57 protein-coding genes, 1 tRNA gene and 1 pseudogene (2 of these 59 running past the window's edge) are annotated in these 56,287 nt (G+C 60.8%); 27 read left to right on the forward strand and 32 right to left on the reverse strand.

The features are described 5' to 3' along the window. Positions 1-135, forward strand: partial view of a hypothetical protein gene (locus WI754_RS05590; RefSeq protein ID WP_349436702.1) — the 3' portion only. 195 nt of this gene lie to the left of the window's left edge; the window shows 135 of its 330 coding nt (coding positions 196-330); its start codon lies off the left edge, out of view; its stop codon occupies positions 133-135. 69 nt (positions 136-204) lie between these two features. Here the strand turns inward: WI754_RS05590 and efp are convergent, their stop codons facing one another. Next, positions 205-774 carry an elongation factor P gene (gene efp, locus WI754_RS05595; RefSeq protein ID WP_018323625.1) on the reverse strand — a complete coding sequence of 190 codons (570 nt, stop codon included), beginning with the start codon at positions 772-774 and terminating at the stop codon, positions 205-207. A 198-nt stretch (positions 775-972) separates the two neighbouring features. On the opposite strand from efp, the gene epmA reads away from it, so the two are divergent. Both epmA and WI754_RS05605 read left to right on the forward strand, forming a co-directional pair. Continuing rightward, positions 973-2,043 carry an EF-P lysine aminoacylase EpmA gene (epmA, locus tag WI754_RS05600; RefSeq protein ID WP_349436703.1) on the forward strand — a complete coding sequence of 357 codons (1,071 nt, stop codon included), beginning with the start codon at positions 973-975 and terminating at the stop codon, positions 2,041-2,043. After that, positions 2,040-3,104, forward strand: coding sequence for a lysine-2,3-aminomutase-like protein (locus tag WI754_RS05605; RefSeq protein ID WP_349436705.1), 1,065 nt, complete (start codon positions 2,040-2,042; stop codon positions 3,102-3,104). The genes epmA and WI754_RS05605 overlap by 4 nt, the downstream gene beginning before the upstream one ends. Here WI754_RS05605 and WI754_RS05610 read toward each other — a convergent pair. Next, a complete protein-coding gene (locus WI754_RS05610; RefSeq protein WP_349436707.1) occupies positions 3,101-3,832 on the reverse strand; it encodes a helix-turn-helix transcriptional regulator in 732 nt (243 codons plus the stop codon). The two genes, WI754_RS05605 and WI754_RS05610, sit on opposite strands and share 4 nt — an antisense overlap. 48 nt (positions 3,833-3,880) lie before the next feature. On the opposite strand from WI754_RS05610, the gene WI754_RS05615 reads away from it, so the two are divergent. After that, a complete protein-coding gene (locus WI754_RS05615; protein ID WP_349436708.1) occupies positions 3,881-4,399 on the forward strand; it encodes a hypothetical protein in 519 nt (172 codons plus the stop codon). Here WI754_RS05615 and WI754_RS05620 read toward each other — a convergent pair. The 4 genes from WI754_RS05620 to WI754_RS05635 all read right to left on the reverse strand — a co-directional run bounded on the left by WI754_RS05620 (position 4,386) and on the right by WI754_RS05635 (position 6,857). Then, on the reverse strand, positions 4,386-5,051 hold the full coding sequence (locus WI754_RS05620) for an OmpA family protein (protein ID WP_349436710.1): 666 nt from the start codon (positions 5,049-5,051) through the stop codon (positions 4,386-4,388). The genes WI754_RS05615 and WI754_RS05620 overlap by 14 nt on opposite strands. A 151-nt stretch (positions 5,052-5,202) precedes the next feature. Beyond that, the gene (locus tag WI754_RS05625; RefSeq protein WP_349436711.1) at positions 5,203-5,580 is read right to left on the reverse strand and encodes a hypothetical protein; all 378 of its coding nucleotides are present in this window, start codon (positions 5,578-5,580) and stop codon (positions 5,203-5,205) included. Between the two features lie 162 nt (positions 5,581-5,742). Beyond that, positions 5,743-6,273, reverse strand: a complete 531-nt coding sequence (locus WI754_RS05630; protein WP_349436712.1) for a GNAT family N-acetyltransferase — start codon at positions 6,271-6,273, stop codon at positions 5,743-5,745. Between the two features lie 5 nt (positions 6,274-6,278). Further along, a complete protein-coding gene (locus WI754_RS05635) occupies positions 6,279-6,857 on the reverse strand; it encodes a helix-turn-helix domain-containing protein (RefSeq protein WP_349436713.1) in 579 nt (192 codons plus the stop codon). A gap of 216 nt (positions 6,858-7,073) precedes the next feature. Here WI754_RS05635 and WI754_RS05640 point away from each other — a divergent pair, with 216 nt between their 5' ends. The 7 genes and pseudogenes from WI754_RS05640 to WI754_RS05670 all read left to right on the forward strand — a co-directional run bounded on the left by WI754_RS05640 (position 7,074) and on the right by WI754_RS05670 (position 13,037). Further along, entirely contained in the window at positions 7,074-8,348 is a 1,275-nt protein-coding gene (locus WI754_RS05640) for an MFS transporter (RefSeq protein WP_349436714.1), read from the forward strand. Positions 8,349-8,507: 159 nt separating this feature from the next. Next, positions 8,508-9,968, forward strand: coding sequence for an MJ1477/TM1410 family putative glycoside hydrolase (locus WI754_RS05645; protein ID WP_349436715.1), 1,461 nt, complete (start codon positions 8,508-8,510; stop codon positions 9,966-9,968). Between the two features lie 136 nt (positions 9,969-10,104). Further along, positions 10,105-11,931 carry a translation elongation factor 4 gene (lepA, locus tag WI754_RS05650; RefSeq protein WP_349436717.1) on the forward strand — a complete coding sequence of 609 codons (1,827 nt, stop codon included), beginning with the start codon at positions 10,105-10,107 and terminating at the stop codon, positions 11,929-11,931. A gap of 57 nt (positions 11,932-11,988) precedes the next feature. Then, complete coding sequence (locus WI754_RS05655; protein WP_349436718.1) at positions 11,989-12,219, forward strand: type II toxin-antitoxin system CcdA family antitoxin; 231 nt, start codon at positions 11,989-11,991, stop codon at positions 12,217-12,219. Continuing rightward, entirely contained in the window at positions 12,219-12,518 is a 300-nt protein-coding gene (locus WI754_RS05660) for a CcdB family protein (protein WP_349436719.1), read from the forward strand. Before WI754_RS05655 ends, WI754_RS05660 begins: the two co-directional genes overlap by 1 nt. 144 nt (positions 12,519-12,662) lie before the next feature. Continuing rightward, positions 12,663-12,815 (forward strand): annotated as a pseudogene (locus WI754_RS05665) (DUF1508 domain-containing protein); the annotation flags it as partial. Positions 12,816-12,866: 51 nt separating this feature from the next. Next, positions 12,867-13,037 (forward strand): YegP family protein, encoded by a 171-nt coding sequence (locus WI754_RS05670; RefSeq protein WP_245275871.1) that lies wholly within the window; start codon positions 12,867-12,869, stop codon positions 13,035-13,037. 49 nt (positions 13,038-13,086) lie between these two features. On the opposite strand, the gene WI754_RS05675 is transcribed toward WI754_RS05670, so the two are convergent. The 4 genes from WI754_RS05675 to WI754_RS05690 all read right to left on the reverse strand — a co-directional run bounded on the left by WI754_RS05675 (position 13,087) and on the right by WI754_RS05690 (position 15,966). Next, positions 13,087-13,662 (reverse strand): hypothetical protein, encoded by a 576-nt coding sequence (locus tag WI754_RS05675; RefSeq protein ID WP_349436720.1) that lies wholly within the window; start codon positions 13,660-13,662, stop codon positions 13,087-13,089. 61 nt (positions 13,663-13,723) lie between these two features. Then, positions 13,724-14,185: a GFA family protein gene (locus tag WI754_RS05680; protein ID WP_349436721.1), complete on the reverse strand. Its 462-nt coding sequence runs from the start codon at positions 14,183-14,185 to the stop codon at positions 13,724-13,726. A 119-nt stretch (positions 14,186-14,304) separates the two neighbouring features. Beyond that, positions 14,305-15,072, reverse strand: a complete 768-nt coding sequence (locus WI754_RS05685; protein ID WP_349436722.1) for a pentapeptide repeat-containing protein — start codon at positions 15,070-15,072, stop codon at positions 14,305-14,307. Positions 15,073-15,213: 141 nt separating this feature from the next. Continuing rightward, on the reverse strand, positions 15,214-15,966 hold the full coding sequence (locus WI754_RS05690; RefSeq protein ID WP_349436723.1) for a type 1 glutamine amidotransferase: 753 nt from the start codon (positions 15,964-15,966) through the stop codon (positions 15,214-15,216). A 187-nt stretch (positions 15,967-16,153) separates the two neighbouring features. On the opposite strand from WI754_RS05690, the gene rbfA reads away from it, so the two are divergent. From rbfA to WI754_RS05735, 9 genes are all read left to right on the forward strand, one after another. Continuing rightward, positions 16,154-16,558 carry a 30S ribosome-binding factor RbfA gene (gene rbfA / locus WI754_RS05695; RefSeq protein WP_037129242.1) on the forward strand — a complete coding sequence of 135 codons (405 nt, stop codon included), beginning with the start codon at positions 16,154-16,156 and terminating at the stop codon, positions 16,556-16,558. After that, entirely contained in the window at positions 16,558-17,013 is a 456-nt protein-coding gene (locus WI754_RS05700; RefSeq protein WP_349436724.1) for a hypothetical protein, read from the forward strand. The genes rbfA and WI754_RS05700 overlap by 1 nt, the downstream gene beginning before the upstream one ends. Before the next feature lie 3 nt (positions 17,014-17,016). After that, positions 17,017-17,952: a tRNA pseudouridine(55) synthase TruB gene (gene truB / locus WI754_RS05705; protein WP_349436725.1), complete on the forward strand. Its 936-nt coding sequence runs from the start codon at positions 17,017-17,019 to the stop codon at positions 17,950-17,952. Positions 17,953-18,085: 133 nt separating this feature from the next. Then, the gene (locus tag WI754_RS05710) at positions 18,086-19,795 is read left to right on the forward strand and encodes a sensor histidine kinase (RefSeq protein ID WP_349436726.1); all 1,710 of its coding nucleotides are present in this window, start codon (positions 18,086-18,088) and stop codon (positions 19,793-19,795) included. Positions 19,796-19,843: 48 nt separating this feature from the next. Then, positions 19,844-20,173, forward strand: coding sequence for an SH3 domain-containing protein (locus tag WI754_RS05715; RefSeq protein ID WP_349436727.1), 330 nt, complete (start codon positions 19,844-19,846; stop codon positions 20,171-20,173). A 167-nt stretch (positions 20,174-20,340) separates the two neighbouring features. Beyond that, positions 20,341-20,610, forward strand: coding sequence for a 30S ribosomal protein S15 (rpsO, locus tag WI754_RS05720; protein ID WP_349436728.1), 270 nt, complete (start codon positions 20,341-20,343; stop codon positions 20,608-20,610). A 360-nt stretch (positions 20,611-20,970) separates the two neighbouring features. Next, on the forward strand, positions 20,971-23,103 hold the full coding sequence (gene pnp / locus WI754_RS05725; protein WP_349436729.1) for a polyribonucleotide nucleotidyltransferase: 2,133 nt from the start codon (positions 20,971-20,973) through the stop codon (positions 23,101-23,103). 83 nt (positions 23,104-23,186) lie between these two features. Beyond that, positions 23,187-24,203, forward strand: coding sequence for a class I SAM-dependent methyltransferase (locus WI754_RS05730; RefSeq protein ID WP_349436730.1), 1,017 nt, complete (start codon positions 23,187-23,189; stop codon positions 24,201-24,203). 136 nt (positions 24,204-24,339) lie between these two features. After that, complete coding sequence (locus WI754_RS05735; protein ID WP_349436731.1) at positions 24,340-24,576, forward strand: hypothetical protein; 237 nt, start codon at positions 24,340-24,342, stop codon at positions 24,574-24,576. Positions 24,577-24,658: 82 nt separating this feature from the next. On the opposite strand, the gene htpG is transcribed toward WI754_RS05735, so the two are convergent. The 4 genes from htpG to fabA all read right to left on the reverse strand — a co-directional run bounded on the left by htpG (position 24,659) and on the right by fabA (position 29,269). Next, a complete protein-coding gene (htpG, locus tag WI754_RS05740; protein ID WP_349436732.1) occupies positions 24,659-26,545 on the reverse strand; it encodes a molecular chaperone HtpG in 1,887 nt (628 codons plus the stop codon). A 126-nt stretch (positions 26,546-26,671) separates the two neighbouring features. Beyond that, positions 26,672-27,478 (reverse strand): enoyl-ACP reductase FabI, encoded by an 807-nt coding sequence (fabI, locus tag WI754_RS05745; RefSeq protein ID WP_349436733.1) that lies wholly within the window; start codon positions 27,476-27,478, stop codon positions 26,672-26,674. Positions 27,479-27,482: 4 nt separating this feature from the next. After that, positions 27,483-28,706, reverse strand: a complete 1,224-nt coding sequence (fabB, locus tag WI754_RS05750; RefSeq protein ID WP_349436734.1) for a beta-ketoacyl-ACP synthase I — start codon at positions 28,704-28,706, stop codon at positions 27,483-27,485. Between the two features lie 47 nt (positions 28,707-28,753). Continuing rightward, a complete protein-coding gene (fabA, locus tag WI754_RS05755) occupies positions 28,754-29,269 on the reverse strand; it encodes a 3-hydroxyacyl-[acyl-carrier-protein] dehydratase FabA (protein ID WP_349436735.1) in 516 nt (171 codons plus the stop codon). Positions 29,270-29,589: 320 nt separating this feature from the next. Between fabA and irrA the strand changes: the two genes are divergently transcribed. Beyond that, a complete protein-coding gene (irrA, locus tag WI754_RS05760) occupies positions 29,590-30,009 on the forward strand; it encodes an iron response transcriptional regulator IrrA (RefSeq protein ID WP_349436736.1) in 420 nt (139 codons plus the stop codon). Between the two features lie 9 nt (positions 30,010-30,018). Here the strand turns inward: irrA and WI754_RS05765 are convergent, their stop codons facing one another. From WI754_RS05765 to WI754_RS05775, 3 genes are all read right to left on the reverse strand, one after another. Continuing rightward, a complete protein-coding gene (locus tag WI754_RS05765) occupies positions 30,019-30,654 on the reverse strand; it encodes a trimeric intracellular cation channel family protein (protein WP_349436737.1) in 636 nt (211 codons plus the stop codon). A 61-nt stretch (positions 30,655-30,715) separates the two neighbouring features. Then, positions 30,716-31,504, reverse strand: a complete 789-nt coding sequence (locus WI754_RS05770) for a YdcF family protein (protein ID WP_349436738.1) — start codon at positions 31,502-31,504, stop codon at positions 30,716-30,718. 177 nt (positions 31,505-31,681) lie between these two features. Further along, on the reverse strand, positions 31,682-32,872 hold the full coding sequence (locus WI754_RS05775; protein ID WP_349436739.1) for a TMEM43 family protein: 1,191 nt from the start codon (positions 32,870-32,872) through the stop codon (positions 31,682-31,684). A gap of 251 nt (positions 32,873-33,123) precedes the next feature. On the opposite strand from WI754_RS05775, the gene WI754_RS05780 reads away from it, so the two are divergent. Beyond that, the gene (locus tag WI754_RS05780; protein WP_349436740.1) at positions 33,124-34,281 is read left to right on the forward strand and encodes a fumarylacetoacetate hydrolase family protein; all 1,158 of its coding nucleotides are present in this window, start codon (positions 33,124-33,126) and stop codon (positions 34,279-34,281) included. A gap of 72 nt (positions 34,282-34,353) precedes the next feature. Here WI754_RS05780 and WI754_RS05785 read toward each other — a convergent pair whose 3' ends face one another. From WI754_RS05785 to WI754_RS05845, 13 genes are all read right to left on the reverse strand, one after another. Next, complete coding sequence (locus WI754_RS05785) at positions 34,354-35,049, reverse strand: hypothetical protein (protein ID WP_349436741.1); 696 nt, start codon at positions 35,047-35,049, stop codon at positions 34,354-34,356. A 258-nt stretch (positions 35,050-35,307) separates the two neighbouring features. After that, a complete protein-coding gene (locus WI754_RS05790) occupies positions 35,308-35,868 on the reverse strand; it encodes a transglutaminase-like cysteine peptidase (RefSeq protein ID WP_349436742.1) in 561 nt (186 codons plus the stop codon). A gap of 288 nt (positions 35,869-36,156) precedes the next feature. Then, entirely contained in the window at positions 36,157-38,307 is a 2,151-nt protein-coding gene (locus WI754_RS05795) for a Wzz/FepE/Etk N-terminal domain-containing protein (RefSeq protein WP_349436743.1), read from the reverse strand. Positions 38,308-38,445: 138 nt separating this feature from the next. After that, positions 38,446-39,222 carry a metallophosphoesterase family protein gene (locus WI754_RS05800; protein WP_349436744.1) on the reverse strand — a complete coding sequence of 259 codons (777 nt, stop codon included), beginning with the start codon at positions 39,220-39,222 and terminating at the stop codon, positions 38,446-38,448. After that, positions 39,219-40,628, reverse strand: a complete 1,410-nt coding sequence (locus tag WI754_RS05805) for an O-antigen ligase family protein (protein WP_349436745.1) — start codon at positions 40,626-40,628, stop codon at positions 39,219-39,221. Before WI754_RS05805 ends, WI754_RS05800 begins: the two co-directional genes overlap by 4 nt. Positions 40,629-40,733: 105 nt before the next feature. Then, a complete protein-coding gene (locus WI754_RS05810; protein ID WP_349436746.1) occupies positions 40,734-41,399 on the reverse strand; it encodes a hypothetical protein in 666 nt (221 codons plus the stop codon). A 431-nt stretch (positions 41,400-41,830) separates the two neighbouring features. Then, positions 41,831-42,085, reverse strand: a complete 255-nt coding sequence (locus WI754_RS05815; protein WP_349436747.1) for a hypothetical protein — start codon at positions 42,083-42,085, stop codon at positions 41,831-41,833. A gap of 457 nt (positions 42,086-42,542) precedes the next feature. Beyond that, positions 42,543-43,547 carry an NAD-dependent epimerase gene (locus WI754_RS05820; protein WP_349436748.1) on the reverse strand — a complete coding sequence of 335 codons (1,005 nt, stop codon included), beginning with the start codon at positions 43,545-43,547 and terminating at the stop codon, positions 42,543-42,545. Positions 43,548-43,583: 36 nt separating this feature from the next. Then, complete coding sequence (locus WI754_RS05825; RefSeq protein WP_349436749.1) at positions 43,584-44,891, reverse strand: UDP-glucose/GDP-mannose dehydrogenase family protein; 1,308 nt, start codon at positions 44,889-44,891, stop codon at positions 43,584-43,586. 86 nt (positions 44,892-44,977) lie between these two features. After that, entirely contained in the window at positions 44,978-45,406 is a 429-nt protein-coding gene (locus WI754_RS05830; RefSeq protein ID WP_349436750.1) for an OsmC family protein, read from the reverse strand. A 224-nt stretch (positions 45,407-45,630) separates the two neighbouring features. Next, positions 45,631-46,887, reverse strand: a complete 1,257-nt coding sequence (locus WI754_RS05835; RefSeq protein ID WP_349436751.1) for a GSCFA domain-containing protein — start codon at positions 46,885-46,887, stop codon at positions 45,631-45,633. A gap of 379 nt (positions 46,888-47,266) precedes the next feature. Next, a tRNA-Ala gene (locus WI754_RS05840) sits at positions 47,267-47,342 on the reverse strand. Positions 47,343-47,546: 204 nt separating this feature from the next. Next, positions 47,547-47,936: a TIGR02300 family protein gene (locus WI754_RS05845; RefSeq protein WP_349436752.1), complete on the reverse strand. Its 390-nt coding sequence runs from the start codon at positions 47,934-47,936 to the stop codon at positions 47,547-47,549. A 397-nt stretch (positions 47,937-48,333) separates the two neighbouring features. Between WI754_RS05845 and WI754_RS05850 the strand changes: the two genes are divergently transcribed. The 3 genes from WI754_RS05850 (at position 48,334) to rpsA (ending at position 51,739) form a co-directional block, all read left to right on the forward strand. Continuing rightward, entirely contained in the window at positions 48,334-49,185 is an 852-nt protein-coding gene (locus tag WI754_RS05850; protein WP_349436753.1) for a hypothetical protein, read from the forward strand. Further along, positions 49,182-49,814 (forward strand): (d)CMP kinase, encoded by a 633-nt coding sequence (gene cmk / locus WI754_RS05855; protein WP_349436754.1) that lies wholly within the window; start codon positions 49,182-49,184, stop codon positions 49,812-49,814. The genes WI754_RS05850 and cmk overlap by 4 nt, the downstream gene beginning before the upstream one ends. Before the next feature lie 221 nt (positions 49,815-50,035). After that, entirely contained in the window at positions 50,036-51,739 is a 1,704-nt protein-coding gene (gene rpsA, locus WI754_RS05860; protein ID WP_018323670.1) for a 30S ribosomal protein S1, read from the forward strand. An 82-nt stretch (positions 51,740-51,821) separates the two neighbouring features. Here rpsA and WI754_RS05865 read toward each other — a convergent pair whose 3' ends face one another. Beyond that, on the reverse strand, positions 51,822-53,726 hold the full coding sequence (locus tag WI754_RS05865; RefSeq protein ID WP_349436755.1) for a hypothetical protein: 1,905 nt from the start codon (positions 53,724-53,726) through the stop codon (positions 51,822-51,824). Positions 53,727-54,098: 372 nt separating this feature from the next. On the opposite strand from WI754_RS05865, the gene WI754_RS05870 reads away from it, so the two are divergent. Further along, on the forward strand, positions 54,099-55,481 hold the full coding sequence (locus WI754_RS05870; protein WP_349436756.1) for a nicotinate phosphoribosyltransferase: 1,383 nt from the start codon (positions 54,099-54,101) through the stop codon (positions 55,479-55,481). A gap of 103 nt (positions 55,482-55,584) precedes the next feature. Next, positions 55,585-55,917: a DUF6665 family protein gene (locus WI754_RS05875; protein WP_349436757.1), complete on the forward strand. Its 333-nt coding sequence runs from the start codon at positions 55,585-55,587 to the stop codon at positions 55,915-55,917. On the opposite strand, the gene WI754_RS05880 is transcribed toward WI754_RS05875, so the two are convergent. Then, positions 55,918-56,287, reverse strand: the final stretch of a protein-coding gene (locus tag WI754_RS05880; protein ID WP_349436758.1) for a hypothetical protein. It continues 935 nt past the right edge of the window; only the last 370 of its 1,305 coding nucleotides appear in the window; its start codon lies beyond the right edge, outside the window; its stop codon occupies positions 55,918-55,920. It abuts the gene before it with no gap.

A 56,287-nucleotide genomic window follows, 5' to 3' on the forward strand; every position in this document is an offset into this window, starting at 1 on the left:
GGATCCCGCATCGCGGTGCGGCGTGAAGGCGGGCTGGATGTTCATTCCAGTGTTTGCGTGACGCTCGAAGGTTATGACGACGCGCTGAGCGGCGTCGATGAACTGTCCGAAGCCTATCCGGAATTGAAACACTGAAAGTTTGCGGCGGAGACGGAAACGGGCGCGGTACGAGGCCGCGCCCGTTTCTATGGCTGTCGTAAAGGTTCAGTCCTTGGCGCGCTCGACGTAGGATGCGTCTTCCGTCAGGATGACGACGCGGGTGCCGACGCCGATATGCGGCGGAACCATGGTGCGAACGCCATTCGACAGGATCGCCGGCTTGTAGGACGAAGACGCCGTCTGGCCCTTGACGACCGGCTCGGTCTCGACGATTTCGAGCGTCATGCGGGTCGGCAGCTCGATGGCCAAGGCAACGCCTTCGAACATCTTCAGCTGGACGACCATGCCTTCCTGCAGGTAAGCCTTGTCGTCGCCGATGACGTCGGGCGTGACAGCAACCTGGTCATAGGTTTCCGGGTTCATGAAATGGAAGCCTTCGCCGTCTTCATAGAGGAAGGTGTGCTCGCGGTCTTCGACGAAGGCGCGCTCCACCTGCTCGGTCGTGCGCCAGCGCTCGGAGACCTTTACGCCGTCCGAAATGCGTCGCATGTCGACCTGGGTTACCGGGGTGCCCTTGCCGGGATGAAAGTTCTGAGCGGTCAGAACGGCGTAAAGCTTGCCGTCCACTTCGAGAACATTGCCCTTGCGGACTGAAGAGGCGATTACCTTGACCATAAGTCTTCCTTGTAACTGAGCTTGATGCGTCGTAGAGGAGCGCACGAAATATGCGCGTCAAAGACGCCAGAATGCGTTTTCGGGCCGCACCTATCCTATATTTGCGCAAATTGCCAGTGTGACGGCAGGGTCTGCCCGAAGAAACCGCAGAATTGCGCGACGCATCGACTGCTCGAGAAATCTGGATACAGGACCCTCATGCCCGCTGCCTCTCCCTGGTGGACCCCCGATGTCCATGCCGACCGCCGAGGGTTCCTCATCGGCCGCAACCGGATTCAGGCCGCTCTGCGCGCCCTCTTCGGCGCACGGGATTTCATCGAAGTGGACACCGCGACGCTGCAGGTGTCGCCTGGCAACGAGGCACATCTGCATGCCTTTGCAACGCAGGCTATCAATCACGACGGCAGCCGGGTGCCGCTCTATCTTCACACCTCGCCGGAGTTCGCCTGCAAGAAACTTTTGGCCGCTGGCGAGCGCCGCATCGCCTGTTTCGCCCATGTCTATCGCAATCGCGAGCGCGGGCCGCTGCACCATCCAGAATTCACCATGCTCGAATGGTACCGGGCCGGCGAAACCTATGAAGCACTGATGCGCGATTGCGCTGATATCCTTGGCCTTGCCGCCGAAACCGCCGGCACGAAGCAACTTGGCTATCGCGGCGCGCAGGCAGATCCTTATCTGGAACCGGAGCGCCTCACGGTCGCGGAAGCCTTCGAGCGTTTCGCGGGGATCGATTTGCTCGCCTCCATCGACCGCAATGGCGAAACAGACTGCGATCGCCTTGCCGAGGGGCTTCGGACCGCCGGCTTGCGCGTCGCCGAAGACGACACCTGGGCGGATCTTTTCAGCCGCGTGATCGTCGAGAAGGTCGAGCCCAATCTCGGTTTCGGCCGCGCGACGATCCTCTACGAATATCCCGTCGCCGAAGCCGCTCTCGCTCGGCCAACACCGCACGATGCGCGCGTGGCGGAACGGTTCGAACTCTATGCATGCGGCGTCGAGCTCGCCAATGCCTTCGGCGAACTGACCGATGCCGCCGAGCAACGCCGCCGCTTTGCCATGGAAATGGCCGAGAAGATGCGGGTCTATGGCGAAACCTATCCGCTGGACGAGGATTTCCTCCAAGCACTGGACATCATGCCGGAGGCAAGCGGCAGCGCGCTCGGATTCGACCGGTTGGTGATGCTGGCGACGGGCGCGGCGCGGATCGATCAGGTCATCTGGGCGCCGGTGGCCGAAACCAGCGACCAAAGAGGAGGTCGGCCGTGACCGCCATCCGCGCGCTGAAAAGTCTAAAGGATCTGGAAGAGGCCGGGTTGATCGCCAGCGCTAAGCACGCGCAGCTGTCCGACGTCGCCAATCGCTATGCCATCGCCGTTACACCCGCAATGGCGGCGCTGATCGACCCGGGCGATCCGAACGATCCGATCGCCCGCCAGTTCATCCCCGATGCGGCCGAGCTTGTCCGCTTGCCGGAAGAGCGCGAGGATCCGATCGGCGACGGCGCGCACAGTCCCGTCGAAGGCATCGTCCATCGTTATCCGGATCGTGTGCTCTTGAAGGCCGTGCATGTTTGCCCGGTCTATTGCCGCTTCTGCTTCCGCCGCGAAATGGTTGGGCCGCAGGGGCTGGGTACGCTTGCATCGCAGGCGATGGACAAGGCCTTCGCCTATATCGCCGATCATCCGGAAATCTGGGAGGTGATCCTGACTGGCGGCGATCCGCTGGTGCTGTCGCCGCGCCGGTTGGCTTCGATCATGGAACGGCTGGCAGCGATCGATCATGTGAAGATCGTCCGTTTCCACACCCGCGTGCCGGTCGTCGAGCCCGACCGCGTGGATGATAGCCTGATCGCAGCCTTGAAAGCCAGCGGCAAGACCACCTATCTGGCGCTGCATGCCAACCATCCGCGCGAACTGACGGCTGACGCGCGTGCGGCCTGCGCCCGCCTCGTCGATTCCGGCATCGTCATGGTCAGCCAGTCGGTGCTCTTGAAAGGGGTCAACGACGATCCGGAGACACTCGCGGCGTTGATGCGGGTCTTCGTCGAAAACCGGATCAAGCCCTATTACCTGCACCATCCCGATCTTGCGCCGGGCACCAGCCATTTTCGCCTGACGATCGAGGAGGGGCAGGCGCTGGTCGCATCCCTGCGCGGCCGCGTCTCCGGTCTCTGCCAGCCGGCCTATATCCTCGATATCCCCGGCGGCCATGGCAAGACGGTGATCAGCGCCGCGACGATCGCGGACAATGGCGGCGGCTGCTATACGGTCGCGGATTTTCACGGCGAGTCGCATGCCTACCCGCCTGTCGTCCAGGCACAAGACTAGAGACGAATTTTCCCGAACAGGGCGCTGAGTTCGGATTGCCGGCTGGTTCCGGTTTTCTGGAATATCGCGCGGATATGGCTTCTGACCGTTTCGTAGCCGGTCGCGTGCCGGGCGGCGATATCGACGGCGCTCAGGCCACTGGCGACGAGAAGCGATATCCTGGCCTCCGCGGGCGTCAGATCAAACAGCGCCATCAGCGTTTCCGGCTTCAGCCGCATGTCCTCGTCCGGATCCTCAATCAGCGCGACGGCGCAGGAATGTGAAAATACGTCGGAGAGATGTGGGCCGAACCGTTCGAAACGAACGATCAGCGGCCGTTTGCCGGGACGCGAGAGACGGACCGGGGATAATGCTTCGGCGGAGTGTCCGGTTGCCTGTATCGCGATTTTGAGTTCGCGGTTGAAGCGGGCGGTTTCGCTGGCCAAGCAGGCTCGCACGCCGCCTCTCGAAATTCGCAATCCCCCTCTGAACAGGGCGTCCGCTTTCGGGTTGGTCAGTGTGACGAGGCCTTTCCGGTTAAAGAAGATGCAGGCAATGTTCGATGTCTCGAAAGCGGCCGCCATGCCCATCACCTTGCTGGCGTCGATATGTTTGGCGAGTTGCATGGCTGTGAGCAGCCGGGTTCGAATGGCGTGGAAATGCGGCACGTCCTCCGGAGGCGGAGACGCTTCCGTCGCCTTGTTTTGCAGGACGAAATAGAGTTCGTCCGTGCCTGAGGAGATATTCATGAGTACGGAATCTCCGATTCCGTACTTTCTCAGGAATTGATAGTATTCGTGCTGATCGAATTGCTGCCTGGAGATGAAATTTCTTTCCAGCACGACACCCGATTGGTGGATTTGCGGCAGAAGTTGGGCGCGGAAATCCCTCACGTTCCATTCCTCGCGCAGATAGCCTTCCAGCAGATCTCCGAGAGTGTCGGTGCACAGGGCAGCGCCAAACGCACCTCGTCCGGTCGGCTCCATGATATTGGCGCCGACAGAGCCGCTCGCCGTGCTGATGGCTTCGATCGCCGGCAACCACAGCGACGGCTCGAAAACCGCGGCCTGAACTTGATCGAGGGCTCGAGCGAGGGATCCGGCGTTCACGCGCATTCGTATCTGCTCACGTTCGCGATGACCGAGTTTAAGTTCGGACTGCTCGGCGCGTCAATGGCGCACGGATGGGCTTTTGCGGCGATCGTGGTCCAATTTTGGTGCTATCTTGCGGTTGGTCCGAGCTGCAGGCACAGAAAAGCCGGCCACCTTGCAGTGACCGGCTTTCCGCAATCCATAAGTTGGATCAGCTTTCCTTGATCGGCGCAATCGAGATTTCGACGCGGCGGTTCTGTGCCCGCCCGGCTTCGCTCGCATTCGAAGCCACCGGCCGGTCGGGGCCATAGCCCACGGCCGACATGCGGCGCTGGTCGACGCCGCGCGAGCCGAGATAGTTGGCGACCGAAATGGCGCGGCGCTCGGAAAGGCCCTGGTTGTGGCTGGCGCTGCCGGTCGAATCCGTGTGGCCATCGACGTCGATCAGCGTCTTGTTGAACTTGCGCAAGACGATCGCAACCGAGTCCAGCGTCGAATAGAAGCCGGGGTTCACCTGGTCCTGGTCGGTCGCAAAGGTGATGTTCGAGGGCATGTTGAGGATGATGCGGTCGCCGGCGCGGGTGACCGAAACGCCGGTGCCCTGCAGCTGGGCGCGCAGTTCGGATTCCTGGCTGTCCATGTAGTTGCCGATCAGGCCGCCACCGAGCGCACCGATACCGGCGCCGACCAGGGCCGCGTCACGGCGGCCGGCGGCGCTTCCGCCAACCAGCAGGCCGGTCGCGGCGCCGAGGCCCGCGCCGATCAGCGCGCCGCCGGCGGTGTTCGACATCTTCTGCTGGCCCGTATACGGGTCTGTGGTGGTGCAACCGGAAAGATAGACGGCGGCGACAGTCAGTACGGCAAATTTCTTGATCATGGAATCAGGGGTCCCCAATGGTGCTGTTCTGTTTTCATACTACCGATTGCGGCAGGAAGATGAAGAGCAGGTGCCATTTAAGGATCAAGCAGCCAAATCGGTTGTGTAAGGCGCGGGAAAGCCGCTGACAGCGCTCCCGCGTCCTTGGTCGCTATTCCGTCAGGTTGATCTCTTCCGTGCTGCCGCCTTGACAGGTGTAGCAGCAATCGGTGCAGGTCTCGGCATTTTCAGGGCCGGTGCCCCAATAGGTCGCCTTGTCGCCGGAAACCCAGGCGCCGTAGCAGATCTTCTCGCCTTCGTCGCAAGCGAGCGGGATCTGCTTGGTTTCGCCGTCGTCCAGCAGATAGACCTGATTGTTGCCCGGCCAGACATGGTCGCGGTCCTGGCTGTAAAGCTCGACTTCGACGGCGTTCGGATGGCTGTTCATCATCTGGAAGGTTACGTCAGCAGCAGAGGCGGCAGAGACGCCGCTCAAAAGCACGAGTACGGAAAGCGCGGCAAGACCCGCGCGTTGACGAATGGTTTTCATGGATCCCCTCTGAATTGTCGGCCCTGCGGCCAAGATTCAGCTAGCACGAATATAGCAACCACGGAACGGCCGGCGTGGGCCAGCGGCGCGAATTTGTCGACACCATTTTTGGGGACAAGGATAGGTGGAATCGGCGACGGGTTTCGCCTTGAAGGCGCCGTGTCAAATGCGGGCTAAAGACTTGTAGAAAAACGTCGATCCGCAAAAGCTGCCATCCGGCATCAGCGCATATTGCGGAATGACGCCGACACGTTGCCAGCCGAATTTTTCATAGATCGATTCGGCCGGGCTTCCGGTTGCGGTGTCGAGCACGAGCACATGCCGCCCGTGTTTTGCCGCCTCGCTTTCGGCCGCGGTCATCAGCAACCGTGAGAGCCCAAGGCCGCGCGCCCGTCGATGAACGAGCAGCTTCTTCAGGTCGGCGCGATGCGGCTGGTTCGGCATCATGCCGATGCCGAGCTGGACCGTGCCGAGAATATCGCCGTCCTTTTCCGCCACGATCAGGATCGTGTGTCCCTCGCTTACCGCGCGACCGACGCTTTCCCAATAGGGCATGGCATCCGCGGGCGTGTACGGAGACATGAAGCCGACGGACGCGCCGCCTTCGACACAGTCCGAGAGGATCTCCGCCAGCGCCGGCAGGGCGGCAGCGATTTCGGAAGGGGCAAGGGAGCGGATCGTAAGCTGGGACATCGGGACTAGACTTTGCTGCGGTTGAGGATGATGGCGTAGCGCGCCGGCTCGCCATGCGGATTGTGAAAGATGTGGGCTTCGGCAAGCCGCATGAACAGGCAGTCGCCCGCCTCAAGCACATGCGTCTCGTCACCGGCCGTCATCGTCAGCCTGCCTTCGAACAGCCAGAGGTGTTGGGTGAAACCGGGGTCGAACTGCTGTCGTTCGAACACCACGCGGGCGCCCGGCGGAAACTCGACTTCGACGATATCGACCGGTGAGCCGACATTGTCGGGCGAGACCGAACGGCGCAGGTAACCCGTTTCCGGATCGCGCCAGACGCGCTGCTCTGCGCGCCGCAAAAGCGGACTTCCGGCCTCGTCGCCGGTTGCAAAGAAGCGCGACAGGGTCGTGCCCAAGGCGCTGCAGAGCCGGGCAAGCAATTGCGCAGTGGGGCTCGCCTCGCCGCGCTCGATGCGCGAGATCATCGCCCGGCTGACACCGGAGCGGCCGGCGAGATCGTCGAGCGTCATGGTTTGAGCCAGCCGCAGCGCTTTCATCCGCTCGCCGATATCTGTTTCGAACGTGTCTGACGTTGATTCCATGATAGGAGAATTATATGATCTTATAGTGGAGTCAACCGCCTCGTTGTTCTTGCCAAATAAATCGGCTGCGTGCCGTTTTGGCGACAACCAAAAGCCACGTGTCCGGCTATGGTGCCGGCCGGGACGGGTGCACGGAGAAACCGCCCTACGATCAATATGTTAGCGATCGTTTTGGCAGCGCAATGCAATTGGCGGTTGAGTGCCCTGGGAGGGTAGATGGCAGCGACGACGGAAATCTCATCCGAACGGCCCCAATCCTCGGTGCTGTCGATCGCCAGCATCGTGTTGTCCATGGCCTGTGTCGGCATTGGCAACGGCGTGATGTTCGCCTACGTGCCCTTCGTGCTGGCCCGCAGCGAAAGCCCGACCTGGGTCGCGGGCGCCGCGGTCACCGCGCTTGCCTTCGGTGGTCTCGCCGGCTGCGTTATCGCCGGCCCGATGATCCGCCGCGTCGGCCATGCCCGCGCCTTTTCCTGCTCCATGGCGCTGGTCTTGTTGTCAGCCTTCCTGATCGCACTCGGCGTTCATCCGCTGCTTTGGGTGTTGGCGCGCGGGCTCTATGGCGCGGCGGGCAATATCAACTTCATCATCTCGCTGAGCTGGCTCAACCATACCAGCGCCAACAGCTGGCGCGGCAGGGCGATGTCGGCGTTCTACATGACCTATGTCATCGCCCTCGGGCTGGGTGCCTGGCTGTTCGGCCAGATCCCGGCGGAGGGCAACCTCGCGCCGCTGCTTACCATTTTCTTCACCACCATGGCCATCCTGCCGATCGGCCTGACGCGTCTGCCCAATCCGCCGCCGCCGGCGAAAGTCAGCGTCGATGTGCCGATGGTCTGGCGCAATTCCCCTGTCGCCTTCGTCGGCGTTCTCGCCGCCGGCGGCCTTTCCATGGCCGTGCAGGGTTTTACGCCGATCTATGCCGCTGCCAATCAGGTGAGCCAGGGCGATGTGGCACTGCTGATGCTCGTCATGCAGTTCGGCCTCATCTTCATCCAGTATCCCATGGGCGTGCTGTCGGACCGGATCGACCGGCGGATCGTCCTGATTCTCGTCTGCCTGCTAATCTCGGTTGCCGCTGTCGTCGCGCTGATTGTTTCCTTTGCCAATCTCATCCTGTTGATGCTGGTCTTTGCGGTCTTCGCCGGTGCCGTCGAAACTGTCTATTCGATCGCCAATGCGCATGCCAACGATCGCACCGCGCCCGCCGATTTCGTGCCGCTCGCCTCGACGCTTTTGATGTGCTGGTCGATAGCAGCCACGGTCATTCCGTTGTCGATCACGTTGCTCACTCCGGTCTTTGGGTCGAAGACCTTCATCTATGCCGCGATGGGGACCGCGATTGCCTACGCCGCCTTCGTCGCGCTGCGGCTGAAATTCCGCGAACCCGTGCCGCCGCATTTGCGGGAGAATTTCGAGATGATGAGCGCGCAGATGCCGAATGCGGGCGCGCTGGTGGAGGGCGAGAAGACCGGGAGCAGCAATCCATGATGCTGGTCCGGCTTGCGGAGACATTACCTGAAGGCTTCCCCAGACCGCCACGGCGCTGGATGTGAAGACTTCGTTGATGCTGGTTGCATATTCCGGCTATCCATATCCGCTGAAAATCATCTATTGAATCCGCCAGGAAAAGGAAACCGGGCCCGCATCATGCTCAAGTTCAAGACATCTACCGGCGTGGTCAATGTGGATAACTGGGGCTATCAGTTGCAGGGGCTGGGCGGCGACCCGCAAAACGTCAACCTGCTTATCTCCGCCACCCATGATCTGCTCGTCATCGATTCCTCGCGCGATGGCACGAACAGCGGACGCTTCACCGAGGGTGAAGTGACCCGCATGAAGGATGGCATGGGCGGTCGGTCCGTGGTCGTCTCCTATATCTCCATCGGCGAGGCGTCTGATTTTCGCGACTACTGGGACGAGGATTGGACCGTCAACGGCAAGGCCACCGGCAGACTGACCGACGAGGCACCGGACTGGCTCGGGCCTCTCAATCCCGACTGGCCGGAATCGCGCAAGGTGCGGTACTGGGATCCGGACTGGCAGAACACCATGTTCAACGACCAGAAGACCGGCGATCTCGACGCCATCGTCAAGGCCGGGTTCGATGCGGCCTATCTCGACATCATAGACGCCTATTATTTCTGGGGTGCCGAAGTCTTGAAGGGCGATCGCCAGGCCGGCGATCCCGTCAACCAGAAACAGGCCGCGCAGCGCATGGTCGATTTCGTGGTTGCCATGACGGAACATGCCCGCGAGACAAATCCGGACTTTTTCGTCATCCCCCAGAACGGCGCCTGGATCCTCAACGACCTGGGTACCGACAGCGTGCGCAAGCAGGCGTATCTCGATGTCATCGGCGGCATCGCGGTTGAAGATCTCTATTATCGCGGCGACAAGGACGAGAACAATCCGCTGAGGCCGGACGAAGAGACGATCGCAATCCTGAAGCGTGACTTTGTCGACAAGGGCATACCGGTCTTTGTGGTGGACTACATCAATGGCAGCGAGCGTATCGACGCGTTCAACAAAATGGTCTTGGCGGACGGATTCATTCCGTTTGCCGCACCCGAGCGTGATCTCGACAGGCTGGTCGGCACCTATGACGGCGACCCCGCCTATATCCGGCCCACCGCGCAGGCGGACACCCTGCGCGGCTCAAATCTCGCCGACAAGATCGGCGGCCTGGGCGGCGACGATAAAATTGCCGGGCGTGAAGGCAACGACACGATTTCCGGCGGAGCAGGGAATGACAAGCTCTATGGCGGAGCGGGAAAAGACACGCTCACCGGCGGGAGCGGCAAGGATCAATTCGTCTTCGACACCAAGTTCGCCGATGGCAATATCGATACGGTGGCCGATTTCAGCGTTGCCGATGATCGGCTTCTGCTGGACCACGACATCTTTTCCAGGCTGCCAGCCGGCGCGCTGAAAGCCTCAGCCTTCATCATCGGCACGAAGGCGGCGGATGCGGGCGATCGGATCATCTACGACAGCCGGACCGGCGAACTTTTTTACGACGCCGACGGCGCGGGCAAGGGTGCGGCGATCCAGATTGCGCGGCTCGACAGCCACCTCAAACTGATGGCTGACGATTTCCTGATCTTCTGAGGGCCCAGCACCTGGTTGATCGCGCGCTTCGACTTTTGCAGCAGTCTTGCGGTAGATAACTGGCGTCCATTGCATTTGGCCGGCCGCAATCGGTAAAATTCTTTGCAGTTTTGGAGGTTCCATTGTATGCGGGCGCATGAGCACAAATTCGACCCGCACACCCCTCTCGCACATCCGCAATTTCTCGATCGTCGCCCATATCGACCACGGCAAGTCGACGCTGGCTGACCGGCTGATCCAGTCGACCGGCGGCCTTGCCGCGCGCGAGATGTCCGAACAGGTTCTCGACAACATGGACATCGAGAAAGAGCGCGGCATCACCATCAAGGCGCAGACCGTGCGCCTGCATTACGTCGCCAACAACGGCGAGACCTACGTTCTCAACCTGATCGACACGCCCGGCCATGTCGACTTCGCCTATGAAGTCTCGCGCTCGCTGTCGGCCTGCGAAGGTTCGCTGCTGGTGGTGGATGCGTCTCAAGGCGTCGAAGCCCAGACGCTCGCCAACGTCTATCAGGCGATCGACAACAACCACGAGATCGTCACTGTCCTCAACAAGATTGACCTGCCGGCCGCAGAACCCGACCGTATCCGCGAGCAGATCGAGGAAGTGATCGGCATCGACGCTTCTCAGGCCGTGCTGATCTCGGCCAAGACCGGCCTCGGCATTCCCGACGTACTCGAAGCGATCGTTCATCAGTTGCCGGCGCCAAAGAGCGAGGGCGGCGAAGACGCGCCGCTGAAGGCGCTGCTGGTCGATAGCTGGTACGATACCTATCTCGGCGTCATCGTTCTCGTGCGCATTCTCGATGGTGTGCTCAAGAGGGGCCAGACGGTGCGCATGATGGGCACGGACGCCAAGTATCAGGTCGAGCGCGTCGGCGTCATCACGCCGAAGATGCTCACCGTCGATGCGCTGGGTCCCGGCGAGATCGGCTTCATCACCGCCTCGATCAAGGAAGTGGCCGATACCCGTGTCGGCGATACGATTACGGAGGACAAGCGCCCGACGGCGCAGGCGCTGCCGGGCTTCAAGCCGGCCCAGCCGGTCGTTTTCTGCGGCCTCTTCCCGGTCGATGCCGCCGATTTCGAGGATCTGCGCGCCGCCATGGGCAAGCTGCGCCTCAACGACGCCTCGTTCTCCTTCGAAATGGAATCGTCCGCAGCGCTCGGCTTCGGTTTCCGCTGCGGCTTCCTCGGCCTGCTGCACCTGGAAATCATCCAGGAACGCCTCGAGCGCGAATTCGATCTCGACCTGATCGCCACCGCGCCCTCGGTCGTCTACCAGCTGTACATGACCGACGGCACGATGCGCGAGCTGCACAATCCGGCCGATATGCCCGATGTCGTCAAGATCTCGGAAATCCACGAGCCGTGGATCCGCGCGACCATCCTGACGCCCGACGATTATCTCGGCGGCATCCTCAAGCTCTGCCAGGACCGGCGCGGCATCCAGGTGGAACTCACCTATGTCGGCACCCGCGCGATGCTGACCTACGATCTGCCGCTCAACGAAGTCGTCTTCGATTTCTACGACCGGCTGAAGTCGATCTCCAAGGGCTATGCCTCCTTCGACTACCAGATCACCAGCCATCAGGAAGGCCATCTGGTCAAGATGTCGATCCTGGTCAACGGCGAGCCGGTCGATGCGCTGTCGATGATGGTGCACCGCATGGCCGCCGAAAAGCGCGGCCGCGACATGTGCGAGAAGCTCAAGGAGCTGATCCCGAAGCACATGTTCAAGATCCCGATCCAGGCCGCCATCGGCGGCAACGTGATCGCCCGCGAAACCATCTCGGCGCTGCGCAAGGACGTCACCGCCAAGTGCTACGGCGGCGACGCCACCCGCAAGCGCAAGCTGCTCGACAAGCAGAAGGCCGGCAAGAAGCGCATGCGCCAGTTCGGCAAGGTGGAAATCCCGCAGGAAGCGTTCATCGCGGCGCTGAAGATGGGCGACGAGTAGGCCTTTTCTTCCATCGAATATGCGCATACCATGCGCGCATATTTGATGGAGGTGACCATGCCCCAGCCTCTCCGCAGGCCAGCCAATCTTTCTCTTGATAGTAACCTCGTTTCGCAGGCGCGCGATCTCAACATCAATCTGTCACGTGCTGCGGAGGATGGCATCGAACGTGCGGTCAAAAGCGAGCGCGAGCGTCTCTGGCGGATCGAGAATGCCGAGGCGATCGAGGCGTCCAACAGGTATGTCGAAAAGCATGGTCTGCCCTTGGCGAAATATCGCCAGTTCTGATGGCGCGGTTCCATGTCTATCGTTTGAAACAGGATGGTGCTCTGGTTATCGCCGTGCAGTCCGATCTTCTGTCCAGTCTTCAGACATGCGCCGTCATTCCGCTTCTTCCAAAAGGAGAGCTTTCCCCGGTGATTGCGCGGCTCAATCCGGAGTTCGAGATCAGCGGACGGTTCTATACGATGGCGACGCAGTTTATCGGCGTTGTGACTGTAAGCGAACTCGGACCGGACCTTATTGACTTGACCGGTAAAGCAGACGCCATCACCGCCGCAACGGATTTTCTCTTTCAAGGCTTTTGATATCCTGTTGAGGGCGTGTGCGATGAAAGATCAATTGCTTTTCACGCGCCGCCATACTCAACTTGAACTCCCGATATCTCTCCATTACACCTTGATGTGCGTAAGGCCGGAGGAGGCCCCGCTGGAGCCACGAGGATATCCGAAATGCACAAGTTCAAGATCTTGAAGGCCGCTAACGACCAGTTCCGCGTCCAGTTCCTTTACAATGCGGAAGTGATGGTCTGGTCGGAGAACTACGCGTCGAAGGCGAGCGCGAAGAACTGCATCGAATCGATCAAGAAGAACGCGCCGGGCGCGGCGACGGTCGACGTCAGCAAGGACGAAACCGGATCCGGTTACCGCTTCGAGATCGTCGCAAGCAAGGACGGCGAGCATTTCGTCCGCTTCAAGGCGTCCAATGGCGAGACGATGGTCCGCTCGGAGACTTACGCGTCCAAGGCAAGCGCCAAGAATTGCATCGAGTCCGTCAAGAAGAACGCCCCGGACGCGCCGGTGGAAGACGAAACCGCCAGCGCTTGATAACAATTGTCGCCTCTCCATCAGGCGAGGCGGCACACCCTTAAAGACTTTAAATCAGCCCCAATGAACTCCCCGCCAGTCCGGCCGCAAAGCACAGGAGCAGGCTTGCCGCTATCCGGCGCAGGAGCAGCGGGAATTCGCCATTGGCCCGGCCGATCAGGTTCGCGCCGGAACTGAGCCAGAGGCAGGCGACCGTCACGACGATCACCAGAAACAATCCGAGCCATGGCAGCATGGCCTGAAGGCTGCCATGCGGCAAGAGAACGAGCCCGAAGATCAGGGCCTTCGGGTTGAGCACGGTGGTGATGAACACCTGCCGGAAGGTGACGAGCGGCGTCTCTATCCCGGCATGCGGGATCGTCCAGAGCCTGGCGGCAAGCAACAGCACCCAGATCGCAGAACAGAGCTTGATCGCCGAGGCGGCAATCGGATGGGCGGCGAGATAGGGTCCGGCGAAGGTCGCAAGCGGCACGATCGTCAGCAGATAACCGGCGGCCTCTGCCGCGATGAGGTGCAGTGATCGCCGGAAGCCGGCAGAGCCGCCTGCGACAGCTAGCAACGTGTTGGTCGGTCCGGGAGTGAGAAGCAGAAGGAATACGGCGGTCATAAAAGCGGGTGCGGTCAAGATGATCTCCAGAGGTTGGATGGCACCTTATCGCCTGCCGTCATATCCGTCTTGATCTCGCTCAAGCCGCCGCCTGTTTTTCGGCAAATTCCTTCACCAGCACTTCATATGTCTCCATCGGCGGAATGGTCTCATAGCTGTGCACCGCCGCTGTGGTTGCCCAGGGCAGCTTCTCGCTGGTGAAGGTCTCGATAAAGGGCGAGAACCAGCTGGCGTCGTCGAGCATGGTGGGGCGCAGGTTGACGAACCAGTCCATGCCTTCGGGGCGGGTGAACATCCACGTCATGCAGTGCGGGCAGAAATAGTGGCGGGTGGCGCCGTGCAGGCCGCCGATCACCGGTTCGCCCTCAGTTACCTCGAAGCCCTCGGCCGGGATGGCGGCGCTCAGCGAATAGGCGCTGGACGACATTCTCTGGCAGCCGGTGCAGTGGCAGGCCATGGTGAGCAGCGGCGGCGCGCTGATCTTCAGCCGCACCTGGCCGCAGCGGCAGCCTCCCTCCAAGGGGAAATTCTGAATTTCCATGATGGGGTCCTCCGCATTTTTGGATCAATCTAGCGGAGCAACTGTAGTCGTCAAACCTATCATTGTCTTTGCCAGCGCCCTGCCAATGTGAGGATTACCGGGCAGGGTGGCATCAGATTTCAGTCGGAGCCGCAGGGCCAGCTGGAGGGCGCGGTCAACCCGGCTGGCAGCTTCGTCTTGTCGTCGCCGCAGGCAAGATCGACCTGCGCCTGTTCAAGGCCCTTGGCGGCGGAAAGATCGAGCCCTTCGATCCGGGTCAGGTACAGGAAGGCTTGATCGAAGACGAGCGGGCCCTCGAATGTCGTGCCGCTGAGATCGGCGCGGGACAGATTGGCCAGAGAAAAGCGCGTGCCGGTCAGCACCGCGCCCTTGAAGTGCGCACGGCCAAGTTCAGCTTTCTCGAAATCGGCGCCGGTCAGCTGGGCCCCGCTGAAATCGGCTCGCTGCAGTTCGGCGCCGGCAAAGGAAGCGCCATTGGCGACAATGTTGACGAAGCTCGATCGGTAGGCTTCGACCCGGGCGAAATTCGCTTTTTCCGCCCTTGCGCCGGCGAGCCACGCACGCACCAGATTGGCCTTCTCCAGGTTCGCCGATGTCAGGTTCGAGCCGCTGAGATCGGTCAGCGAAAAATCCGTGCCGAAGAGATTGGCGCCCTCCAGTTCGCTGGACGGCAACATCAGGCTTTTCTTCGTGCATTCGCTCCAATCCAGCCCTGGCGCTGGCGTGCTGCCGCAGTCGGACGCCATGGCCGGCTGCGCGGAAAAGAGCGAAGCAGAAAGAAGGAGCGCCGATGCCAGCGGGGCAGGCGGAAGAACGGTCAATACGGTCTTCCGCAGGAAGGGGAGCTTCCTTGCCATCGCACTGTATTTATTAACAAAACGTCTCATTCTCTACCCGATCCTCCGCCTGTGCTGGTTGCCCGCACGCATGGCCTCTACCCGTTCTATACCGCGGCACAAGAATATCGCCTATGTCGGTGTTTATTGGAAATGGGGAAGGCGAACGGCAATGTCAAACCGGCAGCTTGGCTATGCGGATACCGCCGCCAGTTTCCCTGCCTCGCTGCCATCTGCTTCGACGCTTCGGATCGTCCGGACCCAGGCGCGCGCCAGCGCGAGACCTGTCGCATCGGCCTGTTCGGCATGCCGAGCGGCATGCTCCGGAAAGCGCTCCCGCCAATGCGGATCGATCCCCATGATCTGGTCCCCGAAAATCCGGTTCCAGTCCTCGACGACGCGCGTTCCTGCCTCGAAGTGAAACTGCATGCCATAGGCGGCGCGGCCTATACGGAAGGCCTGGTTGGCAACGGCCGGATTGGTGGCGAGATGAACGGCACCCTGCGGCAGGGTGAAGGTATCGGCGTGCCATTCGAAGATCGGAAACGAGGCGCCGGCCGCGCTCAACACCGGATCGCCTTCACCATCCGCTGTCAGAGCGACATTGTGCCAGCCGAATTCGCGGGTCCGGCCGAGAAGGTTCTCCGCCCCGTGTGCCCGCGCGAGAAGTTGACTGCCGAGGCAGATGCCGAGCACCGCCTTGTCGGCATCGGCAAAGGCACGCATCAGGCGGGCAAGCTCCGGCAGGTAGGGGTGGATGTGGTCGTCAACAGCGCTCTGGTCGCCGCCGAGCACCACCAGTGCGTCATGCGCATGGATGTCGTCCGGCAGCGCCTCGCCGGTGAAAGGCCGCCGCAAATCGATCTCAGCCCCTGCTTCGTCAAGCGCCACGCCCACCTGTCCAAGGTTGGAATGGACCATGTTTTCCACCACCAGAACCCGCATGCCGTCTCCACTATCCTGTCGTTTCAACAAGATTGATCATGCCGCGTCCTGGCATTCAAGAGGTTTCCAGCCGATTTGGCGGCGTGTGCTGTTGCCGGAAACGCCGACAAGCCTTGACCTTTTGGCCCGAAAGTAGCATTGGACCGCCTTGGTCGCGTTCAATGAAACGCCAGACAGCGGAAAAACCATGAGCAAAGCTACATCCTCTGCCCCCTCGCAGCGCATGCTGAGGGTCGGCGAACAGGTTCGCGCAGCCCTGACGCAGGTGCTGCAGCGCGGCGAGGTGCGCGATCCGCTGATCGAGACGACGGTGATCTCGATTTCCGAAGTGCGCATGTCGCCCGATCTGAAAATCGCCACGGCCTTCGTGACGCCGCTCGGCGTTGCCGATCACGCGGCGACCATCGAGGCGCTGAACCGCAACGCCAAATATATCCGCGGCCGCCTGACGCCGCATCTGAGGCAGATGAAATACATGCCGGAGGTCCGCTTCCGCGACGACACCAGCTTCGACAATTACAAGAAGATCGACGAGCTGCTCAAGTCTCCGGAAGTGGTCCGCGACCTGAAGGACGAAGACGGCGAAGAGTGATGGCAAAGCATATCACTCTGGATGAGCTGAACGGATGGACCTTCGAGCAGCGCCAGACATTCTACCGCAACGGCCTTGCCCGGTTCGACAATGCCGAGGCCGTTCGGCTGGTGGAAATGATGGTCGCCTCGGGTCTGCCCTTCCGCAGGGGCAAGGAGATCGCCCATGGCGACCGCGAGATGAAGGCCCTCGAGGCCATCGTCTATTCGCCCTATAATGAGAAGTTGCTGCTCGACGCGGCAGCCGCGGGCAAGCCGCCGCTCGGCGCCATTGAGCCTTTGATCGTCGAAGACCTCGGCGAGGATTACAGGGCCAATAATGGCGGCCCGATCGCGGCGGGATACCTGATCGCAAGGCGGCTCTACGCCTTGGGGTTTGAAAAGGGCAACAGCCAGAAAATGCCGGACGGCAGCGTGGCGAAAACAGCCGCGACGTTTCGCAAAAAAAGAGCATAGAGAATGTCAAAACCTCGCAAACCCAAGGGCCGCCCGGTTTCCGGCTGGCTGATCCTCGACAAACCGCTGGATTTCGGCTCGACCGAGGCCGTGTCCAAGATCAAGTGGCTGTTCAAGGCCCAGAAGGCGGGCCATGCGGGCACGCTCGATCCGCTCGCATCCGGCATGCTGCCGATCGCGCTGGGCGACGCGACCAAGACGGTTCCCTATGTCATGGACGGCCGCAAGATCTATGAATTCGCCGTTGCCTGGGGTGAGGAGCGTTCGACCGACGATCTGGAGGGCGAGGTCGTCCAGTCGTCCGATGCTCGCCCGTCCGAGGAAGACATCCGCGCTCTGCTGCCGAAATATACCGGCGTGATCAGCCAGGTCCCGCCGCAGTTCTCTGCCATCAAGATCGACGGCAATCGCGCCTATGATCTGGCCCGTGAAGGCGAAACCGTCGACATCCCGGCCCGCGAAGTGGAAGTCTTCCGCCTGTCGCTGCTCGGCTGCACGCCGAACCTCGCGCATTTCGAGATCGAATGCGGCAAGGGGACCTACGTCCGGTCGCTGGCGCGCGATTTCGGTCGCGATCTCGGCTGTTTCGGCCATATCGCGTCGCTGCGCCGCAGTTTCGTCGCACCGTTCGCGGAAGAGGCCATGGTGCCGCTTGCCGAACTGGTGGCGCTGGAAAAGATCGAGAACGAGGACGAACGGCTGGAAGCGCTCGATGCCTTCCTGATCGATACCGGCGAGGCGCTGTCCAACTTGCCACATATCGCCATCACCGAGGATCAGGCGCATCGCCTGAAAATGGGCAATCCAATCATCCTGCGTGGCCGCGATGCGCCCATGGCGGAACCGGAAGCCTATGCGACCTCTCGCGGCAAGCTCGTCGCCATCGGTGAGATCGGTGAGGGCGAATTCCGGCCCAAGCGCGTCTTCGCCACCGGTTGAGTTCCGGCCGCAGTCCCAAAGATTTCGTCACAAGGCATCGGGTTGCCTTCCTAAGATCGCTGGCGCATGTTCCGGTCGGTGATCGGGATTCGCGCGCATTTCGCGGTCCGGGGGCTGATCTGATGAGGAAAGCTTGAGCGACAGACAGGACAAACAGAGCGAGCTGGGCGCTCCTTGGAGGGCGCTCCTGCGCTCGCGGCTGAGGCGGCCTCTGTCGTTCTATCTGGCGGTGCTGCTGCTCGTCGCCATCGTTCCTTCCTTCGTCTTCTCGATGATCATCCTGAAGCGCAGCATCGACGAGCAGGAGCGCGTGGTCACGGCGCTGCTCAAGGGAACAACCGGCGCGGTCACCCGCGTGGTCGAGCGCGAGATCGGCGGCATGCTGACCACGCTCAAGGTGTTGTCGACCGCAAGTGCGATCGACAACAGAAATCTGGATCAGTTCTATGAGCGGGCGTCGTCCGCCCTCGCCGACACCGATTCCAATCTGCTGGTCATCGATCGCACGCACAATCAGCTTTTCAACACGCGGGTGCCCTTTGGCAGCGCGCTCGGCAAGGCGTCGGATCCTGCCTCGATCGATCTGGCGTTCCGCAACGGCGGTCCGCTCATTTCAAACGTCTTTTTCGGCAGGACGGCGGGAAAATGGGTGTTCAACGTTTATCTGCCGATCACCACGCCGCTCGGCAACAAGGATTATCTGCTGACGCTGACCCAGAATGCCGAGAACATGTCGAAAGCGGTCAGCAGGGATGTCCTGTCGCCCGGCTGGAATGCGGCGCTGGTCGACGGCGCTGACAATGTGATTGCCTCGTCCGATCCCACAGTGGCGATGGGCAGGCCGTTCTTCATGAACATCGTACCGGCATTGCGCGTCGGGGTCGGTGAGGCGACGCATGACGGCGTGGCATACAGGACGGTCACGGAGTTTTCCGTTCTCACAGGCTGGAAAGTCATCGCCTGGGCGAGAAGTGCCGATGTCGATGCGCCGGCCTTGTGGTCCTATCTCTGGCTGTCGCTGGGTGGGATTCTCTTTGCCGGCATCGCGATCGCCGGGTCGGTTACCATCGCGGGGCTTTTGACGCAGGGCGTCAAGTTGCTGGCGCGCGATGCGCATCTCCTGGGTGCCGGCCGGCCGATCGCGCCGCGCAGGCACATGATTTCCGAGATCGAGACAGTCTCCACTGCGCTGGCCGAGGCGGCGCAGGCCCGCCGGAAGGCGGAAAACGAAATCCGCTTCCTGATGCGCGAGGTGGCGCACCGGTCCAAGAACCAGTTGACCGTTATTCAGTCGATGCTCAACCAGTCCCTCAACGCAGCGGAAAGCCGGGTGGATTTTGCAGAGGCATTCCGCAAGCGGATTGCCGGCCTCGCCCGCTCGACCGATCTGATGATTGCCAATGCCGCGCAGGGCGTCGATTTCCGTGAACTCGCGCAAAATCAACTGCAGCCGTTCATTCCCGACGATCCGAACCGCGTTCGCCTTTCGGGGTCGCCCGTGCGTCTTGACGCTCAGGTCTCGCAGACGCTGGGCATGGCGCTGCACGAGCTTGCGACCAACGCGACGAAATATGGTGCGCTGGGCAACAGCAAGGGGATCGTCGACCTGAAGTGGTCGGTCGCTGACGGGGCGTTTCTGCTCGTCTGGAGAGAAGCGGGCGCAGACTTCGATGCTGACACCATCGCCCCCACGCGCAAGGGCTTCGGCACGATCGTGCTTGAGCGTATGCTTGCCATGGCGCTGGATGCCAAGCTGGAGCGGATCATGCATGCGGACGGCATCGAATGGCGGGTGAAGATCCCCGAGGAGCGGTTGAACGCAAACCTGTCGATACAATCGTAATCGGATTATCCTGCATGACAGCCGATTGCCTGTCGAAAGAGAAAACACATGCGCCACAAGAGGATAGTAGCCGCTACCGTACTTGCGGTTTTCGCGTTTGCCATAGTGCCCGCCTTCGGCGCCGAATGCGTGGTGGCCGACCCGACAGGCACGCCGCTTAATGTCCGGGCACAGCCAAACGGACATATCCTGTCCACCCTCGACAATGGGCTTTCCGTCGATATGATCGCCGAAACACGAGTAGGCGGCAAGCGCTGGGTCCAGGTGGCCGCGGATGGCGAAACGCTGGGCTGGGTCTTTGCCAATTTCCTCGATTGCTCGAGACGCGACGAGAACCTGAAATCGGCGCCCATGCACCCGCGAACGGCGCCGGAATAAGCGGTCCGGAAGGGCCTTAACCGCCCCCTTTCTTTTTGATGCCGGATAGTTTATAGGCAGCGCCAGCATCAGACCCCGATCAAGTGGACTTTTGCCTTCATGGCCGCAGCTAGACGACATCCCGGCTGCTGGCGACCCGAAATCCTAAACATTGAAAGGATGACACGATGTCGATCACTGCAGAGCGCAAGGCTGCGCTCATCAAGGAATACGCAACTGTTGAAGGCGATACCGGTTCTCCGGAAGTCCAGGTTGCCATCCTCACCGAGCGGATCAACAACCTGACCGATCACTTCAAGGACCACAAGAAGGACAACCACTCTCGTCGTGGCCTTCTGGCAATGGTTTCCAGCCGCCGTTCGCTTCTTGACTATCTCAAGAAGAAAGAAGAAGCGCGCTACACCAAGCTGATCACCGCTCTCGGCATTCGCCGCTAAGCCTTACACCGGCGGGACCCTTCGAAGGAAGGATGCCCGCCGGTTCGTTTTTGCGGGATTGATCCCGTCATTTGCGCTTCCGGGCGAGTCACGCTGGCTCCGCCGAAGCGGACGCTCCAGCAGACCGGATGGGCCGGCTCTGCGGAACCAACCGATGACCTGTCATGGGGCAGGATTGCAGGATGCTTCGGCGCTTGCTCGTTTTTCCAGGCACCGGAAGGCATCAGGCTTTCAGGAGCGGAACGACCGCCAGCCATATTTTGGAAGCCTCCTGTTGTCTTGCCCGTGATGCGTCATTTTTGCGGACCGCCCGCGCCAGTTAGGCAGCGGCGCGGACTTGCCGCACACGAAGGACAAAACATGTTCGATACCCACACGGTAGAAATTGAATGGGCAGGCCGCCCGCTCAAGCTCGAAACCGGCAAGATCGCTCGTCAGGCTGACGGCGCCGTGCTTGCCACCTACGGCGAGACCGTCGTTCTCGCCACCGTCGTTTCGGCCAAGGCGCCGAAGCCGGGCCAGGATTTCTTCCCGCTCACCGTCAACTACCAGGAAAAGACCTACGCCGCCGGCAAGATCCCGGGTGGCTACTTCAAGCGCGAAGGCCGTCCGTCGGAAAAGGAAACGCTGGTTTCCCGCCTGATCGACCGTCCGATCCGCCCGCTCTTCCCGGAAGGCTACAAGAACGACACCCAGGTTGTCGTCACGGTCGTCCAGCACGATCTGGAAAATGATCCGGACGTCCTGTCGATGGTCGCCGCTTCCGCAGCTCTGACGCTTTCGGGCGTTCCCTTCATGGGTCCTGTCGGCGGCGCACGCGTCGGTTACATCAACGGCGAATACGTTCTGAACCCGCATCTCGACGAGATGGACGAATCGATCCTCGACCTCGTCGTCGCCGGCACCCAGGACGCCGTCCTGATGGTCGAATCGGAAGCGAAGGAACTGAACGAAGACGTCATGCTCGGCGCCGTCATGTTCGGTCACAAGGGTTTCCAGCCGGTCATCGATGCGATCATCAAGCTCGCCGAAGTGGCTGCCAAGGAACCGCGCGATTTCACCCCGGAAGACCATTCCGAACTCGAAGCCGAAATGCTTTCGATCGCCGAAGCCGAACTGCGCGTTGCCTACAAGAACACCCAGAAGGCCGAGCGTTATGCAGCCGTCGACGCCGTCAAGGCCAAGGTGAAGGCACACTTCTTCCCGGAAGGCGTTGAGCCGAAGTACACGGCCGAAGTCATCGGCGCCGTCTTCAAGCACCTGCAGGCCAAGATCGTTCGCTGGAACATCCTCGACACCAAGAGCCGCATCGACGGCCGCGATCTGTCGACCGTTCGCCCGATCGTCTCGGAAGTCGGCATCCTGCCGCGCACGCATGGTTCGGCCCTGTTCACCCGCGGTGAAACGCAGGCGATCGTTGTTGCCACGCTCGGCACCGGCGAAGACGAACAGTACGTCGACTCGCTGACCGGCATGTACAAAGAAAAGTTCATGCTGCACTACAACTTCCCGCCCTATTCGGTCGGTGAAACCGGCCGCATGGGCTCTCCGGGCCGCCGCGAAATCGGTCACGGCAAGCTCGCTTGGCGCGCTATCCGTCCGATGCTGCCGGCCGCCGAGCAGTTCCCCTACACGCTGCGCGTCGTCTCCGAGATCACCGAGTCCAACGGCTCGTCCTCGATGGCAACCGTCTGCGGCACCTCGCTGGCGCTGATGGATGCCGGCGTTCCCTTGGCTAAGCCGGTTGCCGGTATTGCCATGGGCCTGATCCTCGAAGGTGAGCGCTTCGCAGTTCTCTCCGATATCCTTGGCGACGAGGATCACCTCGGCGACATGGACTTCAAGGTCGCAGGCACCGCCGACGGCATCACCTCGCTGCAGATGGACATCAAGATCGCCGGTATCACCGAAGAGATCATGAAGGTCGCGCTTGAGCAGGCGCAGGGCGGCCGCAAGCATATCCTCGGCGAGATGGCCAATGCCATCACCGAGGGACGCAGCCAGCTCGGCGAATTCGCACCGCGCATCGAAGTGATGAACATCCCGGTCGACAAGATCCGCGAAGTCATCGGTTCGGGCGGTAAGGTCATCCGCGAAATCGTCGAAAAGACCGGCGCCAAGGTCAACATCGAAGACGACGGCACGATCAAGATCGCTTCTTCGTCGGCTAAGGAAATCGAAGCAGCCCGCAAGTGGATCCATTCGATCGTCGCGGAACCGGAAGTCGGCCAGATCTACGAAGGCACGGTCGTCAAGACCGCCGACTTCGGTGCATTCGTCAACTTCTTCGGCCCGCGCGACGGTCTCGTACACATCTCGCAGCTCGCTTCCGAGCGTGTTGCCAAGACCTCCGACGTCGTCAAGGAAGGCGACAAGGTCTGGGTCAAGCTGATGGGCTTCGACGAGCGCGGCAAGGTTCGCCTCTCCATGAAGGTTGTCGATCAGGCAACCGGCAAGGAAGTCGCCAAGGGCGAAGGCGAAGCTGCTGAATAAGCAGCGCGCTTGAAAGAATGCTACGGGCGCGGAGCGGATCGTTCCGCGCCCTTTCTTATTTATCCCCGCTAGGACGTTCCACCATGAGCCGCGACGCGCTGAAAACCCTTTTCCATCCCTTCGAGACCGGCGTTGTTCCCGCACCTGGCGAAGGCGAGCGCGTGCTGTTTCTCGGCGCCGAGGCCGGTTACCGGCTGCCGGCGGATTTTGCCGCGTCGATCGCTGCCGTGCAGGCCCTGCGCCCGCTCTACCGCGGCCTTGAAGCTGCCAGGGCACCGGTGACCCCGTTCGTCGAGGGCGAGGACTATGATGCAGCGCTGATCCTGTGCGGCAAGCACAAGGGCGAGAACGAGGACCGTATCGCCGAGGCGCTGAGGTGCACCAAGATCGGTGGCCTGATCGTCGTTGCCGGCGGCAAGGAAGACGGTATCCAGTCGCTGCGCAAGCGCGTCGCCCAGCTTGGCTGGGGCGGCGACAGCCTGCCGAAATATCACGGCATCGCCTTCTGGTTCGGCCGTCCGGAAGATGCGGATGACGTGATCGCCAAGTTCGCCAAGAAGCCGGCGCGCGTCGAGAGCCGCTTCGAGGCGGCGCCCGGCATGTTCTCGCATGATCGCGTCGATGCCGGTTCGGAGCTGCTCGCCTCGCGCCTGCCGGACGACTTCAAGGGTCACGCCGCCGATTTCGGCGCCGGCTGGGGCTATCTGTCGGTAATGCTCGCAGAGAAATCCCCTGGCCTGAAGGGCATCGACCTGTTCGAGGCCGATTATCATGCGCTTGAGGCTGCCAGGGCTAACCTCAAGGCCAATGCGCCGAACGTCCCGACCCGCTTCTATTGGCACGACCTCGCCTCCGAGGAAACCCGCGACAAATACGACCTGATCGTCATGAACCCGCCGTTCCACGAGACCCAGGCCGCCGATCCGGCGCTTGGCATCGCGATGATCAAGGCTGCGGCCAAGGCGATGAAGATCGGTGGCCGGCTGATGCTGGTTGCCAATCGCGGCCTGCCTTACGAGCCGGTCATGGCCGAGACCTTCAAGGAATGGGGCGAGACCTGCCGCAACGCCCGCTTCAAGGTACTCTGGGGCAAGCGCTGAGACTTCTGGAGAGCAGTCCCGCAGCGCCGCTGCGGCCTATCTTTTGCAGTTGCGTTCACCCTGAATAAGGTTCACCATTTCCTTTGCCGCGCCCTTGCGCGTCCGACCGGACGCGCCGCGCTCGATGGAGCAAACAATGGGATTTGGACCTGCCCGCCCGCCCATCACCGAAGATGTCGCGGAAGTGATCGCAAAGGATATCAAGAGCGGCGAAGGCAAGGAACCAACCTCCGAGGTGCCCCTGGCCTTCCAGATCGGCCGCCGGCCGGTCGACCCGGAAAGCCTCGACCAGGCGCGCAAGCAGATGACGATGTTCGGCATCTTTGCGGCTGGGGTCCTGGCGGTGTTGCTCGGCGTCTGGTGGGCCGCCTGAGATTCTAGGCGCACCTATCAATTGCTTGCAGGGTGAGAGCGATGGCATGCGCCTGGGCCTGCCATCGCATTGTTCTCCTGAATTATGCCTTCAAGGCCCGCTCGAACAGCCGCGAAAGCCGCTCGGCGAAGGCGCGGGGGTCCTGCGGCTTGTCGCCGTCGAGAACGCGCGCCTGGTCGAGCAGAAGCTGCACTGCGTCGGTGCGGAATTCGTCGCTGCCGCCTGAAGCCAGCGCTGCGATCAGCCCATGGTCGGGATTGATCTCGAGGATCGGCTTGGCGAGCGCATCCAGCCTGCCGGCGCCCTGCAGCATCTTTTCCAGCTGACGGTCGTAGCCCTGTTCCGGAGCGACGAGGCAGACGGCGCTTTCCGTCAGCCGGTCGGATGCCCGCACGTCCGATACAGTGTCGCCGAGCGCCGACTTGGCAAAGGCGATGAAATCGCTGACCACCTGGGTGGTCTCCGGCGTCGACTGAGCGTCTCCATCCGCCTTTGGCACCTGGGCGAGATCGGCAGCCCCTTGCGTGATCGACTTGAACGGTTTGCCCTCGAAGTCCGGGGCAGCCGTGACCCAGAAACTGTCGACGGAGTCCGTCAAAAGCAGAACCTCGATCCCGCGGGCGCGAAAACCTTCGAGCTGCGGCGAAGCCTTCAGCCGGTCGATGTTGTCGCCCGCGAGATAGTAGATCGCTGCCTGCGCGTCCTTCATGTCCTTCACGTAGTCGGCAAGCGACCGCGTCGCCTCGTCAGAGGTCGTGGTGCGGAAGCGCGAGAGTGCAAGAAGCTGCGCCCGGCGCTCGAAATCGTCATAGATGCCTTCCTTCAGCACGCTGCCGAAGGCCTCCCAAAGTTTGGCAAAAGCGGTCTCGTCGCTCTCCTGAAGCTTCTCGATGGCGGTCAGCACGCGGTTGGTCAGGCCCTTGCGGATCGCCGCGAGGATCGGGCTTTCCTGGATCATCTCGCGCGACACGTTGAGCGGCAGGTCGGCGGTGTCGACGAGGCCGCGCACGAAACGCAGGTAACGCGGCAGAAGCTCGGCGTCGTCGGTGATGAAGACGCGCTTGACGTAGAGCTTCATCCGGCCCTTGCCGTCGGGATCGAACAGGTCGAGCGGTTTGGATTCCGGCACGAAGGCAAGGACGGTATATTCATGCCGCCCCTCGGCGCGGAAATGCACGGTCAGCGCCGGTTCGTCATAATGGCCGGAAACGCCGCGGTAGAAATCGGCGTATTCTTCCTTGGTGATCTCGTTCTTGGACCGGGTCCAGAGCGCCGTGCCGTCGGCCACGCGCTCGGCTTCCGCGCCGGGCTTCTCGATCAGGTCGATCGGCACCGGCACGTGGCCGGACTGGTCCTTGACGATCCGCGAGACGCTCCATTTCGAGGTATAGCTCTTGGCGTCGTCCATCAGGTGCAACGTGATGCGGGTGCCGCGGGCAGGGGCCTGCGCCAGGTCGGCTTCCGATACCGTGTAGCTGCCCTTGCCGTCGGACGACCAGAGCCAGGCATGGGCGCTGCCGGCGCGGCGCGAGACGACATCGACCTTGTCCGCGACCATGAAGGCGGAGTAGAAACCGACGCCGAACTGGCCGATCAGTTGGGCGCCTTCACCGGCCTTTGCCGCCTCGACGCGCTCCATGAAGGCACGCGTGCCGGACCGGGCAATCGTGCCGAGCGCTTCTACCAGCTCGTCGCGGTTCATGCCGATGCCGTTGTCTTCCAAAGTCAGCGTGTTGTTGTCGGCGTCGAGCGTCAAGATGATGCGCGAACTTGGATCGTCGGACAGAAGTTCCGGAGCAGCGATCGCCTCATAGCGCAGCTTCTCGCAGGCATCGGCAGCGTTCGAGATCAGCTCGCGCAGGAACACGTCCTTGTCGGAATAGACGGAATGCACCATGAGGTGCAGCAGACGCGCGACGTCGGCCTCAAAAACGTGGTTTTCGACGGGTTTTTCTGGAGCATTGCTCATGCTTGTCATGCCTCATCTTGTATTGCGGAATTCTTGCGCGCTCTGAACTGGCAAGGAATCGGGCAAATTTCAAGAGGGCAAGAGGAGCGCGCCGTTTGCGAACCGCGCGCCGGGGCCGGCAGGAGACTACTCCGTGTCTGCCTTGCGCAGGGTGTCGAGCGCCGGCATCGACGTGATGTTGTAGCCGGAGTCCACATAGTGGATTTCGCCGGTGACGCCGCGCGACAGACCTGACAGGAGGTAGAGCGCAGAGCTGCCGACATCCTCGATGGTGACGGTGCGGCGCATCGGCGAGTTCTTCTGCTGCCAGGACAGCATGGCACGGGCGTCGGAAATGCCGGCGCCGGCAAGCGTGCGGATCGGGCCGGCGGAGATGGCGTTGACGCGGATGCCACGCGAACCGTAGTCAGCGGCGAGATAGCGCACGGACGCCTCGAGAGCGGCCTTGGCGACGCCCATGACGTTGTAGTTCGGCATGACACGCATGGAGCCGCCATAGGTCAGCGTCAGCATCGCGCCACCGTCGGTCATCAGTTCGGCAGCGCGCTTGGCGATCTCGGTGAAGGAGAAGCAGGAGATGACCATCGTGCGGCTGAAATTGTCGCGCGTCGTGTCGGCGTAGAGACCCTTGAGCTCATTCTTGTCGGAAAAGCCGATGGCATGCACGATGAAGTCGAGCGTGCCCCACGTTTGCCTGAGCGCGTCGATGACGGCATCGACGGAAGCGATATCTTCGACGTCGCAGGGAAGCAGGATGTCGGAGTTAAGTTCGGCCGCCAGCGGCTTGACCCGCTTGCCGAGCGCTTCGCCCTGATAGGTGAAGGCGAGTTCCGCACCTTCGGCTGCCAGCGCCTGGGCGATACCCCAGGCGATCGAGTGGCTATTGGCAACCCCCATGATGAGCCCGCGTTTTCCGTTCATCAGACCGGTCATGATTTTATCCGTTGTAGCGCTGGAAAACGAGCGTCGCGTTGGTGCCGCCAAAGCCGAAGGAGTTGGACAGCGCAATATCGATCTTGGCGTTGTCGATGCGCTTGCGCACGATCGGCACTCCGTCGAATTCCGGATCGAGTTCGGTGATGTGGGCGCTTTCGCCGATGAAGCCGGCCTGCATCATCAGGAGCGAATAGATCGATTCCTGCACGCCGGCAGCGCCCAGCGAGTGGCCGGTCAGCGACTTGGTCGACTGGATATGCGGGATCTTGTTTCCGAAGACTTCGCGGATCGCGCCGATTTCCTTCGAGTCACCCACCGGCGTCGAGGTGCCGTGCGTGTTGACGTAGTCAACGTCGCCCTTCACCGTGGCAAGGGCCTGGCGCATGCAGCGGACGGCACCTTCGCCGGACGGAGCCACCATGTCGTAACCGTCGGAGGTTGCGCCGTAGCCGGTGATTTCAGCGTAGATCTTCGCGCCGCGGGCCTTGGCATGCTCCAGTTCTTCGAGGACCAGAACACCGGCGCCGCCGGCGATGACGAAGCCGTCGCGGGAAACGTCATAGGCGCGCGAAGCAGTCGAGGGCGTGTCGTTGTACTTGGAGGACATGGCGCCCATGGCGTCGAACAGGTTCGACATGGTCCAGTCGAGGTCTTCGTGGCCGCCGGCAAACATCACGTCCTGCTTGCCCCACTGGATCATTTCCGCCGCATTGCCGATGCAGTGCGCCGACGTCGAGCAGGCCGACGAGATAGAATAGTTGACGCCGTAGATCTTGAACCAGGTGGCAAGCGTCGCGGATGCGGTGGACGACATTGCCTTCGGCACGGCAAACGGGCCGATGCGCTTGGGCGAATTGTTCTTGAGGGTGATTTCCGCCGCATCGATCAGCGTACGGGTCGATGGACCGCCCGAACCCATGATGATGCCGGTGCGCTCGTTGCCGCCGACATCCTTGTCTTCGAGGCCCGAGTCGGCGATCGCCTGCTTCATGGCCACATGGTTCCACGTGCCGCCCTGCGACAGGAAGCGTGCGGCGCGACGGTCGACAAGCTCGGTCGTGTCGATGTTGGGCGCCCCCCAGACCTGGCACTTGAAGCCATGTTCGGCAAAATCGTTCGAGAACGTAATGCCGGACTTCGCCGCGCGCAGCGACGCGGTGACTTCCTGTGCATCGTTTCCGATGGAGGAAACAATGCCCAGACCCGTGACAACAACCCGTCTCATGTCGATGACCTCTTCTTATTTGTCTCTGAGTGCGGCGTGGCCGCGGTTCAGGCAGCCTTTTCCTTCGACAGCCCGACGCGAAGGTCGCTTGCCTGGTATATGGTCTCTCCATCGGCCTTTAGCCAGCCATCGGCCGTGCCAAGGACAAGGCGACCACGCATGACGCGCTTGAAGTCGATGCCATATTCCAGGAGCTTGGTATGCGGACGGACCATGCCCTTGAACTTCACTTCACCGGTGGAAAGCGCCATGCCGCGACCTTCCTCGCCAAGCCAGCCGAGGAAGAAGCCTGTCAGCTGCCACATGCCATCAAGGCCAAGGCAGCCCGGCATGATCGGATTGCCCTGGAAATGGCAGGGGAAATACCAGTCATCGGGACGGACGTCATATTCGGCACGGATATAGCCCTTGTCGAATGCGCCTCCGGTTTCGGAGATATCCGTGATGCGATGAACCATCAGCATCGGTGGTAGGGGAAGCTGGGCATTGCCGGGGCCGAACAATTCTCCGCGACCGCAGGAGAGGATTTCTTCATAGTTGTAGCTAGATTGTCTGGTCGTCATGAATTGTCGTTTCCCCGCCACATCCGTTTTTCGTTAACTTGATTTAGAGCAAGATAGGCGCAATTTGAAGCGTCGGCATGACGGATCCAAGTCGCGTTGCGCATTCCTGCCTCGTCAAGCACAAGGTCTATTTCCGCCGTCGCATACATGATGGGGACTGCAACAGCCAGAGATAATTGGCCTTTGCCCCAAGATTCAGGCTGTTTTTCATGGCTTGGCCGCCTTGGGACCCCTGCTTACTATTGAAAGCACACGCAGCAAAAGTTATATCGGCACAGGTAACCTGTTGTGCAATAGCTTGAAAGTCTGGATCCGTCCGTATGACGACTGCCATCGAGATCCGTTCGGAAGAACGCCTCCGCCGTTCCGGCCTTAGGCCGACGCGTCAGCGCATGGCGCTTGCAGACCTGATCTTTGCCAAGGGCGACCGTCATCTGACGGTGGAAGAATTGCATGAGGAAGCCGTGGCCGCCGGTGTGCCGGTATCGCTTGCAACGGTTTACAATACACTGCACCAGTTCACCGAAGCCGGCATGATCCGCGTTCTCGCGGTCGAGAGCGCCAAGACCTATTTCGACACCAACGTGTCCGACCACCATCACTTCTTTGTCGAGGGCCACAACGAGGTGCTCGACATTCCAGTCAGCAGCATCACCATCGACAACCTGCCCGAGCCGCCCGAAGGCATGGAAATCGCCCATGTCGACGTGGTAATTCGCCTTCGCCGCAAGCGCGGCTGAGCTTCCTCCTTACATGACATCGTCAGGATGACGGCCGGGCCGAGGATCGCCGGTCGGCAATGTCCATCCGTATTTGAGGGCGCCGCCGCGCACGGCAAAAGCCGTCATGACGCCAAGGCTTGAAGCGACGAGCAGCGATGCGCCGAAATAGGTTGCGGTGGTAAAGACGCCGGAGCCGGCAAGCGCGGCCGTCACATAGATCTCCGGGCGCAGCAGCACCGATGGTTCGCCCGCGAGCAGATCGCGCAGGATGCCGCCGAAGGTCGCCGTCAGCATGCCGGTGACAAGTGCCACGATCGGCGAGCCGGTCGCCGATAGTCCCTTGGCGGCCCCCATGACGCAATAGGCCGAAAGCCCGATGGCATCCAGCCAGACCAGGAATTTATAGCGCGACTCCATCATATGGGCGGAGAAAAACACCAGGAGACCGGCGCAGCCGCAGACCACCAGGTAGACCGGGTTGGTGACCCAGAAGACGGGCGTCGCGCCGAGAATGACATCGCGCAACGTGCCGCCGCCAATGCCGGTCACGGAGGCGAGGAAGACGTAGCCGATGATGTCGAGCTGCTTGCGCGAGGCGGAAAGCGCCCCGGTCGCCGCGAAAACCGCGACCCCGGCATAGTCGAGAATTTCCAGGATCGGCATGTTTCCCCCCGCCAGAAAACCGAGAAGGACCACAATGGGGATGCTGCGTCAACGGCATGCATTATTGCGGGAAAAGCACATGCGTTCTGCCGCTGATGTAGTAGGCGATCAGTCCGGTCCATTCGCGCATCGCAGTCGTCGTGAGTTGCGCATTCAGCGACGGCTGGCTGAAATCCGGGCCGAGCGAAAGCTGCCCGCTAGTGCGATAGTCTACCGGCCAGGGCGTGACCGGAATGCCGAGCTTGCGAAACAGACCGACCGACCGCGGCATGTGGAAAGCCGAGGTGATCAGGGCGCAATCCGACAGTCCGTTCTTCTCGAGCAGTTCCTTGGTGTTGTCGGCATTCTCGAACGTGGTTCGTGACTGGGTCTCTCGGATGATCCGCTCCGGCCCAATGCCGAAGGTGGAAAAGAACGCTATGGAGGTCTCTGCGTCACCATCATATTTGCCGCTGAACGAACCGTCGCCGCCCGAGACCAGGATTTTCGCACCCGGATAGGCCTGCGCCAGCCTCAGCCCCTCGACGAAGCGATCGGCCGCCTGATTGAATTCCATGCCGCGGCGCCCAGAGATCACTTCGTTCTCGAAGGCGCCACCAAGGATGATGATGCAAGAGAGATTGGCTGGCAGGTTTGCAGGCCGGGCAATGCGGTTCTCCAGCACCTGCAGCATCACCGCCCCGCAACTGGTGAACAGCGTCAAAAACAGCAGGGTCGCGGCGAGCCCCGAGAAAAAGCCGCGCAACCGCCGAAACCCAGCTCCGCCGAAGACATAACTCAGGATAAGAAGCAGGAAGATCAGCGACAGCGGCTGGGCCAACAGCCAGAAGACTTTCGAGACGAGAAACATCCAGTGCCTGCGATCCGATACATTCACGTTGAAGAAGAAAGGGCTAAAATGGACGCTAGGCAGAATGGCGTTTAAACGCAAATGTTCAGATTTGTAGCGCGGCCGGCCTCACCACAAAACCATATTGCGTAACGCGACGTCGGAGACTGCGCGCCCGGTCCGGGCGCGCAGTCCGTGTCAGGTCCGGCCGAAAGTGGCCGTTGGCGTCGTTGGAGCAGCGACTGCCTTGTTGCGTCGGAGATAAATCAGCGCCGCTGCCAACAGGATGCCGATGGCGACGACGATGATCGCCAGCACCGGCCGATAGGCGATCCAGGCGATGGCGATGACCAGCGGCCCGAGGATCAGCGTCAGGATACCGGCGATGATCGACGTCCCGAAACCGACGATCGAGCCGACGAAAGGAATGACGTCGGCGATGATGCCGAGGATCGACAGCATGACGATGAAGCCGACGAACATGCCGAGCAGACCGCCGAAGCGGATGAGCCAGGTGATCAGCGTGTTTTCGCTCTGGGCCGCCTCGAACATTTCGGCGGCGCCGACCTTGCCGGCAGCGCTCAGGAACAATTCGCGCCCATTGGAGGCCTTGTATCCGGCGATGGTCGTGCCCTTCTGCGCGCCGACGAAGCTCGCCTCGGAAATGTCCTCGCGGCTGAAGCTGATGCGCAGGTCGCCGATCGCCGGGCTCTGGCGACTTTGCGAGACATAGATCGTCGTACCATCCGCCTTGACCGGCTTGTCGGAACCGAGGGCCGAGGTCACCTGGCCGACGACATCGGGCGAGAGCTTGACCGGGCTGTCCGTGCCGAGATCGGCAACCGCCCTGCCATCGACCGTGAAGGCGCCGAGCGTCGCGGTGGCCACCGTGAAGCGCTCACCCTCGATCGACATGTCGGGGTTCTGATGCTGATCGGCCTGTTTGAAATCGGAGGAATCGACCCGGCGCGAGCGCCATTCCTTCTTGTAGGTGTAGGTCGTGACGGTTTCCTCGCCGCCGCCAAGCGTCTTCTGGGTCTCGCTCTTGCTGTCCTCCACCCATTGGTACATCTCGACCTTGCGGTTGAGGCCAACTGCACCCTCTGCCACGACGCCGAGCGCCGGATCCTCGGGCGTGCCATCGGGCTTCACCGGTCCGGAAATATGCACGAGCTTGCCTTCATTGGCCGGATCGGCCGTGCCGCTGTCGACCGAGACGACGATGCCGGCACCCTCCGCAAGCGCGCGATAGGTCTGCACCGAGCGGCCTTCGTTCCAGGACAGCAGCCAGATCATCCCGAGCACCAGCAGCGGGCCGAGGACGAGGCCGATCAGCCCGTTCTTCAGCCGTGAAAACCAGGAGGTGGTCGTCGTTTCCGTAAAGCTCATTTCCCTCATTCCCTCTCGTGTCCATCTGTGCAACGGCTGGCTAGGCACGCTTATTCACTGTCTCCGGTGCTATCAGAAAATCAGTAAAATTAAATAATCGCTCCCCAGTCACGCGAACATTCTTTTGGTCGTTCCGCCATGATGCCGCAGCATTCTTTCCGGGGCAGCAGCATTGTTTTTCTGTTTCGCACCTTGCCCGCGATCCGGCGGCCGTTATCTTGCCGCAGCAGGCTTTCAGCGGGGAGGGTAGCATGGCGCCGATAAACGATAGTTTTGAAACGGGAACATTCGTCGGGCGTCTGTGGCGGCCGGATGTCGCCGGCCCGTCCCTGGTGGTGCTGCGCGGCGGCGATCTCTACGATATCACCTCGAAGGACGTGCTGACGATGCGCGACCTGCTCGAGCGCGATGATCCGGTTGCATTCCTCCTGCAGCAGGAAGGCGAGCATCTCGTGTCGTTGGAAGCCGTCATGGGCAACTCGGTGGAGGCTGCCGGCGATCTCTCGACCATGCACCTTCTGGCACCCTGCGACCTGCAGGCGGTCAAGGCTTGCGGCGTCACCTTCGCCCGGTCGATGCTTGAACGCGTCATCGAGGAAAAGGCTGCTGGAAACCCGGCACTGGCGGAAAAGATGCGCGAGCGCGTGACCGCCATCATCGGCGACAGCCTGCGCGACCTGAAGGCCGGCTCGCCGGAAGCGGCGAAGGTGAAGGCGGCGCTGATCGAAGAGGGCGTCTGGTCGCAATATCTCGAAGTCGGCATCGGTCCAGATGCCGAGGTCTTTTCCAAGGCGCAGGTTCTGGCCTCCGTCGGCTGGGGAGCATCCGTCGGTCTGCATCCGATTTCGAAATGGAACAATCCGGAGCCGGAGATCGTGCTTGCCGTCGATAGCCAGGGCCGCGTCAAGGGCGCCACCCTCGGCAATGATATCAATCTGCGCGATGTCGAAGGCCGCTCGGCGCTGCTGCTCGGCAAGGCCAAGGACAACAATGCGTCCTCCGCCATCGGTCCGTTCATCCGCCTGTTCGACGCCACCTATTCGATCGACGACGTGCGCAATGCCGATCTGTCGCTGACGATCAGCGGCCCGGACGGGTTTGTGCTGAAAGGATCAAGCACGATGCGGGAAATCAGCCGCGATCCGCTCGACCTGGTCTCCCAGACGATCGGCCGTCACCATCAGTATCCGGATGGTTTCATGCTGTTCATGGGCACGCTGTTTGCGCCTGTCGAAGACCGCGACGCGCCGGGGCAGGGCTTCACCCATAAGCTCGGAGATGTCGTCACGATCGCCAATGCCCATCTCGGCTCGCTCACCAATACCGTGCGCCTGTCGACGGAATGCCCGCCTTGGACATTCGGCCCGTCGGCGTTGATGCGCAATCTTGCAGCGAGGGGTCTTATCTAGCGAGTCTCATCCGAGACCCTGCGAGCGGCGCCCATACGCGGAGCGTGATGGGCGCCGCTGCTGTTTGACAGATTACTCGGCAGAATCGTCTCCGCCGCCGTCGTCGTCGGCGGCGCCGTCGTCACTGTCACCGGCATCATCGCCGTCGCCATCGTCCGATGCGTCATCGGAAGCATCATCCGCGTCAGCGGCGGCATCATCGGCGTCGCCGTCATCGGCATCGTCATTGGCGTCCGCCTCGGCATCACCCGCGGCATCCTCCTCCGTGCCGTCGTCAAGGTCGGCCTCCGCCGTCTCCTCGACCTCCTCGTAGGTGACCTCTTCGCTTTCCTCGTAGCTGACCTCGGTATACTCCTCGGTGACGGATATTTCTTCGACCGTCAGTTGGTAGGACGCCTCGTAGACGGTCTCTTCGACCACATATCCGTATTCATAGGTCAGATCGACGAAGTGATTGCCGCCGGTGCCCCGGGCCTTGGCAGTAGCGCCCGGTGCGAGGACAAGAACGTTCAAGCCGACGATTTCGGCGCTGTAGCCGTCGATCGCGAGGATGGCCGTGGTGCCGTCCTGGGTAACCTTGACGAAATACACTTGCCCTTTGCGATGGACGCCATCGATCTTGAAGCCCTTTTTCTCCAGCGTCGTGGTAAGGAAGTGAGCGGAGCGCATTTTATGGCCGGCCGCATAAGCGGTCCCGACGCCGGGGAGGGCTGCGGCGGAAAGGTGCAGAAGGACCGCTGCGACACACAGCGAAGCTTTAAGTTTCATAGTGAATCCTGTCACGACTAGCGCCGGAAGGTTGCGACGGCGCTGAAAGAAAGTTTGGGCAACCGACGTCAGTATCTGCGCAAAAACTAAATTTACAGGAAAACACAGCCGGCAAATCGCGCGATGACACGACCAATTTTGGGGGCATCGCTATTTGACCGCTTGTGTCCGGAGAAGAGGACGGTACGCGATAGCAGTTCGGTCGAATGCGAAACGGGGAGAGCAAACGCCTTCCCCGTCCCTTGGTGGCCTCTCCGCTCAGTTCGTCGACCAGCGGGTCGGATCGGCCGATGCGACGCTGAGGAAGCGGTAGCCGGTCTGGTTACGCTTGACGATCGTCTTGCGCAGGTTGTCGAGGGCGAATTCACCGGCGGATGTCTTGACCAGCAGGACCGCGTGGCCCTCGCCGCGCGGCGTGCGCACGACGGCAACCCGCAGCGCGCTGGAGGGAACGCCGGCGCGGATGAGATGGCTGCGCTTGGTCATGACATAGTCGTCGCAGTCGCCGAAGGTCGGGTTGAGCGACCAGACGTCGCGGCGCTCGTGCAGCGGGCGGATGCTGCGGTTGACCGAGCGGTTGACCGAGGCAAGCAGGCCGCGGATTTTCGACGTATAGGCGACCTGTGACTTCGAGCTCTTGGTGCACTCCTCGATATGATCGAGGCAATAGAGCGAAAATGCGATCGGCGCCACCGAGGTCTGGCGGTGAACTTTCACCGCGCCGCGCGTCGAACCGAGATTAATGGCGTAGGCCGAAGACATGCTGGTGGCGCCAAGAGCTGCGATGGTCGCCAGTGCGATGATTGCTTTCTTGAACATGATTCGTGTCCCTGTTGTCCGTAGCCTTCTGTCCAAGGCTTTTTTGTTGGGCCGAATTCATTTCGGATCGGTGGAGGGCGCATCATGCCGCGAAGCGGAGCACATCCGTTTCGTCCACCTGTATCATCACGATACATGGGACGTTTTTCGGCGCGCTTAAGTGGAAGCATACAATTTTACGGATTTTGATTTTTTGCGCGGCACTGCCTTCGCTGTAAGGCGTTGCCTATCTCCGGACATAAAAAAGGGGACGCAAAGCGCCCCCTTTGCTCCGGATTTTGCCCGTGCCTATTCGGTGTAATACCCGGAGTAGCTGTAGTTGCCCGACATCTTGGCGCGATCCTGCTGGTTGAGCAGGGTGACGATACCGGCGTCCGGGTTCTTGTTCTCCTTGAGTGCGGCGACGGCTCGCTTGGCACTCGACTGCGGCGTGCTTGCCCATTTGATGACGAAGACGATCATATCGGCATGACGGGCGAGATAGAGGCCGTCCACGACCGGTTCGACCGGCGGCGTGTCGAGAATGACGTAGTCGAAATGCTTGCGGGCACTGGCAAGGATCCGGCCCATCTTCTCGCTCATCACCAGTTCGTCCGTGGCGATGTCGCTGCGCCGTCCGCCGAGCAGCACCGTCAGGTTGGAGAGCGGATCGCGCATGATCAGCGAGGTCAGCGTCGCCGTACTGCGATCCTGGCGCAGATAGTCGATGAAATCGTGGTTCGGTTCGAGATTGAGATGCTTGTTGACGCTCGGTTTGCGCAGGTCGCAATCGATCAGCAGTGTCCGCTTGCCGGTCAGTGCATAGGCCCGGGCGAGAGACAGCGCCATGGTCGATTTTCCTTCCGACGGCAGCGCGGAGGAAACCATGATGATCGCACCCTCGTCGCTATTCTGCCGCTTCGGCGCCGAATGTTTCCGCTCCTGCTGGTCGAGTGTCAGCCGAAGCCGCCGGACGCTTTCGGCGAAAAGTGAGAGCGGTGCCGTCACCATCAGATCGGCCAGGCTGGAGGTCGGGTTTGCGAGCTTGTGATGCTCGTCGCCGGTCGCCTGGCGCGGGGCGATGGCCGAGAGCGGCACTTTCAGGACCGCTTCGATCTGATTTTCGCTGACGAAACCACCGATGAAATATTCGCGCAGAATTGCAAGGCCGAGGCCGAGACCGATGGAAACAATCAGCGACAGTCCCAGGATCACCTTGCTGTTGGGGAACGACGGCAGGGTCGGCGTCAGCGCGGCCGAAACCACGCGGCTGTCCGGCAGCTGCAGCGAAGCTTGCGCATCAAGCTCCTGCAGTCGGGACAAAAGGGTCTGGTACTGATTGCGGGCGATCTCGGAGGATTGCTGCAGGCTGTAGATTTCGGTCAACACTTCCGGCGGCAGGTTGCTCTGCAGAACCGTGCTGCGAATCTTCTGGCGAACTTCGTTTGCTTGTTGCTGGTAGTCATTGACCGTCTGCTGCAGGTTGTTGACTTCCTGGGACGCCGCGCTTGCCAGCGATTTGTCGACCTTGGCAAGTTCGTCACGCAGGCTGATCGCCTCGGCGCTGTTATCGCCAGTCGAGGCGATCCGCGTTGCGAGGTTTTCGCGCTGCTTCTGCAACTCATTGAGCGCGTCCGATCCAAGCTGCGTCACCAATGTCGAGAAATCCTGCGCTTGCAGCGATTTCTGCAGCGATTCGATCCGGCCGAGCTCGGCCGCCCGGTCCTGGTTGACTTTCTCAAGCTCGGCGCGAAGCGTGGTCAACCCCGAGGAATTGGCCTGCTTCTCCAGCCGGTCGATATTGCCGGTAATATAGGTATCGAAGTTCTTTTCGTTTTCGACGATTGCCGCGTTGGCAGCCTCCGCCTGCTTCTGGATCGTATCGCGTTTGGTGAGCGTCGCAGACACCTTCGCGTTGATCTGTTCCCTGATGTAGGTTTCGCTCATCGAATTGGCGAGCTTCGCCGCCTTTGCCGGATCCTTTGAAACGACGCCGACCGTGATCAGGTAGGTCAGGCCGTTGCGGCTCACGGTTATGGCTGATTTGAAGGCGCCGAGGACGCGCGACAGGGCCGCCTCGCCGGTGGGTGCCGGCGGCAGCGGGATGCGCAGCCAGCTCAGAATCCTGTCTTTCAGCGAAACCTCGATGCCGAATTCGCTGTCGGAGACGAGGTTGTTTTCGCTCACCACATTGAGCAGAATACGATCGGATTTGAGAATGCCGACCTCGCTTTCGACGCGAGAGTTGTCGGCACTCGGATTGGAGAGAATATTGTCGGAATCAAGAAGGTTTTTTGTGCTTGTATCGACAAGAACAAGGGATGTTGCGGTATATTTTGGCGTAAGTGAGTAGGTGAATATAATTGTCAGGATAAGTATAGCGGCAATTGTTGATAAAATCAGCCAAAGCTGGCGGCGTATCAATCCAAGAATGCCTTTGAGGTCAATTTCTGCATCCATTTGCACACAACCATTATCTGCACAGCTATCGCTGTTATTGTAAAAACTGTAAAAAGCGTCTTTTAAATTGCTGCGATGCAGCATTACTACAGTTCTATCAGATTACAGGCAGGCGACAATTGCGAAATTCAAACATCATTAACTGCACTGAATGATCTCTGGAACACTGCGGCGAGAAAGTCGCACTGCCGACAATATCCCGCTCATATAGGCGCCGGTATCGACATTGATCCGCGCCGGACCCACTTCGACTTTGGCGACTGGCGTGTGGCCGTGGATTGCGATGACGCCATTTGTAGCTACGGCTTTCGCGTTCGCTGGAGGACGTAGCCACAACAGGTCCGCATCCTGCTGCTCGGCGAGGGCCACACCATCCCGAAGGCCGGCGTGGACAAAACAAAATCCCGGTATGCTCAGCATGGATGGTAGGGATTCGAGAAAGGCGACGTGCTCGTCCGGAATGCGGGATTGCAGCAGGTTCTTCAGGGCCTGGCGATTGGCCGGCAGCTTGTGGAGGCCGTAGGAATAGAGCGTCTCCAGTCCCCCGAAGTCCAGCCAGCGATGGTCGGAAGATGGATTGCGCAGGAAATCAAGCATCACCTCCTCATGATTGCCAGCAAGGCAGAAGCGCTTGACCTCTGCACGAGGCTTGGTTGTTAGCCGGTCGAGCACGGATGCCGATTTTGGTCCGCGGTCCACGTAGTCGCCGAGCATGATCAACCATTTGGTACCCGCGCGTTTGCGACTGTCCTCGAAGATCAAATCCTCCAGCCTGCCAAGAAGATCGTCACAGCCGTGCACATCGCCGACGGCATAGATGTGATCCGGGCCGCCCTCGAAGAGAAGCTTCTGTCTTTGCACGGTCGCTGGTGTGTCCACGCTCCCGCGCAGAAAATCGAGGATGCCGCGCATCATGACCGGTCCCTCTCGCCAGCGTTCATGAGCTCGACTTGCCGCGCCCACGCGGTGGCGACAATGGCGACGAACGCGAACGTCACGGCTTCGATCTCGAGGCTGAAATCGACCAGCGAATGCACGGCGGCGATCAGTATGACGCAAAGACCGCAGCGTATCAGCATATCCTGACCCGGCGTCTTCACATAGGCCGCACCCAGCTGAAACACAATGATCCCAACGATCAGCAGCGGCAGGCTGCCGAAAATCAGGCCGTATTCGGCCCAGAGCGCCAGATAGGTGGAGTGCGCCTTGTCCCAGACGAGATCGACGCTGACCGGCGCCTGATGGAAGAGTGGATAGGCATATTCGAAGCTGTTGCCACCGAACCCGAGCAGAGGGCGGGTTTCGATCATCTGCAGAACCTGCTGGTATAACTGCATTCGAACCTCGGATGAAGCTTCGAGGCTGCCCAGGCGCTCCAGAAATATCGCGCCGTAGCCAAACATGCCGAGACCGACAATCACGGGGATGGCAAGGAGCAGGATCCAGATGCCGGCCCTGTTGGTACCGGCGGTCTTCTTGGCAAGCGCCAGAACGACCGAGGCAATCATGCCGCAGCAGGCGGCAAACAGACCCATGCGTGAGTTTGTGGCGACAAGCGTGATGACCAGGACCAGCCAGCCGAGACCGATGGTAACGACGCCGCCCTTGCCGAGATAGGTTCCCAAAATCGAGTTGTCGCCTTTTCCCGCGGGCTTCTCGGTCATCCGCTCCATCATCAGGTTGATGCCAAGCACGCTGCCGAAGGCAAGGAAGGTGGCAAACGAGTTGCGATTGATGAAGCCGCCCATCGCCGAGCCGAAATATTTCCACTTCGGAATGCCAAGGATCGTGTCACCGAACTGCACGAGGAACAGCAGCCCGACGACGGCGTGGATCACGATGGCCCAGTAGATGAGATTGATGAAGGCGCGGGCGCGCTGCGGGTTGCTGGTGATTTGCAGCACCAGGAAGAAAAGGAGTCCATAGGTCGCCCAGCGCGCGAACGCGAGGATCGTATCGTGTGGCGCCAGGCTGATCGTATGGACGGCGATGATGGCGCTCGGATCGGCAATGCTGGTCGCCGCAGGAGACAAAGCGCCAAGCGGAAGCACCTGGACGATCATATAGGCGCCGAGAAGGGCGAAAAGACAGAACAGTACCGGCAGATTACGCGGCGCGATCCTGAACCGGGCGTTGGACAGCGCCATGCGGCCAAAGAGAACGGCGCCGCACAGCGAGATCAGCATGGACCATAGCAGCCAGAAGGAGGGTTTGGTGCTTCCGAACGCGAAGGGCGAAAGGAACAGAACCAGAAGAATGGGCCACATCAGCTGGTTGTTCAGCCGGAAGCGGTCCGAATGGTAGCGCGCCGTCTTCTTCATGGTCTCAGGCCTGCCATTGTTGTGCCGGTACGGACGCTGCGCGGAGACCCGGTGCCGGTATTCCAATCAGGCCTTGGCATGGATGTCGCAAAACAGGAGCCCGGATCATCCCTTGCCCATCGATTTCTTGACGTTTCTCAGAAAGACGATCTGCCGATCCTGCGGCATCGTTTCGACGATGGCCGCGATCCGCGCCCGGAAATCCGGATTGGAGACATAGCGTTCCGCAATGAGCTTGACACCCCTCTCGCTGCTCACAAGCAGCTTCAGGTCAGCGGCTTCCGATTTGACGCCTTCGGCACTGAGTTGTGGAAAATAGGTCTCCGCTAGATTGACGCGAAAACGGGCGATCCATTGTTCGTTGGGGCCAGTCAATTGCGATTGCCTGAGCGCGGCGTTGAAGTCGTCCCTGGCGAGCAGGCGAACCGATGCGGCAGCGCGCACCAGCCAGGCGAAGGAGTCCGTCGGTGTTGTCGTAACGATTCCAGCGGCGCGATTGGCGCATTTCGACACCACATCGCGCGCCGCTTCGTCGATCATGTCGATATCACTGTAGGCCAGCACGATGCGGAAACAGTCCTTCATGACCAGTGTCTTCGAATAGGATGAAAGACCGAAGTCAAAGTCTTCGCCAGCGTAGCCGTCTGGGGTCAGCGCCTGCTCGATGGGTTTGGCCATAAACGGCGCCAGTTCACCCCACAGGCCATAGCCGCTCGCCACCGAAATCAGCAGGCAAAATGCCATCGCGATCCATTTTCTCTGCTTTACCATGGTGCGCCGTCCCTAGCGGGATCTCTCCGGCCTGGATGCTTTTCGAATGGTCGAACCCGGACGCTATTGAAAAATTTCATTCCTGCCGCTCAGATTGTGTTTGGGGGCGAAAACCGAAGCCGAACGTCGCGAAAGCAATCATGAACGCGCAAACGGATCAAAGGTTCGAGCATCTGGGTTTACCGTACCAGCAGGGGTTTGGGCGAGGCTTACGTCTTCACTTTTATGACAATGGTTACATTAGTGTTCCTATATTGCGGAACCCTGTCGTATCAAGCGTAAGTTAAAACAATCACAATTGTGCCACTACGGGAAAATGGCTCGCCACCCCGCACGATCTCGGCGACCCGTTCGGACCGCAGAAAAACAGCATAAAAAAAGCGCCCCGCAAGGCGCCTTTTCAAAATCAGCAGCCAAATCGATTCGTCAGCTCAGCTGGCCGGATCGTCGCTGAAACCCGGATCGGACAGAGCCGCCGTCGCTTCGCCAGGAGTGCCGGCCTGAAGGGCGGACACGACCTGCTCAACGAAGGGAACTGCGGCCGCTGCTGCCGGGCTCAATCCTGCCTGAGCCGACGCTGCGATGTCGCCAAGAGCTGCAGAGAGCTCAGGATTTGCAATGGCGAGAGTACCGATCGCCTTGACAAGCGCAAGAAGGAGCCTGTCCTTTGCCGGACCAGTCGGCATCGCGCTGATTTCGTCAGCGATGCTCTGCGCCTGGGCAGCACAATCGCTCGAGCAGGTCGCGAGGCCCGAAACTGTGCCGGCGGACGGCGCGGCCTGTGCATATGCGAAAGAAACGGAAGCGCAAAGCGCAAGAGTCGTGATCAGCAAAGACCGTTTAAACATAACTGAACCCCTTTAAATGGATTGGACTTGGGAAACCCGCTCCGAAAATTAAATATACGCTAACCAGATTAGGCGTTTCTTATGGCCGCTGTTATGATCGCTGTCAAGCCGGAATCCGGATAATGAAGGGGTGTGGCTGGCAAAGGCGCCTTCGAAAGCTAGCAAAGTATGCAACGCAGCAACAGTATATGTGCACTGCGATGTCTTCCGAGGCTTTCCACACCGGATTCCAATACTTCCGGCCGCGTCGAACCGTTTTGATGATTCGGCTGAAAGTGGATCGAGCGTAGTATTCTCAGTCGCTGACCATCTCCGCGCGATACCAGTCGACGAAGCGTTTCACGCCTTCCTCCACCGATATGGACGGCGTGAAGCCCGTCAACGCATTCAGAAGGTCCGGGGCGGCAAAGGTCCGCGGCACGTCACCCTGCTGCATCGGCAGCATCGTGCGGATCGCCGGCCGGCCAACCGCAGCCTCGACCGTCTCGACGAAGCGCATCAGTTCCACCGGCTGCCCGCCGCCTATATTGACGACACGGAATGGCGCGTGACGCGACAAGGTATCGATGTCGTGGATGCGATTTTCTTCCGCCGGCGCGACGCCCATCAACCTGACGATGCCTTCGACCAGGTCGTCGATATAGGTGAAATCACGGCTCATGCGGCCTTCGCCGTAGATCTCGATCGGCCGACCGCCAAGGATGCAATCGACGAATTTGAACAGCGCCATGTCCGGGCGCCCCCAGGGTCCGTAGACGGTGAAGAAACGGAAAGCGGTGGTCGGCACGCCGTAGAGATGAGCATAGCTATGCGCCATCAGCTCGGCCGATTTCTTCGTGGCGGCATAGAGCGTCATCGGCTCGTCGGCCCGGTCGGTCTCTGCGAAGGGGATTTTCTCGTTGGCGCCGTAGATCGACGAGGTGGAGGCAAGCAGCAGGTGCTTGGGCCGCACCGCTTTCGCCAGTTCAAGGATGTTCCAGGAGCCGATCAGGTTGGAATCGACATAGGCCTTGGGGTTTTCCAGGCTGTAGCGGACGCCGGCTTGGGCTGCGAGGTGAACGATGACGTCCGGCTCGCCGATCTCCGCGGCTGCCTCCAGCGCGCTCACGTCCTCCAGCATGCCGATCACCGGCCGGAAGCCGTTCGAGCGGGACAGGATGGCGTGGCGCCGCTCCTTCAGCCGGACATCATAATAGGGCGTCATGCCGTCGAAGCCGGTGACGAAATGGCCGTCATCGAGCAGCCGCTTGGCCACGTGGAACCCGATGAAACCTGCCGTTCCTGTGATCAGATAGCGCATACCGGCTCCTTGCTGCAGTCGATTGAGATGCCGCCCCTATTCCGGCCGGCCGACACTCGTATAGCTGAAACCGTGCTTGGTGACTTCATCGCGGTGATAGATGTTTCTGAGATCAACGAGCACGGGGTTTTTCATCGACGATTTCAGCCGGTCGAGGTTGAGCGCGCGGAACTCGTTCCACTCCGTGACGATGACGAGCGCATCGGCGCCTTCCGCCGCCTTGTAGGGGCTGTCGGCATAGGCGATGCCGTCGATGACGTTTCGCGCATTCTCCATGCCTTCCGGGTCATAGCCGGTGACGATGGCGCCACCGTCGGTCAGCGCCTGGATGATGGCGATCGCCGGGCTGTCGCGCATGTCGTCGGTGTTGGGCTTGAAGGTGAGGCCGAGCACGGCGATCTTCTTGCCGCGCACGTCGCCGCCGGCCGCGGCAATGACCTTGCGGCCCATGGCGCGCTTGCGGTTGTCGTTGACGGCGACGGTGGTTTCGATCAGCCGCACCGGGCTGTCGTGATCCTGCGCCGTCTTGACCAGCGCCAGTGTGTCCTTCGGGAAGCAGGAGCCGCCATAGCCGGGGCCTGCATGCAGGAATTTCGCGCCGATGCGGCCGTCAAGGCCGATGCCGCGGGCGACCTCCTGGACATTGGCGCCGACCTTTTCGCAAAGGTCTGCCATCTCGTTGATGAAGGTGATCTTCATGGCGAGGAAGGCATTGCCGGCATATTTGATCAGTTCGGAGGTGCGCCGCGTGGTGAAGAGCAGCGGCGCCTGGTTGAGATAGAGCGGCCGATAGACCTCGGTCATGACGTCGCGGGCGCGCTCGTCGTTGAGGCCGATGACAATCCGGTCGGGTCGCTTGAAGTCGTCGATCGCCGCACCCTCGCGCAAAAATTCCGGGTTGGAGACGACCGCGATGTCGGCGTCCGGATTGGTTTCGCGCATGATCCGCTCGACCTCGTCGCCGGTGCCGACCGGAACGGTCGACTTGGTGACGATGAGGGTGAAGCCGGTCACATAGGTGGCGATCTCGCGGGCGGCATCGTAGACATAGGAAAGGTCGGCATGGCCGTCGCCGCGCCGCGAGGGCGTGCCGACCGCAATGAAGATCACGTCGCTCTGCGAAACGCTTGTTGCCAGATCGGTGCTGAAGCGCAGACGCCCGTCCTTGACATTGTCGGCGACCAGCTGTTCCAGGCCCGGCTCGAAGATCGGAATGCGTCCGGCCACGAGGGCGTCGATCTTGCTCGCGTCCTTGTCGATGCAGACGACCTCATGGCCGAAATCGGCGAAACAAACGCCAGAGACAAGCCCGACATAACCGGCGCCGATCATCGTGATTTTCATCATATACTCCAGAATTGCTCGGGCGCATCCATAGTCAAACACGCGCGGCTTGCCAATGGGCGACTGCTCAACAGCGAAACGGACGGCTAGCCGGAGACAGTGGCAAAGAAATCGGGATTGCCGCGGATGGTGTTGCTGACTGTGCAGATTTCGTCTTCCGCCGCCCGCGCAATGGCATTGCGAGTCTCGTCGTCGATGTCGCCCTTGATCGTAAAGACGATGTTGAAAGTCTGAACCCGTGAAAGTCCTTCCGTCGCCTTCTCGCCGGTCACTTCTGCGCTGATTTCCGTCACCCTGTCGAGCACACCCCTCTGGCTCGCGGCGATGCGGGCGCTCATGGTCAGGCAGGCGGATAGAGACGCGTAAAGCAGGTCGAGCGGATTGAAGCCGGGCTGCGATGGGCCGGTGACGACGCTGACTTCGCCCCCGGTCGCTGACGTTATATGCGGAAATCCAGTCCGGCCCAGAACGGCGGTTGCACCCGTCGGTCGGGATCGTGTCTTCAACTCCGTCATGTCCTGCCCTTTCCCGCGTGCCATAGACAGTCCCTTCAGATGAGACTTTCTGTCGTAGGAAACAATGTTCGCGACACGCCGCAACGCCGAAATCGGCAATAATAGCCTACGTTTTAATAGAAATTTCTGTCCAGAACCCGCTAGCGGCGAGGCGAAGCTCCGCCGAACGAAATCTTCAATCAGGCCCTGAGTTCACATTCCGCGCAGGACTGGAACTGGCAGCTTCAGAAGGATGCGAAAGCAAAAGCCGCCCAACTGATGGCGCTGTCGAGCGCGGCAATACCAACCACCAACTGGACCGCGCGTATCCCCACTGTCTTCAGGTTCTTCTTCCGCCCGTTCTCGTTTGCACTGGCTTTCTCGAGTTTCTTCAGGCGCGCCCGCTCCGCGACGATTTGCTCCCGCTCCAGCCGACGGGCTTCAAGACGGGCGTTGATCTTTGCTTCCTTCTTGATGGCCCTGTGCTCAGCGTAAGCGATCACATCGCGATTGCGCATGGTCTCACCCTTGCGCAGGTCCATCTCCCAGGCATGATTATAGGCATTCATCATTTCGATCTCCGCAATGCCGGGAGAACAGTAGTAATGCTCGAACATCTTCATGTTGAACGCCAGCACGTCGGCACGGACATGGCGGCGGTCGTCACCCCACTGGTTGCGATAGATCCGGGTGACAGCCTCATAGCTCGGGAAGTAGAACAGCTTTTGCTCGTCTTGATGCGTCGTCAGGAACTCGTCCAACGCGCTGCGCAATGTCGCCTTCGAAACGGCGTCGGCGGTCATGCAAGAGACCGCACGGAAGGTCGCCGTCAGCGGAATGGGGGAGACGGAGAAGAGGACCTTGGCATTCGGACGGAAACGCTGGATCAAGCCATAGATCGACCGCAGGTTTGCCAGTGTCTCGGCATGGCTGGCAGTCCTGAATTTATGGCGATGAGGGTCGTAGGCGTCCGCGGGCACGGCCCTCCAAAAGACTTCCCCCGTCGGCTCATCGTACCACAGCTCGGACAGGCCAAGCGTTATGATGAACAGTTCAGCCTGATCGAACAGTTCTTTCGTTTCCAGACGAATGCTCTCGTCGTAAGCGTAATCCTCCCCTTTCTTTCCCTGCCAGACGTCAACCGTGGGATGCTTGTTCAGCCAAGCCCACTCGAACTGCTGGAGAATCGCGAAGGTGTTGACCATGCCGTCACCCATCTTCGTGACATAGGCCTTGTTGTCCCGTTTGTTCAGGACGTTATAGCCACGGTCGTGGAGATAGGTGCTGATGTTCGTTGCGAAGCAAGAGCCGAAGGCAACGATGGGTGTCGCTTGGGTGACGAACCTCTCGGACGGCTTCCAGCCCTTCATGACGTACTCATCGACGGCATTCGGCGTGTTCAGGGAGGTGTCCGTGGGATGAAAATTGGTGTTTGTTCCCCGGTAGAAGCTGCGTGATGTGCGGCGCGTTTCGCCATCTTGCTCGAAAGCAAACGTCGACATCAATACTCTCCCCGACTGTATCTAAGGTGCGCTGCAACCAATACCCGATGCGACATGTTTTTGTCCATGCCTACATGCAGGTACAATGGAGAAACATTGCGACAAATTTCGTTGGGATATCGACGCAGAAGAAATGTCGCACCCGCACGGCAATCGTCCAGTTTTCACGTTTCCAATGTCTTCGAGGGGATGAGAGAGTACATCGCCTGGGTCGGGAACGATATTCAGAATATGACGATCCGAGTGTTCGAGATGCCCATCTCTTCCGGTAACGGTCGGGCGAGGATCCTCACCGCAGCGACTTTCCGGGTGCTCGCCGGCCAGGCGGCGACCGGTAAATGTATGATAAGGCGTGGAAATCTTACAAGTCGAGGGGGAATGGTGGAGCTAAGCGGGATCGAACCGCTGACCTCTTGCATGCCATGCAAGCGCTCTCCCAGCTGAGCTATAGCCCCATTTTTGGGTCCGGCGATGCCGGTTCCGGGAAGTCCGTCCGAACTGTTCGTCCGGTCGGGTGGCGGCTTCATACTTCTGCTTTTTGCAGATGGCAAGCCGAAAAACACAAGCGGGCAAGTTTTTATCGGATGAGCCCGGAACTTGCGTCCGCGTGGCCGGTTGAAAACCCCGCGCGGACGCCATTTGCGTGAATTATGAGAGGTTTAGACCTCGTCGTCGTCGTCCGAAACGCCGATCAGATCGGAAAGGCCGTCTTCGTCTTCGTCGTCTTCCTCGAGGAAGGTATCGTCGTCGTCACCTTCGATTTCGACATCGTCGTCGCCCAGATCCGGAAGATCGTCGCCGCCGGCTGCTTCGCCGTCGGCATCCTCGAGCGAAACCAGCTCGACTTCCGTGTTTTCGGCGTCGACTTCCTGGATCTCGTCCTCCTCGGCAGCCTTTTCCAGCACCTTGGCGACGGAGGTCTCTTCGAAGAAGGACAACGGGTAGGATTTGCCGGTGTAGGGAGAAACGATCGGATCCTTGTTCAGGTCGTAGAACTTACGGCCCGTTTCCGGATCGATGCGTTTTGTTCCAAGTTCCGCTTTTGCCACAGTCAAAGCCTCTTGAATGGCCGGGGTTACCGGCATTTGCCGGAATACCGGCGTTGAACGTGAAATGAATTAGCCGGTCCCCATAATCGTCTTGGCCTGATCTGTCAAAGCCTAACTTATCCGGATGTTCCGGCCGCCGAATCGCTAGCTCATGACTTTCCATGAAGGACAGGCATGAAGGAAGGGCAAGTGCGATGTCGGCCGGCTTTTTCGAGCGGTCATGGAACGCGGGCGGAAGACGTGCGCTCTCGGTTGGCAATCCTCTCGATTTTCCGCTAACAAGCCGCCACGACGACACCGGCATTGCAAGGACACGTATGATCATCGCCAACGACAGGCCCGCAGCTGCGTTTCCAAATGCCGGTCAAACGATTGGCGTGAAGGGCGCCTTCTCGGCGTGATCGCGGACGCCGCAGGCGAAAAAACGGCCGGCACGTGGAGTTGGACGTCCGTTCGCCGTGCTTTCCTTCTTATGGTTCTGACATTGCTGACCCAGATCGGCGGGGTCGCGTTCCTTGCGGGCATCTGGATCTCCTGCATTGCGAAAATCTCGGGGCGTTTCACAAAGCTGGCGGTGTTTCTCGGTCTCTATGCGGCTGCGACCGTTGCTGCGCACCAAGTCGCTCCCCTGTTCGGACGGGTTCCCCTGCCATGTTTCAGCGGGAACACACCGCTAAAGCTCCAATCTCCTCTCTACTGCGTTCTCAACCGAAATTACGTGACCGGTGACGTGCTGCGCGTCGCCGATGCCCTGTCCCGATATATGGCGGGGGCATTTCCTGCGACCGTCACGCTGGCGCTCGATGCCAATTTTCCGTTTCTGGACGGCTTCCCGCTTCTTCCGCACCTTTCGCACAACGACGGACGGAAGCTGGACATAGCGTTCTATTATCGAGGAAAAGCCGGTGATGCGATGAACGGGCGAACGCGGTCGCCGATCGGCTATTTCGCTTTCGAACAGGCCAGTGCCGGCGCCCCGCTTCCCTGCGACGGGCGCAATGATCTATTGACCTTCCGCTGGAACCTCGGATTCCTTCAACCTCTTTTTGCTGATTGGCATCTGGACGAAGAGCGGACTAAGGCAGCGGTCCAGTGGCTGTCCTCCGATGGCCGAAGAATGGGCGTCGAGAAGATATTCATCGAGCAGCATCTTGCACAAAGGCTCGCGGTGGAGAACGGTATTGTACGATTCCAGGGCTGCAGAGCGGCCCGCCACGACGATCACATCCACTTCCAGGTAGCAGAATGACATTCATCATTGCCATCGACGGTCCCGCGGCTGCGGGCAAGGGAACTCTGTCGCGCCGGATTGCAGAGGACTATGGCTTTCACCATCTCGATACCGGGCTGACCTATCGCGCCACTGCCAAGGCCCTGCTCGATGCGGGCCTGCCGCTCGACGACGAGCTGCTGGCCGAGGAGATGGCGCGCGAGGTCGAGCTTGCCGGGCTTGATCGTGCCGTCCTTTCGGTCCATTCCATCGGCGAGGCGGCGTCGAAGATCGCGGTGATGCCGCTCGTCCGCCAGGCACTGGTCGAGGCGCAGCGTGCGTTTTCGAAGCGTGAGCCGGGCGCGGTGCTCGACGGCCGCGACATCGGCACGGTTGTCTGCCCCGATGCGCCGGTGAAACTCTATGTCACGGCGTCCCCTGAAGTCAGGGCGCGCCGCCGCTTCGACGAGATCGTGGCAAACGGCATTCCGGCCGATTATCTGGAGATCCTGGCCGACATCGTCAAGCGTGACGAACGCGACATGGGCCGCGCCGACAGCCCGCTTCGCCCGGCCGACGACGCGCACTTGCTTGATACGTCCGAAATGAGTATAGAGGCCGCATTCTTGGCGGCGAAGAGCATCATCGATGCCGCATTGAAGCACTAAGCAGGTTCGGAAAAGTGCATCACGGTTTTCCGATCAAAACCTGCGACGGAATATAAAGCTCAGCAAATGACGCGTTGGCTTGCCAACGCAAATTTGCTTAGTCCGAGACACCATCCCCGCGCCGGATTTGCTCCCCATCTGAATGGGAGCGGATGGATTTCGGACAGGTTCAACACCAACCCCCGGCGCCTGTGCCCCATGAAGGCACATCAGGAGTATTCATGTCTCAAGCTAACCCCACCCGCGACGATTTCGCCGCCCTGCTGCAGGAATCCTTTGCCACGCAGGATCTTGCCGAAGGCTACGTCACCAAGGGTATTGTTACGGCCATCGAGAAGGACGTCGCGATCGTCGACGTCGGTCTGAAGGTCGAAGGCCGCATCGCTCTCAAGGAATTCGGCGCCAAGGCCAAGGACGGCACGCTGAAGGTCGGCGATGAAGTCGAAGTCTATGTCGAGCGCATCGAAAACGCGCTGGGCGAAGCTGTTCTGTCGCGCGAGAAGGCTCGCCGCGAAGAGAGCTGGGTCCGCCTCGAAGTCAAGTTCGAAGCCGGCGAACGCGTCGAAGGCGTCATCTTCAACCAGGTCAAGGGTGGTTTCACCGTCGATCTCGATGGTGCCGTTGCCTTCCTGCCGCGCTCCCAGGTCGACATCCGTCCGATCCGCGACGTCACGCCGCTGATGCACAACCCGCAGCCCTTCGAAATCCTCAAGATGGACAAGCGCCGTGGCAACATCGTCGTGTCGCGCCGCACGGTTCTTGAAGAGTCGCGTGCTGAACAGCGTTCGGAAATCGTCCAGAACCTCGAAGAAGGCCAGGTTGTTGACGGCGTCGTCAAGAACATCACCGATTACGGTGCGTTCGTTGACCTCGGCGGCATCGACGGCCTGCTGCACGTCACCGACATGGCATGGCGCCGCGTCAACCATCCGTCGGAAATCCTGAACATCGGCCAGCAGGTCAAGGTTCAGATCATCCGCATCAACCAGGAAACCCACCGCATCTCGCTCGGCATGAAGCAGCTCGAGTCGGATCCGTGGGATGGCATCGGTGCCAAGTACCCGGTCGGCAAGAAGATCTCCGGTACCGTCACCAACATCACCGACTACGGTGCATTCGTAGAGCTGGAACCGGGCATCGAAGGCCTGATCCACATCTCCGAAATGTCCTGGACCAAGAAGAACGTACATCCCGGCAAAATCCTGTCCACGACGCAGGAAGTCGACGTTGTCGTTCTCGAAGTCGACCCGACCAAGCGCCGCATCTCGCTCGGCCTCAAGCAGACGCTCGAGAACCCGTGGCAAGCCTTCGCGCACAGCCATCCGGCTGGCACGGAAGTTGAAGGCGAAGTCAAGAACAAGACCGAATTCGGCCTGTTCATCGGTCTCGACGGTGATGTCGACGGCATGGTGCATCTGTCCGATCTCGACTGGAACCGTCCGGGCGAGCAGGTCATCGAGGAATACAACAAGGGCGACGTCGTCAAGGCTGTCGTTCTCGATGTGGACGTCGAAAAGGAGCGCATCTCGCTCGGCATCAAGCAGCTCGGCAAGGATGCGGTCGGCGACGCCGCTGCTTCCGGCGATCTGCGCAAGAACGCTGTCGTCTCGTGCGAAGTCATCGCCATCAACGATGGTGGCATCGAAGTGAAGCTCGTCAACCACGAAGACCTCACCTCGTTCATCCGCCGTGCCGATCTGTCGCGTGACCGCGACGAGCAGCGTCCGGAGCGTTTCTCCGTTGGTCAGGTTGTTGACGCTCGCGTCACCAACTTCTCCAAGAAGGACCGCAAGGTCATGCTGTCGATCAAGGCGCTTGAAATCGCTGAAGAGAAGGAAGCCGTCGCACAGTTCGGTTCGTCCGACTCGGGCGCTTCGCTCGGCGACATCCTCGGCGCGGCTCTGAAGAACCGCTCGGGCGAATAAGCCTTAGGCCTTATGAATAAAGAAGCCCGCGGAAAGCGATTTCCGCGGGCTTTTTCGTATCCGGATCTACCGGCAGCTTCCGCTAGCCGAGCCCGCCCATGCGCTGGTAGAGATCGTAGGCATCCGCCGCGGTTTCCGTCTCGTCCTCGTCGCCTACGGCGTCGGGTTCTGCGGCATGATGCTCGTTTTCGTGCCCCTGGGCATCGTTTTTTCCGCGCTCGTCGCGCTGCTCGTCATCGGCAAAAGACGCCTGCTCCTCGTCCCTCGTCTTTTTGCTCTGCCCATCCTCGGTTTTTGCCGGCAGATAGGGGATCATCGCGAAGGGGATGGCATCTCTTGCTAGGCCGCTTTCCGGCTGCCGCGGTATCTGGGCTTCGCGCCCGCTTTCCTCGACGACGGAGGGATGGGGAAATGCCGGCCGGCTCGCCGCCTTCTCCTCCGGCACATTGAGCAGCGCGCTCCAGGTGTCGGCTTCAAGTCCAAGCGGTTCCGTCCGCTCGGCTAGGTCACCGGTGAGCAGGGCCGTATCCGGCGGCATCACGGCATCGTCCGCCGTCTGAAGCTGTGCGAACAACGCTTCGGCACCCATATCGGCCGTCTCGCCTGCCAGCGTGGCAAAAAGCGTTTCCGGTGCTGGGTCTGCTGATCCTTCGGGCAGCGGCATGGCTTCGACCAGTGTTTTCAGCGTCTCGACCAGCGTCTTTTCGGATTGCGATGTTTCGGATTCGAATGCTGCGGATTGACTCTCGACTGCAGGCGCAAAGGATCGTGGCTCCAGTTCTGCGTGCAGCTCCCATTCGCCGAGATCGTGGCCTTTGAAACCCTCGACCTCGTCGCGATGCTGCTGCATGTCGGCGGACCGGATGGTGTCCGCCCGAACGTCCAGCTCGGCAGCGGTGCTATTCTTCAGGGGCGCCGCGTTCGTACCCTCAGTCGTCTGCGGCGTAGCCTGCTGCTTGTCTCCGGTCGCCGACGCGTTGGTGGTCCACTGTCCCGTCTGGATCGGCTGCTCCGGTGTCTCGATCGAGCCGGTTTGCTCCAAGATATCGAGCCTCAGTTCCTGCTCCAGATCGATCTTTATCTGGCTATCGATGTCGCCGATGGCGATGGCCGCCACCAGCGACAGCGCCTGCGAATCGGCGGCGAGAAAGGCGGCAGCTGCCCGCAGCAAAGGGATCGTCTCGGAGTTCGCCCTGGCTGGCTGTTGCGGCTGAGCGCCTGCGGCAGCTGTGTCGTTGCCGCGCGGTGTTTGAGCCCTCACCGGCTGTTCGCCCCGGCTGTTCTCCGGGAGGATGCTTGGCTCGCTTTCGCTTTCTTTCGCAGCAGCAGCCGGCACCACGATCTCGTCTTCGTCGCCAAAGGCCTTCTTCAGGGCGGCCTGCAGCAGGCCTGGATCGGTCACCGTCGCCGGTGCCGCAAGCAGCGGCTGCGCCATCGACAGCGGCACCGGGCGGCCCGGCACGCTCCCTTGTGCTTGGGACACGGCGAGCGCCGCAGCCGGTTTTCCATCGGACTGGCTGATCACCGGCCGCGCAACCGCAGTTGGCGTAAAAAATTTCTCCGGCAGACGTGGCGCGTCTATGACCGACGGACCCTTCAGCGCCTCCGCGAGAATCCGGAGTGAGACTGCGAGATCACGCTGTCCGAGCTGCTTTTCCAGGGCGAGCCGCGCCGCCGGCGGCAACGTTTCCAGGAAGACCGCAAGCCGCTTGGTAAAATCACGCAGGGTTTCTTGCGGCAGCGGCGGAAATTTGAGGGTTCTTGCCAGAGTGTCCAACAGCCGGATCAGTGCTTCCTTCGGCAGCGGTTCGCTGCCGATGAGGTGGCGGTTCAGCGTCTCCAGGATCTTGAGCACCGCCTCCGACTGGTTTCCGGAGATTCGCAGCGGTACGCCCAGCGGCTGCACCTTTGGGGCCGTGGTTTCCACCACGGCTGCCGCCTGCGCGGTGACTGCCGATGTCTTGACTGTGAGAATGGGCGTCAGCATCGCAATCTCCGTCAGGTTCGGGTTGAGGGCAGAAGGACCGTGTCTATTTGCTGCGCGCCGGCCATCGAGCCGGATGAGATCAAGCGGATGTCGAAGGAAAAGGGCGCTTCATGCGCATGCCCGACGGCTCGTTCACGGCCTGACCAGACTGCGGCGGCTGCTGCGGAACCACGAATGGCCGAGCATTTTATAGATAGATGTTAGCCGAGAATGGTTGACAGAATATTAACCATACTGCGCGGCGCGAGGAGAATTCAGCCGGACCGCGCGGCGGCCTTTGCGCTTGCCGCCTTTTGCCCGGTCGCGTACATCTTTGCCGCTGCCCGCGGTTGATCGCGCGGCGGACTTGGAATTGCTTTCGGGGGGAATGCGATGAATCCGGCCAACCTGATCCTCAACACCGATAGCTACAAGTTCAGCCATTTCCTGCAATACCCGCCCGGCACAAGCGCCATCTCCGCCTACATCGAAACGCGCGGCCATCAGGATCAGGCCGATGTCTTGTTCTTCGGCCTGCAGATGTTTTTGAAGGAATATCTCGGCAAACCGGTGAACCGCGCCGATATCGACGAAGCCGAGGCGATCGTCACGGCGCACGGCCTGCCATTCCATCGCGCCGGCTGGATGCGTATCGTCGATCAGTTCGGCGGTTATCTGCCGCTGGAGATCCGGGCCCTGCCGGAAGGAACGCTCATTCGCCGCGGCGTGCCGATGGTGCAGGTGGTCAATACCGATCCGCAATGTTTCTGGCTGACCTCCTATATCGAGACCTCGCTGCTGCGCGCCGTCTGGTACCCGTCTTCCGTCGCCAGCAATGCCCGCAAGGTCAAGCAGATCATCCGGCCGATGCTCGAAAAGACCTGCGACGATCCGGAAGCCGTGCTGCCCTTCCGCCTGCATGATTTTGGCGCCCGTGGCGTCGGCGCCTTCGAGCAGGCGGGCATCGGCGGGGCCGCCCATCTTGTCAACTTCATGGGGACCGATACCGTGACCGGCGTGCTCTATGCCCGGCGGTATTACGGCGCCGAGATGGCCGGTTTCTCGATCCCAGCCTCCGAACATTCGACGATGACCGCCTGGGGCGTCGAGCGTGAGGCGGAAGCCTATTCCAACATGATCGACCGCTTCGCCGGTGGCGGCATGTTCGCGGTTGTCTCCGACAGTTACGATATCAATTACGCGGTCTCGGAAATCTGGGGCGAGCAACTGCGGGAGAAGGTGAGGGCCTGCGGCGGCACGCTGGTCATCCGCCCCGACAGCGGTGATCCCATCGAAACGCCCGTCCATGTCGTCAAGCAGCTGGATTATCATTTCGGTTCGACGCTGAACGCCAAGGGCTACAAGGTCCTCGACAAGTCCGTGCGCGTCATCCAGGGCGACGGCATTTCCAACGCCGATATCAGCCAGGTCCTCGGCCGGCTGGAGGCTTTCGGTTTTTCCGCGGAAAATATCGCTTTCGGCATGGGTGGCGGCCTGTTGCAGAAGGTCAATCGGGACACTTATTCCTTCGCCATGAAGACCAACGCGCGGCTGGATGAATCCGGCAGATGGCACGATGTCTTCAAGCGCCCCGCGACCATGAACGTCAAGGCCTCCAAGGCCGGCCGCCAAGCGGTCGTTAGCGGCCTCGGCGGGCTGGAAGCGGCGCGCCTCGACGAACTCAAGGACCGGCGCAACCATCTGGAACCGGTCTGGAGGAATGGCGAGCTTCTGCGGGACTGGAGCTTTGAGGAAATTCGCGAACGCGCCAAATAGAGGCTTGCAGCGTAGCCGATCCCGTCCCATTTTTGCTCCGATCACTGCTGCAGCGACCTTTGCGCGTCTGAACAGACGCGCGGCGCTGTATTGGAGCCAGCGCATGACAGTCCGTCCGCCCCAATCCCTGTCGCCGTCCTTCACGAGAGATTCCGGCTTCAATCTCCTGGAATACGAGCTGATGTCCGAGCGAGCTGATGCGCTTGGGCGCCACGGCTTGAAGGTGGAAAAGGCGATCGCGGCCCTCGGCGTGCTTAACGATGCGGCAACGACGCCGGACAGGCGGGAGCAGTTGCTGAACGACGCCGCCGATGCCGTCTGGGCGTTCTTCATCCAGCGGGAGATCTGCGGCCTGCGCTCGAACCGCGACGCGGTCCAGCGCTACGGTATCCCGAAGGAAGTCATGGCGCGGCTCGGGATCATTCGCAAGGCCTGATCAGGCGGCCTCCTCCTTCGCCAGCAGCTCGTAAATACCGTCCTCATCGACCGTGACCGCAAGAATGTCCTGCTGGGCATCCTCTTCGCGCGGTTCTTCGCTGGCCTGGCCGGCGCGGGCGAGCATGATCGCCTGCTCCTCGTCGCTCGGGGCGTCGCGTACATCTTCGGCTATGTCCGCGCTGTCCTGCGACGCCGATGTTTCCTTGGATTGATCGCTCTCGATCGACGCCTGCGTTTCGGCGATCTCGGCACCGGCGGCCAGGACCTGGATGGTCTGGATCGCAATCGCGTCGGCGCTTTGTCCGCTTTCATCGACGCCCGGCTGCTTGCCGGTTTCACCCTTGAGGACAGCCTCGTTGCCCTTTCGG

This window comes from Pararhizobium sp. A13 (genome assembly GCF_040126305.1).
In the GTDB taxonomy this organism is placed as follows: Bacteria; Pseudomonadota; Alphaproteobacteria; order Rhizobiales; family Rhizobiaceae; genus Pararhizobium.

Bases quoted from the DNA above. Each gene is read 5' to 3' on its own strand.
- efp (WP_018323625.1), bottom strand. From the start codon at position 774: ATGGTCAAGGTAATCGCCTCTTCAGTCCGCAAGGGCAATGTTCTCGAA.
- epmA (WP_349436703.1), top strand. From the start codon at position 973: ATGCCCGCTGCCTCTCCCTGGTGGACCCCCGATGTCCATGCCGACCGC.
- WI754_RS05610 (WP_349436707.1), bottom strand. From the start codon at position 3,832: ATGAATATCTCCTCAGGCACGGACGAACTCTATTTCGTCCTGCAAAAC.
- WI754_RS05620 (WP_349436710.1), bottom strand. From the start codon at position 5,051: ATGATCAAGAAATTTGCCGTACTGACTGTCGCCGCCGTCTATCTTTCC.
- WI754_RS05625 (WP_349436711.1), bottom strand. From the start codon at position 5,580: ATGAAAACCATTCGTCAACGCGCGGGTCTTGCCGCGCTTTCCGTACTC.
- WI754_RS05630 (WP_349436712.1), bottom strand. From the start codon at position 6,273: ATGTCCCAGCTTACGATCCGCTCCCTTGCCCCTTCCGAAATCGCTGCC.
- WI754_RS05635 (WP_349436713.1), bottom strand. From the start codon at position 6,857: ATGGAATCAACGTCAGACACGTTCGAAACAGATATCGGCGAGCGGATG.
- WI754_RS05640 (WP_349436714.1), top strand. From the start codon at position 7,074: ATGGCAGCGACGACGGAAATCTCATCCGAACGGCCCCAATCCTCGGTG.
- WI754_RS05645 (WP_349436715.1), top strand. From the start codon at position 8,508: ATGCTCAAGTTCAAGACATCTACCGGCGTGGTCAATGTGGATAACTGG.
- lepA (WP_349436717.1), top strand. From the start codon at position 10,105: ATGAGCACAAATTCGACCCGCACACCCCTCTCGCACATCCGCAATTTC.
- WI754_RS05655 (WP_349436718.1), top strand. From the start codon at position 11,989: ATGCCCCAGCCTCTCCGCAGGCCAGCCAATCTTTCTCTTGATAGTAAC.
- WI754_RS05660 (WP_349436719.1), top strand. From the start codon at position 12,219: ATGGCGCGGTTCCATGTCTATCGTTTGAAACAGGATGGTGCTCTGGTT.
- WI754_RS05680 (WP_349436721.1), bottom strand. From the start codon at position 14,185: ATGGAAATTCAGAATTTCCCCTTGGAGGGAGGCTGCCGCTGCGGCCAG.
- WI754_RS05685 (WP_349436722.1), bottom strand. From the start codon at position 15,072: ATGAGACGTTTTGTTAATAAATACAGTGCGATGGCAAGGAAGCTCCCC.
- WI754_RS05690 (WP_349436723.1), bottom strand. From the start codon at position 15,966: ATGCGGGTTCTGGTGGTGGAAAACATGGTCCATTCCAACCTTGGACAG.
- rbfA (WP_037129242.1), top strand. From the start codon at position 16,154: ATGAGCAAAGCTACATCCTCTGCCCCCTCGCAGCGCATGCTGAGGGTC.
- WI754_RS05700 (WP_349436724.1), top strand. From the start codon at position 16,558: ATGGCAAAGCATATCACTCTGGATGAGCTGAACGGATGGACCTTCGAG.
- truB (WP_349436725.1), top strand. From the start codon at position 17,017: ATGTCAAAACCTCGCAAACCCAAGGGCCGCCCGGTTTCCGGCTGGCTG.
- WI754_RS05715 (WP_349436727.1), top strand. From the start codon at position 19,844: ATGCGCCACAAGAGGATAGTAGCCGCTACCGTACTTGCGGTTTTCGCG.
- rpsO (WP_349436728.1), top strand. From the start codon at position 20,341: ATGTCGATCACTGCAGAGCGCAAGGCTGCGCTCATCAAGGAATACGCA.
- pnp (WP_349436729.1), top strand. From the start codon at position 20,971: ATGTTCGATACCCACACGGTAGAAATTGAATGGGCAGGCCGCCCGCTC.
- WI754_RS05730 (WP_349436730.1), top strand. From the start codon at position 23,187: ATGAGCCGCGACGCGCTGAAAACCCTTTTCCATCCCTTCGAGACCGGC.
- WI754_RS05735 (WP_349436731.1), top strand. From the start codon at position 24,340: ATGGGATTTGGACCTGCCCGCCCGCCCATCACCGAAGATGTCGCGGAA.
- htpG (WP_349436732.1), bottom strand. From the start codon at position 26,545: ATGAGCAATGCTCCAGAAAAACCCGTCGAAAACCACGTTTTTGAGGCC.
- fabI (WP_349436733.1), bottom strand. From the start codon at position 27,478: ATGACCGGTCTGATGAACGGAAAACGCGGGCTCATCATGGGGGTTGCC.
- fabB (WP_349436734.1), bottom strand. From the start codon at position 28,706: ATGAGACGGGTTGTTGTCACGGGTCTGGGCATTGTTTCCTCCATCGGA.
- fabA (WP_349436735.1), bottom strand. From the start codon at position 29,269: ATGACGACCAGACAATCTAGCTACAACTATGAAGAAATCCTCTCCTGC.
- irrA (WP_349436736.1), top strand. From the start codon at position 29,590: ATGACGACTGCCATCGAGATCCGTTCGGAAGAACGCCTCCGCCGTTCC.
- WI754_RS05765 (WP_349436737.1), bottom strand. From the start codon at position 30,654: ATGCCGATCCTGGAAATTCTCGACTATGCCGGGGTCGCGGTTTTCGCG.
- WI754_RS05770 (WP_349436738.1), bottom strand. From the start codon at position 31,504: ATGTTTCTCGTCTCGAAAGTCTTCTGGCTGTTGGCCCAGCCGCTGTCG.
- WI754_RS05775 (WP_349436739.1), bottom strand. From the start codon at position 32,872: ATGAGCTTTACGGAAACGACGACCACCTCCTGGTTTTCACGGCTGAAG.
- WI754_RS05780 (WP_349436740.1), top strand. From the start codon at position 33,124: ATGGCGCCGATAAACGATAGTTTTGAAACGGGAACATTCGTCGGGCGT.
- WI754_RS05785 (WP_349436741.1), bottom strand. From the start codon at position 35,049: ATGAAACTTAAAGCTTCGCTGTGTGTCGCAGCGGTCCTTCTGCACCTT.
- WI754_RS05790 (WP_349436742.1), bottom strand. From the start codon at position 35,868: ATGTTCAAGAAAGCAATCATCGCACTGGCGACCATCGCAGCTCTTGGC.
- WI754_RS05795 (WP_349436743.1), bottom strand. From the start codon at position 38,307: ATGGATGCAGAAATTGACCTCAAAGGCATTCTTGGATTGATACGCCGC.
- WI754_RS05800 (WP_349436744.1), bottom strand. From the start codon at position 39,222: ATGATGCGCGGCATCCTCGATTTTCTGCGCGGGAGCGTGGACACACCA.
- WI754_RS05805 (WP_349436745.1), bottom strand. From the start codon at position 40,628: ATGAAGAAGACGGCGCGCTACCATTCGGACCGCTTCCGGCTGAACAAC.
- WI754_RS05810 (WP_349436746.1), bottom strand. From the start codon at position 41,399: ATGGTAAAGCAGAGAAAATGGATCGCGATGGCATTTTGCCTGCTGATT.
- WI754_RS05815 (WP_349436747.1), bottom strand. From the start codon at position 42,085: ATGCCGACTGGTCCGGCAAAGGACAGGCTCCTTCTTGCGCTTGTCAAG.
- WI754_RS05820 (WP_349436748.1), bottom strand. From the start codon at position 43,547: ATGCGCTATCTGATCACAGGAACGGCAGGTTTCATCGGGTTCCACGTG.
- WI754_RS05825 (WP_349436749.1), bottom strand. From the start codon at position 44,891: ATGAAAATCACGATGATCGGCGCCGGTTATGTCGGGCTTGTCTCTGGC.
- WI754_RS05830 (WP_349436750.1), bottom strand. From the start codon at position 45,406: ATGACGGAGTTGAAGACACGATCCCGACCGACGGGTGCAACCGCCGTT.
- WI754_RS05835 (WP_349436751.1), bottom strand. From the start codon at position 46,887: ATGTCGACGTTTGCTTTCGAGCAAGATGGCGAAACGCGCCGCACATCA.
- cmk (WP_349436754.1), top strand. From the start codon at position 49,182: ATGACATTCATCATTGCCATCGACGGTCCCGCGGCTGCGGGCAAGGGA.
- rpsA (WP_018323670.1), top strand. From the start codon at position 50,036: ATGTCTCAAGCTAACCCCACCCGCGACGATTTCGCCGCCCTGCTGCAG.
- WI754_RS05865 (WP_349436755.1), bottom strand. From the start codon at position 53,726: ATGCTGACGCCCATTCTCACAGTCAAGACATCGGCAGTCACCGCGCAG.
- WI754_RS05870 (WP_349436756.1), top strand. From the start codon at position 54,099: ATGAATCCGGCCAACCTGATCCTCAACACCGATAGCTACAAGTTCAGC.
- WI754_RS05875 (WP_349436757.1), top strand. From the start codon at position 55,585: ATGACAGTCCGTCCGCCCCAATCCCTGTCGCCGTCCTTCACGAGAGAT.